Origin of the sequence: Bradyrhizobium sp. R2.2-H (assembly GCF_004346455.1) — a bacterium.
Taxonomy (GTDB): domain Bacteria; phylum Pseudomonadota; class Alphaproteobacteria; order Rhizobiales; family Xanthobacteraceae; genus Bradyrhizobium; species Bradyrhizobium diversitatis.
In genome coordinates this window covers 535,001-591,478 of sequence record NZ_SMBR01000004.1, presented here as the reverse complement: position 1 = coordinate 591,478, position 56,478 = coordinate 535,001, and the positions used below count along the sequence as shown (strand labels likewise).

The window sequence follows — 56,478 nt, the reverse complement described above, 5'->3', positions numbered from 1 at the left end:
TTGACCTGTCGCTGTTGCATACAGCGAACACCCGAACGATGTTGTATACATCGATTGGAATAAGGCAACTAGATTCGAGCGTGCGTCCGCGCAAGCCAAACCGTCCCAAACGTCGCGACCAAAGTGCGCGTCGCCATCGGCTCTTACGACTTGTCCCCGCGGCTCGCCCCTACGGATCCAGCTCCGTATCCCAGTACAGATAGTCGAGCCAGCTGTCGTGCAGGTAGTTCGGCGGGAAGAGACGGCCGTTGCGGTGCAGCTGGTGCACGGTGGGGGCGAACGCGCTCTGGCGCGGAAACATCTTGGCCTGCGCCGGGGTGAGATTGCCCTTGCGAAGGTTACACGGCGAGCACGCCGCGACCACGTTCTCCCAGGTGGTCTGGCCGCCTTTGCTGCGCGGGATGATGTGATCGAAGGTGAGGTCTTCGGGCGAGCCGCAATATTGGCAGGCGAAACGATCGCGCAGGAAGACGTTGAACCGGGTGAAGGCGGGGTGGGTGGTCGGCTTGACGAAGGATTTGAGCGAGACGACGCTCGGCAGCTGCATCTGCAGCGTGGGACTGTGGACCGCCTGATCGTAGTGAGCGACGATATTGACGCGGTCGAGGAACACCGCCTTGATCGCGTCCTGCCACGACCACAACGACAGTGGGTAGTAACTCAGCGGCCGGAAGTCCGCATTCAGCACCAACACCGGCCAACTGCCTTGCGAGACATGTGCGTTCAAGTAACGCTCCCGGCCTCCAATATACGCTGCGAAGCAGCATGTGTTGACATACTACATGCAGCGTGACGGGATTGTGAAGCCCGTTGAGCGACTTATTCAGGCGCAAGCAATGCGGCGGCGGGGTGGCAAAAGCGCTCAAAATGCCGCGATCCGGGGGACGCTCGGAACCGCCAGCCCCGCGTCGTGACCGCCTCCCGCGGCAGCTACTCCCGTACCCGCTCCAGCTTCTGCAGGCACCGCGTCGTGCGCACCTCGGCCGGCATCTCCTCGTCTGGAGAGCTGGTCTCCCAGTTGGTGACGCCGACCTCGCCGACATAGATGTCGCCCTTCGAGTCCAGCGCGATACCATGTGGGGCGAGGAATTTGCCGCTGGCAACACCCGGGCCCTCCTCGCCGCCGAGCCGCGCGATGCGCTTACCCCTGGCGTCCACGATCGACAGCCGCGGGCCGAGATTGGGCACCTTGCGGTTGATGGCCAGGCCGGGGCCGAGCTCGCCGATGACGAAGGTCGGGTTCTTGGGCCCGCCGCAGCAGCACAGCGCACAAGGGCGGTGCAGGTTGTTCCACTGCGCCTCATACTTGCCCTCGCCATTGAACACCTGCACGCGGTGGTTCTCGCGGTCGGCGACATAGACCCAGCCGTCGGCATCGGTGGCGATATTGTGCACGATGTTGAACTGGCCGGGATCGGTGCCCGGCTCGCCCCAGCTTTTGATCAGCTTGCCGTCGGGGGTGAATTTGTGCACGCGCGCATTGCCGTAGCCGTCGGAGACGTAGATCTCGCCCTTCGGCGACAGTGCGGTGTGGGTGCAGCGGTGGAACGGCTCTCCGCTCATGAACGGTGCCGGCTTTGCGGGGATGCCGATCGTCAGCAGCACCTTGCCGTCGGTGGTGCATTTGCGCACCGTGTGATCGCCGTCATCGGTGCAATAGAGGTTGTCGTCGGCATCAATGTGCAGACCATGCGCACGGGAGAACAGTCCCTCGCCCCAGCTGCGCAGGAAATTGCCGTCGCGGTCCAGCACCACCATCGGATGGGCGCCGCGGTTGAAGACGTAGACGCGATCCTTGCTGTCGACCGCGACCGAGGCGACGTCGGTGAGCTGCCAGCCGTCGGGAAGTTTCGCGAAGTTTTCGACGACGCGGTAGCGATGCTCGCCGCTGCCGAGAATGGCTGGCATGGGTGGTCTCTCCTCTTGTCGTTCCGGGGCGCGACGAAGTCGCGAGCCCGGAATCCATTCGGCCGCGGGTCCCGGAGTTTCCATGGATTCCGGGTTCGCGCTGACGCGCGCCCCGGAATGACGATCGTGTCTACGTCCGCCCCAAAATCCCTTCCTCGACCCCCTTGATCTGGAGCGCGAGATATTTCGAGTTGATCCGGCATTGCGCCAGGCTGCCGGCGATGAACCAGAGGCCGGGCTGCTTCGTGCGCGCATACATGTTGCGGAGCTCGAAGCCCTCGCCAAAGCCCCAGATCGGACCGACCCGGTCGGCGACGGCATCGCCGAACAGCTGGTGCACCAGATATTCCTGCGGCTTGTAGCCGGTCGAGAGCACGATCAGGTCGGCGGCAATGATCGAGCCGTCCTTGATCCGCGCGCCCTCGGCAACGAAGCTTTCTATGTCGGAAAACTGCCTGAGCCCGATCTTGCCCTCGACGATCAGGTTGGAGCAGCCGACATTGAAATAATAGCCGCCGCCGCGGGTGAGGTATTTGAACTGCCAGCCGGTGCCGGCTTCGCCGAAGTCGAGCTTGAAGCCGACGCGCGCGAGGCCGTCGAGCAGCTCCTTGTCGAGCTGCTTCGATTGCTCGGTCAGCATCACATGCGTCTTCTTCGCAAGAGGCGTCGGCATCGAGGCCGCGATCAGGTCGTTGTCCTCGAGCGTCCCTTCGTTATAGGTCGCATAGGCGAGTTGCGCAGACGGTTCGATATTGGTGACCAGCGTCGGCGACCGCTGCACCAGCATCACCTCGGCGCCGCTGGAATGAAGATCCTGGGCGACGTCGTGGCCGCTGTTGCCGGTGCCGATGACGATGGCGCGCTTGCCTGTCCAGTTCTCGCCGTCCTCGTAGCGGCTGGAATGCACCAGCGTGCCCTTGAAATTGTCGAGGGTCGGAATGTCAGGCACATTGGCGATGCCGCTGACGCCGGTCGCCATCACCACGTGACGAGGATGCATGGTGCGCTTGCTGCCGTCGGAGCGGCGCAGCGTCACGGTCCAGTAGCCCTTCGCCTCATCATAGGCGCCGCCCTCGAACTCGGTGCCGGTCCAGAAGTTCAACTCCATGGCATCGACATAGGCTTCGAACCAGTTGGCGAGCTTGTCCTTTGGAATATAGGTCGGCCAGCTCGGCGGGAACGGCATGTAGGGCAGATGATTGACCTGCACCTGATTGTGCAGCGTCAGCGCGTGGTAACGCTTGCGCCAATTGTCGCCGATTCGTGCCTCGCGATCGACGATCAGCGTGTCGACCTGTAACTGTTTCAGCCGCGCCGCGATCGCGAGCCCGGCCTGGCCGCCGCCGACCACCAGCACGGCTGGATCGCGGTCGGCATAGTCGCGCGAGGCATTGCGCAGGTCGAGCCAGTTCGGCCCGCGAAAGTCGCGCGAATAGGCCTGGCCGCGCGGGCGCGAGATGCCGAGCTGTTCCTCGAAGCCTTTGAGCTCGTCGAGCGCGGTCAACAACGTCCACGCCTTCAGGCGGTCGCCGTCGGCCGTGTCAGGGACGAGCCTCACGATGCCGCTGCCGCGACCGATCGCGGTCTCGAAGTGGAAGATCGCTTCGATGGTGTTGGTGCCGGCCCGCGTCACCCAGCGCGGCGGCGCCCGGTTCGGAGCGATATTCAAACCAGTCGGCGCCGCCTTGGGTGCGCGCGCCGTCAGCTCCTGCGTGATCGCATCGCGGCCCGCGATTGTCTGCAGGTTCCAGCTCAGCGCCAGCACGTCGCGCCAGAAGCCGTCGGCGAGGAAGAGCGGGTCCAGCGTCGCGGGATCAGGTCTGCCCAGGATGCGCTCGAATTCGTCGAGCCAGCCTTGCGCGGCGATGGAAATATCCTGCGTCCGGTCCAGCATGCGCGACCTCATGGCCGCCTTCGCGGCGTTTCCTCGGAGGGGCAAACGCTATACCGGTTCTCAGGTCGTCGAAAGCGCCTTACCCGAGCAGTGAGAGCATGTGGCCCTGCTCCGGCGGAATGCGGCCCTTCAGAGTGTCGAGATAGACCTGCCGCACCGCCTCGGATCCGCGGCTCTCGACGACGGTCAGGCATCTCTCCAACAGCGGCGCGAAGCCGGACCATGCCGCGCCAAAAGGCTGCTCGATACCACCCGGGCCCCATTCCTTGGCACGCTTGCGGATCTGGTCGGGCGCGAAGAACCAGCGCGGTTTTGCACCGGGCAGCTCGCCTTCGTCGGCCTCGGCGGCACGATGCGTCAAACCGACGCGCACCGAGCATTTCATCTGCGCGCCGAAATGCCGGTGCAGCGCGGCCCGCAGTGCGCTGTTGCCGGCCATGTCGACGAAGGCCACCGGGGCCTCCGTTGGCAACGACGTCACGCGGTCATAGGTGATGACCTCGTCATAACAGCCGAGCGACGTCACGAAGCCCGTGTTTCCAGCCGATGTCAGCCCGACCACTTTGCGCCCGCGCGTGTGCAGCAGATGCGCGAGCCCGAACGCGGTCTTGCTCGAGGCGCTCGACAGCAGCACGGTTCGCGCACTGAAGTCGTCGTTCTCGGTGAAAAAGTCGTCGACCAGGAACGACAGCATGAACAGCGGCCGCAGCAGCGCCTGGTAATCGCCCTGCCGCCCGGCGTAGGCGGGATCGCCGCCGACGCGCGCATAGGCGTTGTAGACCGGCGCTACGCCCTGCCGGTGGGCGGCACCGTCGCGCAAGCCGCGCTTGCTGACGTCGGTCGCCTCGATGACGAGATGCGTCGCCATCGGAAAATAGCCGAACAGGCGATCGCCGAAGGGTACGTTCGGATGTGTTGAGGCGATGACCTCGCCAAAGCCCCATACCGGAATGTTGCCGAAGCCAGTCGGCGCCGGAAACAGCTGCCAGTATTTCAGCTCGTCGCCGAGCACGGCATAGGTGATGTTGTTGGCGGTCAGCGCAAAGCGGTCGACCTTCACCAGCAGGGCGTCCTGCGGCAGCGCATCCGGAAGCGCGGCCGCGACCGTCCTGCAATTTTCGAAATCGTCGCGCGCAACGATGAAATCGGTGGCTGTCATGATGTCGATCCCGGCTCGTGTCCGTGCCGGCATCTCATCGGTTATGGCGTCGTTTGCAACCGCAACATAGTTTTAAACGTTGTTTGTCAGCGTCCCGCTAGGTGCGGTCCGCCCAATAGGGATCGCGCAGCTTGCGCTTGAAGATCTTTCCGGTCGCCTCGCGGGGCAGCGCTTCCAGGAACTGGATCTCCTTCGGTACCTTGAAATTGGCCAATCGTTCGCGCAGAAAAGCCTGCACCGCGGTGGCGGAGAGCTTTTCGGGCAAGTCGGGCTCGATGCAGGCGCACAGTCGCTCGCCATATTCCGCGTCCGGGATGCCGAACACGGCGCAATCGCGGACGCCGGGCATGGTGATCAGCACGTTCTCGATCTCGGCAGGATAGATGTTGACGCCGCCCGAGATCACCATGTCGCGCTTGCGGTCGCACAGGAACAGATAGCCGTCCTCGTCGAGATAGCCGACATCGCCGACGCTGACGAGACCGTCGCGCCCGGCCTCGGCGCGCGCCTGCGCCTTGCCGTGATAGTCGAAATCGGGCACCGCGCTCTGGCGCATGTAGATCTCGCCGATCTCATTGGCGCCGCAGAGGCTGCCGTCCTCGCGGAAGATCCTGACGATGCCGCCTTCGATGGCGCGGCCGACCGTGCCGGGCTTCCTCAGCGCCTCTTCGGCCGAGTGCCAGACCGGGATGCCGGTCTCGGTCGAGCCGAAATATTCGTTGATGACCGGTCCCCACCACTCGATCATGGCCCGCTTCACCTCGGGCGGGCAGGGCGCCGCGCCGTGCACGACGAAGCGCAGCGACGACAGGTCGTAACGCTGCCTGACGGCCTCGGGCAGGCGCAACAGGCGGACGAACATGGTCGGCACCATGTGGATGTGCGTCACACGGTGGCGTTCGATCAGAGCCAGCAGTTCCTCGGCGTCGAATCGCGGCTGGAGCACGATGGTGCAGCCGTTGCGAAAGGCCATCATGCCATAGGAATGCGGCGCCGAGTGATACATCGGCCCGTTGATCAGCACGACCTGGCCCTCGCGCGGCTTGATGCCGTAGGTGATCCCGCCGACCCTTTCGGAAGCGGCGGCCTGCTCGGGCCGCATCGGCATGCGCCGCACGCCCTTCGGCATACCCGTCGTCCCCGAGGTGTAGATCATTGCCGCGGCCCGGCGCGGCGGCTCCTGCGATTCCGGATGGCCGTCGCGCCAGCGGTCCCAATCCATCGATCCCGTCGGGACGTCCGTCAGATCGGGGGGAATTGCGAAGGTCGCCGCGAGCTCGGGCGGGGTTGCGACGACGAGCAGGCGGACATCGTCCGGAATGCCGCCGCGAATCTGCGGCAGCAGATCGGCGTGGCAGACCAGGATCCTGGCGCCGCTGTCGGTCAGGATGTAACGGACCTCCTCGGCCTTGAGGTGCCAGTTGATCGGCACCACCGGGCTGCCCAACGCGGCCGAGGCCGCAACCACCTCGAACAGGGCGAAGTCGTTGCGCAGCATCATCGCGACCGGCGCGCCTTCGGCAACGCCGAGCGTGTGCAGGCCGCTCGCGGCGCGTTTGATGCGCGCCTGGATCTCGTCATAGCCGATCCGGCGTTCGCCGCTGATGATCATGGTCCGTCCCTGTTGCACTGGAGTCAGCGATCGTCGAGCACGTCGCCGAAGCCCACCCAGCTCTTGCCGTTGAAGCGCCGGAGCTGAAGCTGCTGGAACGGCAGATAGTCGTCTGGCCCGGTCGAAACGGTGATGCCCGGCAGCAGCAGCGGCAGCTTCACGTCCTTCAACGAGGCCGCCTGGCGCATGATGTTTTCGCGGCTGAAATCACCCTTGCAGGCCTTCAGCACGGTCATGAGCAGCGTTGCGTAGTGGTAGCCGGCCCCGTAATTGGAGTTGGAGAGGTCGGCGTTCGGCATGTATTGCTTCATGAAGGCGAAGTACTCCTTCACGCCGGGATCGTTGGCCCATTGCGGGTCCATCGTGTCCTTCTGGTTGCTCGACGAGATCAGGCCGACGGCGTTGTCGAGCCCCGCCGGCTCCAGGAATGAGATCGACGAGGCCGACGTCGGCACGAAGAACAGCTCGGGCTTCCAACCGATCTCGGCGACGCCCTTGATCATCTGCGAAGTGAACTTGCCGAGCACGACGCCGAACAGCACGTCGGCGCCCGATGCCTTCAGGGTCGAGAGCTGCGAGCTGATCGTCGGTGCGCTGGTCTCGTAGGTCTGCTCGGCGATGATCATGCTGGCGGCCTTGTCGCCGAGCGCGCGCTTGAAGCCGGCGACATAGTCGCGGCCGAAATCGTCGTTCTGGGACAGGATGGCGATCTTGGCGCCCGGCTTGGTGCGCAGCACGTGCTTGGCATAGACCACGCCCTCGGACTCGTAAGCGGCCATGCCGGGCATGGTCCACGGATATTTCTGCGGTTCGGCCCATTTCGTCGCGCCGGAGAGCACGAACAGCTGCGGCACCTTCTTGCCGTTGAGGTAGCGCTGCACGGCGCTGTTGGTGGCGGTGCCGAGCGAGCCGAACATCATCAGCACCTCGTCCTGCTCGACCAGCTTGCGGGTCTGCTCCACCGTCTTCGGCGGCGAGTAGGCGTCGTCCAGCGTGATGAACTTGACCTTGCGGCCGTTGATGCCGCCCTCGGCATTGATCTTCTCGAAGAACGCCTCCTGGGTCCGTCCGATCGCCCCGAAGCCGGATGCCGGACCGCTATAGGGCAGGGTCTGCCCGATCCGGATCTCGTCGGTTCCCTCGGCATGGGCGCTCCCGCTGGCGAGGGCCAGCAGGGACAGACCAATCAATGCGGCTGCCAGCTTCATGATGTCCTCCCGTGTTTTATTGCAAGTCCGAAACGTCACGCGCTCGCGCGCATCAGAAATTCGTGCCTCGCCTGATCGAATTCACCCTTCATGCGGTCGACGAGCTCGGCGACCGGGGGGACGTCGGTGATCTGGCCGATGCCCTGGCCCGATCCCCAGATGTCGCGCCATGCCTTCGATTTCATGTTGCCGCCGGAGCCGAAATTCATCTTCGACTTGTCGGCGGCGGGGAGATTGTCCGGGTCCAGTCCGGCGGCGGCGATGGAAGGGCCGAGATAGTTGCCGTGCACGCCGGTGAACAGGTTGGTGTAGACGATGTCGTGCGCGGCATGCTGCGTCAGCGCGGACTTGTAGGCCTCGTCCGCGTTGGCTTCCTGCGTCGCGATGAAGCGGGTGCCCATATAGGCGAGGTCGGCGCCCAGCGTCAGCGCGGAGGCGATGCCGAATCCGTCGCTGATCGCGCCCGAGAGAAGGATCGCGCCGCCGAACCATTGCTTGACCTCGCGCACCAGCGCGAAGGGCGACAGCGTGCCGGCGTGTCCGCCCGCACCGGCGCAGACCAGGATCAGCCCGTCGACGCCCTGCTCGGCGGCCTTGCGCGCGTGCTTGACGTTGATGACGTCGTGGAACACCAGACCGCCATAGGAGTGCGCGGCCTCGACGATCTCCGCCGGCGGCCGCAACGAGGTGATGATGATGGGCGCCTTGTGCTTTACGCAGATCTCCATGTCCTTCATCAGCCGGTCGTTGGAGGCATGGCAGATCTGGTTGACGGCGTAGGGCGCAACCTTCTTGCCGGGATTGCGCGATCTGTATTCGCCGAGCTCGTCCTCGATGCGGCTCAGCCACTCGTCCAGCTTCTCGACAGGACGGGCATTGAGCGCGGGAAACGAGCCGACAACGCCCGCCTTGCACTGGGCGATCACCAGTTCCGGTCCGGACACGATGAAGAGGGGCGAGCCGACCACGGGCAGCTCGAGTGAATCCTTCAAGAGAGTGGGCAGCGCCATCATGTCCTCCTGAAACGCGAGCCCGCCGGCGGGCGGATGCGAGGCGTTTCCCTGTTGATTGTCGCGCGGGCGGATTGCCGCCCGCGTTCGCGGATTTGATCCCACTATAAGGTTGGACGGCGCGCTCCGGCCGTTCAATAATGAACGGATCATCATTCAGATATGAACAGGGCGCCCGATGGACTGGGACTTTTGCAAGACCTTCGTCGCAGTGGCCGATACAGGCAGCTTCACCGCCGCCGCCCGCCGGCTGCACACCAGCCATCCCACCGTCAGCCGCAAGATCGCGGCGCTGGAAGCTCAGCTCGGCACCCGACTGGTGGCGCGCGCCGCCGACGGCCTGGCGCTGACCGCGGATGGACGGACGCTGCGCGAGCACGCCGAGGCAATGGCGGCCGCAGCGCTACGGGCCGAGACCGCGGTCGCGGCGGGAGGACACAAGGCGCGCGGCATCGTCAAGCTGTCGATCGGCGCGACGCTGGCCTCGCATTGGCTGATGCCGCGCTTGCCGGCCTTCCTGCGTGCGCACGATCATATCCAGCTGGAGATCATCACCCATCCGTTTCCGGCGAGCGTCCGCCGGCGTGAGGCGGATGTGGTGCTGCGGCCCTTCGACAGCGGCGAGGAAAACCTGGTCGGTCGCAAGATCGGCCGTCTCGGCACGGGATTCTATGCCTCGCGCGATTATGCCGCCGGGCGGCCCTTGCCTGAACGGCGCGGCGATTGGAAGGAGCACAGCGTCATCGGCTTCGCCGACCAGGCATCCAATGCGCAGCTTGCGCGCTGGAGCGACGTCGTCACGCGGCAGGCGAGGGTGGTGATGCGCTGCTCATCCCAGGGGGACATGCTGGCGGCGGTCCGCGCCGGGATCGGAATTTCCGCGCTCTCGTGCTTCGTCGCCGAAGCCTATTCCGATCTCGTGCGCGTCGCCCCGCAGAAGCTCGCCAGCGTCGCGGATCTATGGCTGCTGGCCCATCCCGACCTCGTCGAGCTTCCGGCGGTGCGCGCCGTGGTCGACTTCGTCGCCGAATGCGCCCGGGCCGACCGCGCGAGGCTGCGCGGTTAGCCCGATCCCGCGAGCACGCCCTCGCGCTTCTTCACTGCACGATAGTAGCCCCACCACAGATGCGCGGCCGCGCCGCGCAGCGGACGCCAGGGTTCGGCGAGCGGCGCCATCTGCTTCTCGGTCGGCCGCGCCTTCAGACCGAGCCCGATACGGATGCCCTCCTGCACGGCGAGGTCGCCGGCCGGCCAGGCATCGCCATGGCCGAGGCAAAACAGGAGATAGACGTCGGCGGTCCAGGGGCCGATACCGGGCAGCGCGATCAGCGTGTGATGGGCGGCATCGGCATCTTCCTCCGCGAGCACGTCGAGGTTCAGCCGCTCGGCGGCGATCTCGCGCGCCAGATGCTTCAGCGTCTTGATCTTCGCGGCGGAGAGGCCGAGCCGCCCCAGCCGGTCGGTGCGGGCGCGGCGCACAGCGTCATGGTCGAACGGATCGAACGCGGCCGACAGCCGCCCCCATATCGCCGCGGCGCTCGCGGTTGAGAGCTGCTGTCCGCAGACGATGTGCGCAAGGCCGGTAAAGCCCGGCTCGCGCCGCCGCAGCGCCGGCATGCCCGCGATCTCGAGCACGGGCTTGAGGCGCGGATCGCGCTTGATCAGCGCGTGAACGGCCTCTTCGAGATCGGACTGGGTTTCGAGGTGGATGGTCATGATGGTCCGACAAGCTCTCCGACGTCATGGCCGGGCTTGTCCCGGCCATCCACGTCTTTCTAACCGTGACGTATTGTCTAGCATGAGCGGTGGTTGTGGTGTTTGTCCGGCACCTTGACATGATCGGCAGGCGGCATCGAAGAACGTGGATGGCCGGGACAAGCCCGGCCATGACGAGATATGTCGACTGATGCCACCCGTTTTCCGATTTGCCCCCAGCCCCAACGGCCACCTGCATCTCGGCCACGCCTATTCCGCGCTGCTCAACTTCGATCGCGCGCGGGAGACCGGCGGGCGGCTGTTGCTGCGGATCGAGGATATCGACGCGACGCGCTGCCGGCCGGAATACGAGACGGCGATCTACGAGGATCTCGCCTGGCTCGGAATTGCCTGGGAAACGCCGGTGCGACGGCAGTCCGAGCATCTTGCCGACTATCGCGCCGCGCTGGAAAGGCTCTCCGCGCTCGGTCTCGTCTATCCGGCTTTCGAAAGCCGGGCCGAGATCGCAAGGCTCATCGCTGCGCGCGAGGTGGACGGGCCGTGGCCGCGCGATCCCGACGGTGCGCCGCTTTATCCCGGCGACGCCAGATCATTGTCGGCTGACGAACGGTCGCATTTGATCGCATCAGGCGCGCCTTATGCGCTGCGGCTCGACATGCAGGCCGCCTGCCGCCGTGCCGCCCGCCTGAGCTGGAATGAGCACGGCGAGGGACCGGACGGCGAGCGCGGCATCATGCCGGTGCGGCCGGAGGCGTGGGGCGACGTGATCCTGGCCCGCAAGGAGACGCCGACCAGCTATCATCTGTCGGTGGTCGTCGACGACGCGCTCCAGGGCGTCAGCGAGATCGTGCGGGGCCAGGACCTGTTTTACGCCACCTCGGTGCACCGCCTACTCCAGGCCCTGCTTGGCCTGCCCGAGCCTGCCTACCGCCATCACCCACTGATTCGCGATGAGGCGGGCCGGAAGCTGTCGAAATCGAGCCGGTCGACCGGTCTGCGCGGCTTGCGCGCGGCTGGCATCACGCCGGCCCGCGTCCGCCAGCTGGTGGGATTAGGTTAAGTTTCTCTGGGGGTTAGCAAAACGTCGCCGTGACTCCGAGGGTTCCTCCGTGCCATGCTCGGTCTGCGCGGGGTTCGAAGAGAGTACTTCGAAGGGGATTCATGGCGGCGAAAACGCGTCCAGTGCGCACCACGCGGACGTCCAGGCGGCTGCCTCGGAAGCGGTCCGGGACGGCCGGAAAGGTGCGCAAGCGCAGCACCAAGGTGGTCGCGCCCGACGTGGTCCAGGCGGCGCTGGCCGCCTTTGCCCATGAGGTCCGCACCCCCCTGACCGGCATTCTGGCGATCAGCGATCTGCTCGCGACTTCCGATCTCGGCGAACGGGAACGGCGGTGGGCGGATACCATCAAGGCCGGTGCCGAGCATCTGGCGAGCCTTGCTACGCTGTTCGTGGATGCCGCCAGAACCGGCAAGGGAACGGGGAGGGGCGGTAGCACGCTGCGCCAGGACCTGTTCGATCTACGGACGCTCGCCCGCAGCGCCGGCGATTCACTGGCCGGCCGTGCCGCGGCCAAAGGTCTCCAGGCCGAGGTCGAGCTCTCCGACAAGCTGCCTGGACTCGTGGTCGGTGATCCCGTCCGCCTGCGCGCGGCGCTCGAGAACCTCATCGACAATGCCGTGAAGTTCACAGACCAGGGCGGCGTGGCGCTCGCAGTCGAGCCGTGGCGTCCCGCCAAAGCCAAAGCCAAAGCCGAAGCCGAAGCAAAGCGCAAGGGCAGGGTCGGTGTCTCCTTTGCGGTGTCCGACAGCGGCATCGGCCTCACCATGGCGGAGATCAAGCGGCTGTTCCGCCCGTTCACCCAGGCCAATGTCACCATCGCCTCGCGCTTCGGCGGCGCCGGCTTGGGGCTCTCTTCGGTCAAGCAATTGGCGCGTGCGATGGGCGGCGACATCACCGTCGCTCCGCGCCGCGGTGGTGGCGCCACCTTCACGTTGACGGTGTCGCTGGACGCCTCGGGATCGGACAAGAGCAGCGAGGCGAAGGGTAGCGGGCCCGAGGCGGTCGCGGGCCTTCGCGTGCTCAGCGTCGAGGACAATCCGTTCGGCCGCGTCGTGCTCAACACGATCCTGACCGAGCTCGGCCATCAAGCCGAGTTCATCGGGCGCGGCGAGGACGCGGTCGGCCGGCTGGAGCAGGGCGCGTTCGACGCGGTGCTGATGGACATGGTGCTGCCGGGCATCGACGGTATCGAGGCCATCAGGCGGATCCGCGCGCTGTCGACGCCGCTGGCTCGGATCCCGATCATCGGCGTGTCCGGCCGCGGCGAGGACGAGGCAGCATCGCGCGCGGCCGGCGCCGACGCGTTCCTGGTCAAGCCTGTGTCTCCGCGGGCTTTAGCGACTGCGCTGCTTGAAGCGACACGCCATGAGGAAGCCGCGACTTGATGATCGCGGCGTTGAGCTCACCGCCGTAAACGAAGATCGCGGCAATGAAATACAGGAACACCAGCGCAATGATCACCGAGGCGAGCCCCGCATACATGGTCACGTAGTTGTTGGCGAAGCGCGCCAGATACTGTCCGAAGACGACGCCGGAGACCAGCGACGCCGCCACCGTGAATATGATGCCTGGCATGATCTGGAGGAAGCTGCGCCGTCCCGCCGGCAGCCAGGCGTGCAGGATGAACAGCGCAACCACGAGCGCGCCGATGGTGATTCCGTAGCGCAGCCAGGTGAGGATGCTTTCGTTCGATTCGACGAACAGCGGAATGTGGCGCCGCGCCGCCTCGATGATCAGCGGACCGAGCACGATCAGGAACGCCATCGCGAGGGCAGTGAAGGCGGCAATCAGCGTGTAGGCAATCGATTCCAGCCGCAGCCAGTACCAGCGCCGCATCTCCACCACCGCATAGGCGCGGTTGAGCGCGACCCGCAGCGCCTCGACGCCGTTGGAGGCGAAATAGACCGACAGCGCCGCGCCAATGGTGAGAATGCCGGTGCGGGTCGTGGTCAGCACGTCATGCACCTCGCCCGAGATCGAATCGGCGACCTGCTTGGGCCAGACCTGGAGCATCAGGCTGGCCGCCTGGTCGGCGAGTTCTTTGGAGCCGAAGACGCCGGCGAGCGAGGTCAGCACGATCAGGAACGGGAACAGCGCCATCAGCGTCGACAGCGCGATGTGGCTTGCGATCGCCCAGCCGTCATCGGCGAGGAAGGTGTAGAACGCATCCATCACGACGACGTAGATGTAGCGGATCGCTTTCACGGCTTGCCCCAGCTTCGCCTCTCCCCGCTTGCGGGGAGAGGCCGGAATGCGCGCGCAGCGCGGATTCCGGGTGAGGGGGAGTCTCCGCGAATCCCACTGTCACTATACTCGCGGAGAGTCCCCCTCACCCGCCGTGCGTTCCGCACGTCGTCCTCTCCCCGCAAGCGGGGAGAGGCGAAGAACGCCGGCAATGATCGCAGATCGACATTCATCCGGCTAGCTTCTGATATTATTGGCATAAAAGCCAGATCGGGAACGCCATAGCGAACCGCCGCGCACGGTGTTATCTACCCTCAGATGGCATCTCTCCTGAGTACTTTCATCCTGCCGGCGGCCGCCGGCGCCGTCGCGTTGGTGCTGCTGCTCGGGCTCGTCAACATGATGCGCGGCGGCTCGCCCAATACCTCGCAGAAGCTGATGCGCTGGCGCGTGCTGCTTCAGTTCGTGGCGATCATCATCGCGATGCTCGCGGTCTGGGCGATGGGGCGCTAAATGGTCACGTTGAACCGTATCTACACCAAGACCGGTGACGACGGCACGACGGCGCTCGGAACCGGCGAGCGGCGTCCGAAATACGATCTGCGCATCGAGGCCTACGGCACCGTCGACGAGACCAATGCCGCGATCGGCGTGGTCAGGCTCCATACCCGGGACACGCCCGAACTCGATGCGATGCTCGGCCGCATCCAGAATGATCTGTTCGATCTCGGCGCCGATCTCGCCGTGCCCGAACGGGAGGGCAAGGCTGAGCGGCTGCGGGTGGTGACGAGCCAGGTCGAGCGGCTCGAGCGCGACATCGACACGCTGAACGAAAAGCTCGCGCCGCTGACCTCCTTCGTGCTTCCCGGCGGCACGCCGGTCGCAGCCCATCTGCATGTGGCGCGCACGATATGCCGCAGGGCGGAACGCGTGATCGTGGAACTGGCGGCCCGGCCGGGCGAACCGGTCAGCGCGGCTGGCATCCAATATATGAATCGCCTGTCCGACTTCCTGTTCGTGGCGAGCCGGACGGCTAACGACAATGGCGCCGGCGACGTGCTTTGGGTTCCCGGCCAGAACCGCTGACCCATCGCGCCCCCGCATTTCAGAAGGCCAAAATTAGACCCGTTCGCGCGTTGACCGGGGCAGATCAGGCCTTTAGGTTCCGCGCCAGTTGATAACCCCCCTCCCAGATTGAGTGAAAGAGGATCGATGAAGGTCTTAGTGCCGGTAAAGCGGGTGGTCGATTACAACGTCAAGGTCCGCGTCAAGGGCGATGGATCGGGCGTTGAACTCGCCAACGTCAAGATGTCCATGAACCCGTTCGACGAAATCGCAGTCGAGGAAGCGCTGCGCCTGAAGGAAGGCGGCAAGGCCACCGAGGTTGTGGTGGTCTCCATTGGACCTGCGCAGGCATCGGAGACGATCCGCACCGGCCTCGCCATGGGCGCCGACCGCGGCATCCTGGTGAAGGCCGAAGGCGCCGTCGAGCCGCTCGCCGTCGCCAAGATCCTGAAGAAGGTTGCCGACGAAGAGCAGCCGGGCCTGATCATCCTCGGCAAGCAGGCGATCGACGACGACTCGAACCAGACCGGCCAGATGCTGGCCGCGCTGCTCGGCTGGTCGCAGGCGACGTTCGCTTCGAAGCTCGAGGTCGAAGGGTCCGACTTCAAGGTCACGCGCGAAGTCGACGGCGGCCTCCAGACCGTGAAGCTGAAGGGGCCGGCGATCGTCACCACCGATCTCCGCCTCAACGAGCCGCGCTACGCCTCGCTGCCCAACATCATGAAGGCCAAGAAAAAGCCGATCGCGGAGAAGACCGTCGCCGACTACGGCGTCGACGTCGCTGCGCGTCTCGAGGTTCTCAAGACGACGGAGCCGGCGGGCCGCAAGGCAGGCGTCAAGGTCAAGGACGTCGCCGAGCTGGTGTCGAAACTCAAGAACGAAGCCGGGGTGCTCTGATGACGACGCTTCTGATTGCCGAACACGACAATGCGTCGCTCAAGGATGCGACCAACAAGGCCCTGACCGCAGCTAGCGCGCTCGGTGCGGATGTCGAGGTGCTGGTCGCCGGCCAGAACGCCAAGGGCGCGGCGGATGCCGCCGCAAAGCTCGCTGGCGTCAAGAAGGTGCTGCTCGCCGATGGCGACCTCTACGCGCACGATCTCGCCGAGCCGCTGGCTGCGCTGATCGTCTCGCTGGCTTCGGGCTATGACGCGATCGTTGCACCGGCGACCTCGCGCTTCAAGAACGTGATGCCCCGCGTCGCCGCTCTGCTCGACGTGATGCAGGTGTCCGAGATCATCAAGGTGGTCGCGCCCGATACCTTCGAGCGCCCGATCTATGCCGGCAACGCGATCCAGACGGTGAAGTCGAAGGACGCCAAGAAGGTCATCACGGTGCGGACCTCGACCTTCGCCGCAGCGGGTGAGGGTGGCAGCGCCGCGGTCGAGGACGTGGCGGCGGCCGCCGATCCAGGCTTGTCGTCGTTCGTCGGCGAGGAGGTTGCCAAGAGCGATCGTCCCGAGCTGACCTCGGCCAAGATCATCGTCTCCGGTGGCCGTGCCATGCAGAGCCGCGAGAACTTCGCCAAATACATCGAGCCGCTCGCCGACAAGCTCGGCGCCGGCGTCGGTGCCTCGCGCGCGGCGGTCGATGCGGGTTATGCGCCGAACGACTGGCAGGTCGGGCAGACCGGCAAGGTCGTGGCGCCCGAGCTCTATGTGGCGGTCGGCATTTCCGGCGCCATCCAGCATCTGGCCGGCATGAAGGACTCCAAGGTGATCGTTGCGATCAACAAGGACGAGGACGCACCGATCTTCCAGGTTGCCGATTACGGCCTGGTCGCCGATCTCTACCAGGCGGTTCCGGAGCTGACGGCCGAACTCGGCAAGCTCGGTAAGTAAAAGGCATCGAAAACACCGGCCGGAGGTATACACTCCGGCCGGTGTTGCATTTCTGAGGCGTTTTCTTTGGCGTGGGCGCGCCTTCGAAGCGATCCAATCTAGGTTTCGAGCCAAGGTTCTGATTAAATCGGACCTCCCGGCTCAAGGGGATAGGCAGGGTGCGCTCGTCGCGCGCCGTTCCGGTGGATGACATGATGGCGGCAGTGATCAAGAAGGTCGGCGTGATCGGCGCGGGTCAGATGGGCAATGGCATCGCACATGTCGCGGCGCTCGCCGGCTTCGACGTGGTGCTCAACGACGTCTCGCCCGACCGCCTCAAGTCGGGCATGGCCACCATCAACGGCAATCTGGCGCGTCAGGTCTCCAAGAAGGCCGTCACCGAGGACGACAAGGTCAAGGCGATGGCGCGCATCACGCCCGCCGAAAAACTGGACGATCTCGCCGATTGCGACCTCGTCATCGAGACCGCGGTCGAGAAGGAAGAGGTCAAGCGCAAGATCTTCCACGAGCTCTGCGCGGTGTTGAAGCCGGAGGCGATCGTCGCCTCCGACACGTCCTCGATCTCGATCACGCGGCTTGCCGCCGCCACCGACCGCCCGGAGCGGTTCATCGGCATTCACTTCATGAATCCAGTGCCGCTGATGGAGCTGGTCGAGCTGATCCGCGGCATCGCCACCGACGACTCCACCTTCGAGACCGCCAAGGAATTCGTCGGCAAGCTCGGAAAGCAGGTCGCGGTCTCCGAGGATTTCCCGGCCTTCATCGTCAACCGCATCCTGCTGCCGATGATCAACGAGGCGATCTACACGCTGTATGAAGGCGTAGGCAATGTCGAGGCGATCGACGCCGCGATGAAGCTCGGGGCTCACCATCCCATGGGTCCGCTCGAGCTCGCCGATTTCATCGGCCTCGATACCTGCCTCTCCATCATGCAGGTGCTGCATGAGGGCTTGGCCGACTCCAAATACCGCCCGTGCCCGCTGCTGGTGAAATACGTCGAGGCCGGCTGGCTCGGCCGCAAGACCCAGCGCGGTTTCTACGACTACCGTGGCGCCAAGCCGGTGCCGACGCGCTGATCCGCTTCGTGTCAATTCATGTCGCGTTAACCTCTCGCGCCTAGGTTACGGCCGGTAAGAGGGTTCGCGTAATGGACATGATGGCGATGGTCAGCACCATGCTGGCCGCTCAGCAAGGCGCGCTGCAATCGAATATCGCGGCGACGCTGACGAAGCAGAACATGGACATGGAGAAGTCGACCGTCCTGACCCTGATGGGCGCGGGCCAGCCCTCGCTGGCCAATGTCGGCCCCGGCGTCGGCGGCAATCTCAACGTCACCGCCTGAATTCCTAAAGCGATGCGGCGGCCTTGCCGGTCGCGGCGCGGAGCAGCTTGAGCGCGTCCTCGCTCGCCCATTCCGCCGGCCCCGCGATCGTCGCGATCTCGCAGCCCTGAGGATCGACCAGCACCGAGGTCGGCATGCCCAGCGCCCGGCCTATGGCCTTAAGGTCCTGGAACACCTTGGCTTTCGGATCGCTGAAATAGCCGAGCCGGGTCAAATTGGCCTCTTTCAGGAAGCTCTTGGGCTTGTCAGGGTCGCGGGTGTCGATATTGATCGCCACCACCTCGAAATTCGGGCCCGCCAGCTTGCCCTGGAGCTCGTCCAGCGCCGGCATCTCTTTCCGGCAGGGCACGCACCAGGTGGCCCAGAGATTTACCAGCAGCGTCTTGCCGCGGAAGTCGGACAGCTTTTTCGGCTTGCCGTCGGAATCCTCGAAGGCGAGGTCGGGCAGCTTCAGCGGGGCGCTCGCCATGGTCAGCGCCGCCACCTCGCCATGGGCGAGCGGGGCGATCTTCTGCGCCGTCGCGACCGCCGCCTTGCAGGTCGGATCGCCTGACGGAGCCCGGCTCAGGCCGAGCCCGTACAACGCGGCGAAGCCGGCCAGCCCTCCGATCGCCACGGTGGCGATGACGAGGGGGATGCGGCGCGTGGCGGAGGGCTTCTTGTCGAGCATATCGTTTGTCATCCGGTCGCAGATATGGCTATCAGGGGCCTCTTAATACGGCTGGCCGAGGCCAGCAAACGTGGCTAGCGACAGGCAAGGCGTGAGCAGGGGATCATGAGCAACAAGATGTGGGGCGGCCGGTTCTCGGAACGTCCCGACGAGATCATGGAAGAGATCAACGTCTCCATCGACGTCGATCGTCACCTCTTCGCCCAGGACATTGCCGCGTCCAAGGCCCACGCTGCCATGCTGGCCACGCAGGGCATCATTACGGCCTCTGATGCGAAAAATATCGGCAAGGGTCTAGACACGATTTTGTCAGAGATCGGCAAGGGCGGCTTCGCGTTCAAGCGCGCGCTTGAGGACATCCATATGAATGTCGAGAGCCGCCTGTCGGAGCTGATCGGCCCCGCCGCCGGCCGCCTGCATACCGCGCGTTCGCGCAACGACCAGGTCGCGACGGATTTCCGCCTGTTCGTCCGCGACGTCATCGACGAGACCGATGCCGCGCTCGCCGCGTTCCAGCAGGCGCTGGTCGAGCGTGCCCTGGAGCATGCCGGCACCGTGATGCCCGGCTTCACGCATCTGCAGACCGCGCAGCCCGTCACCTTCGGCCACCATTTGCTTGCCTATGTCGAGATGGCGGCGCGCGACCGCGGGCGCTTCCAGGATGCGCGCAAGCGGCTGAACGAATCCCCGCTCGGCGCGGCCGCGCTCGCCGGGACCTCGTTCCCGATCGACCGCCACGCCACCGCCAAGGCGCTCCTGTTCGACCGCCCGATGGCGAACTCGCTCGACGCGGTCTCCGACCGCGATTTCGTGCTGGAGACGCTGTCGGCGGCCTCGATCTGCGCCGTGCACATGTCGCGCTTTGCCGAGGAGATCGTGATCTGGACCTCGCCGCTGGTCGGTCTTGTCAGGCTCAGCGACAAGTTCACCACCGGCTCCTCGATCATGCCGCAGAAGCGCAATCCGGACGCCGCCGAGCTCGTGCGCGCCAAGACCGGCCGCGTTATCGGCGCGCTCAATGGTCTTCTGATCGTGATGAAAGGCCTGCCGCTCGCCTATCAAAAGGACATGCAGGAGGACAAGCAGGGTGCCATGGAGGGCTTTGCCGCGCTGTCGCTGGCGATCCGCGCCATGACCGGCATGGTCCGCGACCTCATTCCGGATGAAGCCCAGATGAAAGCGGCGGCGGGCGAGGGCTACGCCACCGCGACCGACCTCGCCGACTGGCTGGTGCGGACGCTGAAAATGCCGTTCCGCGAGGCCCATCACGTCACCGGCCGCATCGTCGCCAAGGCCGCCGAGGGCGGCGTCGCGCTGCACGAGGTGCCTCTGAGCGAGATGCAGGCGATCGAGCCCAAAATCACCAAGGACGTGTTCGGCGTGCTCTCGGTCGAATCGTCGGTGAAGAGCCGCACCAGCTTCGGCGGCACCGCGCCGAAGAACGTCGCGTCCCAGGCCAAGGCCTGGGCGAAGCGGCTGGAAAAAGAGCGAAAATCGGGCTGAGGGCAAAATTTCGCTTATGTTTCATGGTCATCCGGCTCTCGCCAGAGCGCGCCAATCTCTGTATGGTGCGCCGCGTAGTGGGGATTTCGTCGTGACGTCAAAGTTTCGCCCGGCCGGCTCGGGGTGGGCCATCATTATCTTGAGCCTGACGGCGCTCGCGCTTGCCGGTTGTGGCCGCAAGGGCCCGCTGGATCTGCCGCCGACCGCCTCCAACGCGCCTGCAGCCACCGGCGCCGGGCCCGTCGATACCGAGACCGCGGCCCAGAAGACGCCGAGTCTGTTCGACCCTACCTCCAGCGCGGATGCCGCGCCCGCGGCGGCCAAGGGCCGGAAGAAACCGTTTATTCTCGACCCGCTCCTGGACGAACCTTCCGGCAGGAAATAAGCCGGGACAAGCGAGCCTAAAGCCATGAACCATTTCGACTATCGCAACGGCGTGCTGCACGCCGAGGCGGTGAACCTGTCCGAGCTGGCCGCCACCGTCGGCACGCCGTTCTATTGCTATTCGACCGCGACGCTGGAGCGGCACTACCGCGTCTTCGCCGAGGCCTTCGCTGGCGAGAAGGCGCTGGTCTGCTACGCCATGAAGGCGAACTCCAACCAGTCGGTGCTGCGCACGCTGGCTAAGCTCGGCGCCGGCGCCGACGTCGTCTCCGGCGGTGAATTGAAACGCGCGCTGGCCGCCGGTTTCCCGGCCAGCAAGATCGTGTTCTCCGGCGTCGGCAAGACGGAAGAGGAGCTGCGCGCCGCGCTTGCCGCCGACATCCTCTGCCTCAACGTGGAATCCGAGCCCGAGCTCGAATCGCTCTCGCGCCTTGCGACCGCGATGGGCAAGACCGCGCGGATCTCGCTCCGTGTCAATCCGGACGTCGATGCCGGCACGCATGCCAAGATTTCGACCGGCAAGTCCGAGAACAAGTTCGGCATCCCGATCGCGCATGCGCGCGAGGTCTATGTGCGCGCCGCCAGGCTGCCCGGTATCGAAGTGACCGGCACCGATGTGCATATCGGTAGCCAGATCACCGACCTCTCCAACATGGAGACCGCGTTCCGCATCCTCGCCGAATTCGTGCAGACGCTGCGCGCCGACGGCCACAACATCAGCCACGTCGATTTCGGCGGCGGTCTCGGTATCCCCTATGAAATGGACCGTGAGGCGCCGCCGGCGCCCGCCGCCTATGCCGCCATGGTCAGGCGCGTCAGCCACAATCTCGGCTGCACGCTGATGTTCGAGCCCGGCCGCATGATCGTCGGCAATGCCGGCATCCTGGTCGCCAAGGTCATCTATGTGAAGCACGGCGACGGCAAGAACTTCGTGATCATCGACGCCGCGATGAACGATCTGATCCGCCCGACGCTGTATGAGGCTTATCACGACATCCTGCCGGTGAAGCAGCCGGCCAAGGACGCGGCGACGATCATGGCCGACGTCGTCGGCCCGGTCTGCGAGACCGGCGACTATCTCGCGCTCGACCGCACGCTGCCGGCGCCGAAGGCCGGCGATCTCCTCGCCATCATGACGGCGGGTGCCTATGGCGCCGTCCAGGCCGGCACCTACAACACGCGCCCGCTGGTGCCCGAGGTGCTGGTGAAGGGCGATCAATACGCCGTGGTGCGCCCGCGCATCGAGGTGGAACAGCTCATTGCGATGGATCGGCCTGCGCCCTGGCTGTGAGGGCGCACTCAAAACCCGCAAAACAACCCCATGCACAGTAGCCCGGGGTTGTCGGCAGAACGGTTGCCCGTCGGATCGAACCGCTTGATTTGGAAGGCAGATCAAGCGGCAACCGTGCCCACCCCCGTGAGCGCTATTTTTGTCCGCCGACGACGACTCCGGCCTTCTTCTCGATCGGCTTGATCGCCGCGGTGAAGTCGGATTCGGCGCCCTCCGCGCTGATGATCGTCTCCCATAGCCGCCCGACCGCATCGGCAACCTCCATCGACAGGCCGAGCTGCTTCATCTCCTCCAGTGCCAGCCGCACGTCCTTCACCATCAGCCCCGTGGCGAAGCCGAAGTCGAACGTGCGCGGCAGCACCGCGCGCGGAAACTTGTCGCGGCTCGCGGTGTTCATGCCGGAGCCCGCATTGATGACGTCGATCATCACGGCGGGATCGAGGCCGGCCTTCACGCCCATCACCACGGCTTCCGAGGTCGCCACGATCGCGGTGGCCGACAGGAAATTGTTGGCGAGCTTCATGGTCTGGGCCGCGCCGGGCTTCTCGCCGATGAAGAACACTTTTCCGATCACCTCGAGCGCGGGCTTGAGCAGCTCGAACTCGGCCTTCGGGCCTGACACCATCACCGCCAGCGTGCCCTTCTCGGCGCCGCCGACGCCGCCGGAGACGGGGCAGTCGACCTGCACGATGTTGCGCTTGGCGAGCAGGCCGTGAATCCTCGCTGCCATCGTCGAGCCGACGGTGGAGAGATCGACGAAGCGTTTTGCGCGCCTGCCCTCGATCACACCGTTCGCTCCCGTTGCGACGTCGAGTGAAGCCTGCAGCGAAGGCAAACTCGCCATCACGGTCTCGACCTGATCGGCGACGTCCTTTGGCGACGCCGCCGCAGTCGCGCCAAGCGCCACGAGCCTGCCTGCGACGTCCTTGCGCGTGTCGAACACGACGAGCTTGTGTCCCGCCTCGATCAGCCGCCGCGCCATCGGGAAGCCCATGTTTCCGAGCCCGATGAATCCGATGTCCATGGTGTTTCCTTGTTTGGTTTTCGTTGTTGTGAAAGATGCGCACTCCATCCTCGGTGTCGTCCGGACAAGCGCGCCTCAGGCGCGCGCCGATCCGGGACCCATAACCCCAGGGAGGAGTCGTTGCGCGAAAGCGGTCACTACGAGTCCCCGTAACCACGTCCTCCTGTGGATATGGGTCCCGGATCTACGCTCCGCTTCACTTCGCTTGTCCGGGACGACAGCGGAGATTGGCGCTATGTCTCACGCCTTCCCGTCGATCTCCGCGAACACTTCGCGCGCGATCCGGAAGCTGTCGACCGCGGCCGGCATGCCGCCGTAGATCGCGACCTGCATCAGGATCTCGCGGATCTCCTCGCGCGTCACGCCATTGGTCAGCGCGCCCTTGAGATGCGCGCGAAACTCGTGCTGGCGGTTGAGGATCGCGATCATGGCGATGTTGAGCATGCTGCGGGTCTTGCGCGGCAGCTCCTCGCGGCCCCACACCGTGCCCCAGCAATATTCATTGAGCATCTCCTGGAACGGGCGGTTGAAATCGTCGACGTTCTTCAGGGCGTTGTTGACATAGGCTTCGCCCAGCACCGCTTTGCGGACTTCCAGGCCCTTGTCGTGCATCTTCTTGTCCATGGCGTTTCCTTCGTTTCCCTCAGGGATGGCGCGCGGAAGTTACGGGGTTGCACCGGGCCAGTCACGTCCTCGTGTTATGCGGGAAAAGGGGGTTCTCCCGTACAGGAACGGATGCCTCAGTGCTGCCGTTGTGATAGGGTCTGCTCTACCGGGCAACCTGGAGAGTTGATTGAACGGCGTCACCCCCGACCCGTCAGACCCGATCCGCAGCAGTGATGCGCTGTCGCGGCTGAAGCTGGCGCAGGCCCTTGATCGGGCTATTTATGCCATCGCGTGGGAGCGTGCCTGGCCTAACGCGGCGCGCTTTCTGACCGTCGCCGGCCTGTTCCTGGTGGTGTCCTGGGCCGGTCTCTGGCTGGCACTGCCGTTCATGGCCCGGGCCATTGGTCTCGCGCTCTTCGCCGCGATCGCGGTCGCCGCCCTGTTCCCGTTGCTCGGCTTCCGCTGGCCGAGCCGCGCGGAAGCGCTCGCCCGGCTCGACCGTGGCTCCGGCATCCGTCACCGCCCGGCCACCACGCTCACGGACACGCTGACCTCGCAAGATCCGGTCGCGCAGGCGCTGTGGCAGGCGCAGCGTGAGCGGACGCTGGCTTCCCTCAAGCGCATCCGCGCCGGTCTGCCGCACCCGCGGCTCGCGCTTCACGACCCCTGGGCGCTGCGCGCGCTGGTCATGGTGATGCTGGTTGCGACCTTCTTCGCCGCCGGCGACGAGCGTGCGATGCGGCTTGGCGCCGCCTTCGACTGGAACGGGGTGCTGGCGCCGAGCAACGTTCGCGTCGATGCCTGGGTCACGCCGCCGCTGTACACCGGCAGGCCTCCGGTCATTCTGTCGGCCGCCAACAAGGAAGCTGCGGCCCTGCCCGCCAGCGGTCCGCTCGCCGTTCCCGCCGGCTCGACACTGATCGTGCGCTCCTCCGGCGGCAACCTGGATGTCGCCGTCTCGGGCGGCCTCAAGGAGGTCGCCCCGACTGAAGCCAGCCCCAAGGGGACCAACGAAAAGCATTTTGCGATTTCCGGCGACGGCACCGCGCATGTCCGGGCGCCCTCCGGCCAGCCGCAATGGGCCTTTGCGGCCACGCCGGATCGTCCGCCGACGATCGCTCTGGCCAAGGATCCGGAGCGCCAGGCGCGCGGCGCGCTCCAGCTCTCCTATAAGATCGAGGACGATTACGGCGTCACCGGCGCCGAGGCGAAATTCGCGCCGCGGTCCACCGACGCCAAAGATATTGCCGAGGATGGTCCGAAGGCTGCCGCCGGCGCTGGCGACACCAGGACGGCTCCGCGTCCGCTGTTCCAGCCGCCGCACTTCCCGCTCGCGCTGCCGAATGCGCGGACCCGCAACGGCGTCGGACAGTCGGTGAAGGATCTGAGCGAGGATCCATATGCCGGCGCCGAGGTCACGCTCACCCTTACGGCCAAGGACGAGGCCGGCAATGAGGCCATGAGCGAACCGTTCAACATGCGCCTGCCCGAACGGCTCTTCACCAAGCCGCTGGCGCGTGCGTTGATCGAGCAGCGCCGTATCCTCGCGCTCGACGCCAACAAGAACTCCGACGTGTATGCCGCGCTCGACGCGCTGATGATCGCGCCCGAGATGTTCACGCCGGAGCCCGGACAATATCTCGGCCTGCACAGCGTGGCCCGGCAGCTCGAGGCCGCGCGCACCGATGATGCCCTGCGCGAGGTCGTGGCGAGCCTGTGGGCGCTTGCGGTGACGATTGAGGACGGCAAGATCTCCGATGTCGAGAAGGCGCTGCGGGCGGCTCAGGACGCGCTGAAGCAGGCGCTGGAGCGCGGCGCGAGCGACGAAGAGATCAAGAAGCTGACGCAGGACCTGCGTCAGGCGCTGAACGACTTCATGCGCCAGCTCGCCGAGCAGTTCCGCAACAACAATGATCCGCAGCAACTGGCGCGGCCGCTCGATCCGAACACCAAGGTCCTGCGCCAGCAGGACCTGCAGAACATGATCGACCGGATGGAGCGCCTGTCGCGCTCCGGCGACAAGGATGCCGCCAAGCAGTTGCTCGATCAGCTCCAGCAGATGCTGGAGGGCCTGCAGATGGCGCAGCCGGGGCAGTCCGGCGAGAGCGACATGGAGCAGGCGCTCAACGAGCTCGGCGACATGATCCGCAAGCAGCAGCAATTGCGCGACAAGACCTTCAAGCAGGGCCAGGATTCCCGGCGCGACCGCTCGCGCGGCAAGCAGGGTGATCAGTCCATGTCGGAGCTGCAGCAGGACCAGCAGGGACTGCGCGACCGCCTGAAGAAGCTGCAGGACGAGCTTGCCAAGCGCGGCCTCACGCAGAAGGGCGAAAAAGGGCAGAAAGGCCAACAGGGACAGAAGGGTCAGCAGGGGGACCAGGGCCAGCCCGGCCAGAACGGCGATCAGGACGGCGACCAGGGCGATGACGACGGCAGTCTGGACGCCGCCGACGGCGCCATGGGCGATGCGGGATCAAAGCTCGGCGAGGGCAATGCCGACGGCGCCGTGGACTCGCAGGGCAAGGCGCTCGACGCGATGCGCAAGGGCGCGCAGAAGATGGCCGAGGCGATGCAGCAGGGCGATGGTGATGGTCAGGGCGACGGCCCCGGCCAGCGCGCCGGTCGTCAGCAGAGCGGCGGCAACCAGACCGACCCGCTGGGTCGTCCGCTGCATGGGCGCGAATATGGCGACGATTACACGGTCAAGATTCCCGGCGAGATCGACACCCAGCGTGTCCGCCGCATTCTCGAAGAGCTCCGCCGTCGTCTCGGCGATCCCTCGCGCCCGCAGATCGAGCTCGACTATCTCGAGCGGCTGCTGAAGGAGTTTTAACTCCACACTCGGTGTCATCGCCTGCGCAGGCGGGCGATCCAGTACTCCGAGACGGTAGCGATTGAATCGAGAAGCCGCGGCGTACTGGATGCTCCGCTTTCGCGGAGCATGACAGCGGCATGTGTGGCTATTGCTGGCCGCTAACCCTTCTTTGCCGCCAGCGCATCCGCCACGGCCGTGCGGATATCCGCGACCGAGAACGGCTTGGTCACGACATCATGCACCAGCGCATTCAGGTTCGAGGCGCGCTCGCGCTGGTCGGCAAAGCCGGTCATCAGCAAAATGGTCAGATCAGGGAAATCGCGGGCGGCGGAGAGTGCCAGCGCGATGCCGTCCATGACCGGCATCTGGATGTCGGTGAGCAACAGATCGAAAGCGCCGTCCTCGCGGATCAGGATCTCCAGCGCCTCGGCGCCGTCCTGGGCGGTGACGGTCTCGTGGCCGTCCATGGCGATGGCGCGCGCCACCAGCTGGCGCATCGAATCCTCGTCGTCGGCGATCAGGATTTTCGGCATGAGACCAACCTTGGGATCAACCTTCCGTGCCGGACCTCGAGCATGATCCGGACAAATGCGTAGCGTCTTCCCGCAAAGATCATGCTCCAACAATAGCCTGATCGGCTATACGCTGCCGCCGGCAATGTCGCGCCGGTTGAAGAAGCGAACGTCGATATTGCGGCCCTCCGGCGGCGGCGAGGCCAGGCGCGAGCGGAAGAAGGCGCGCTCGCCGGGCCGCAGCACGGTCTGTTCCAGCACCGTATTCCAGGCGTAGATCTCGGCTCCTTGGGCGTCGCGCACGGCAAAGCGCAGCCGCGGGATGTCGTGCGGCTTCTTGCCCTCCCCGACGATCACGCCCTCGATCACCAGCACCTGCTTACCGTCTACGGTCTCGCTGGAGAGCTTGACGTCCTTGAAGGCCAGGCCCCGCAGATTCACCTCGAGCCCGACCATCTTGTAGAATGCCGCGGTCTGGGGCAGCAGCCGCACCACGTCGCCGCGCCAGACCACAAGGGCCAGCACCAGCGCGCCCATCGCGGTGCAGACGGTCGGCAGGCCAAAATAGGATCTCCGCGGTGCCGTGGTGGGGGCCGGGCGGCTCACCCTGGCGCCGCGGCGGCGGAACAGGCCGCGGAACCAGGACTGGTGCTGCGCGCCGGCAGTCTCCTCTTCGACCTGACGGGCTGCCGCTGACCACTCGTCCTCGGTCTCGCGGACCTCTTCATCCGGCCAGTCGCTGGCGATCGATGGGCTGTCGACGACGGGCGCATTCGCGGCGCCGTCGTCCTTGGCATAGGAGTTCCATTGCTCGGCGAGGTCGGACTGGTCGTCGGCTCGGCTGGCAGCGGCCATGGCCGGAACGGACGCCTCCTCGATGGCATCCTCGGCATGGGCGATCCAGGTCTCCTTGCAACGGGAGCAGCGGACCGCCCGTCCGTTGGCCCCAAGGCTCGCGAGCTTGATGGCGTAGGATGTCATACAATGGGGGCAGACGATATGCATGGACGAGCCTTGATGCATGAACGAGGTCTTGGACGAATCTTGACGATCAGCCGGTCGCGGCGAACCGGGCGGCAGGGATGCCGCCAACTATGCTACTGGCCGACCGTTAACGAACCGGAAACCATAACGGCGGCAAAACCCGTTGATCGCGCGTGGCGGAGCGCCGCAGTGCGACCCGCGCCCCCTCTCGAACGGAGCTGAGCTTGGTTCGGTTCGAAAATGTCGGATTGCGTTACGGTCTGGGGCCGGAGATCCTGCGCGATCTCAGCTTCCAGATCCCGGCGCATTCCTTCCAGTTTCTCACCGGACCGTCCGGCGCCGGCAAGACGTCTCTGCTGCGCCTGCTGTTTCTGTCGCATCGGCCGACGCGGGGCCTCGTCACTCTGTTCGGCCACGACATCTCGCAGCTCGGCAAGGACGAGATCGCGGACCTGCGCAAGCGCATCGGTATCGTGCTCCAGGATTTCCGCCTGCTCGACCACATGACGACCTACGAGAATGTCGCGCTGCCGTTCCGCGTCATGGGCCGCAGCGAGTCGAGCTACCGCAAGGAGGTGATCGATCTCCTGCGCTGGGTCGGCCTCGGCGACCGCATGGATGCGCTGCCGCCGATCCTGTCGGGCGGCGAGAAGCAGCGCGCGGCGATCGCGCGCGCCGTGATCTCGCGGCCGCAGCTGCTGCTCGCGGACGAGCCGACGGGCAGCGTCGACCCGACGCTCGGCCGCCGCCTGCTGCGGCTCTTCATCGAGCTCAACAAATCAGGCACCGCCGTCATCATCGCCACTCACGACATCGGCCTGATGGACCAGTACGAAGCACGGCGGCTGGTGCTGCACCAGGGACGGCTGCACGTCTATGAGTAGGACCGACGAGCGCGGCGTGCTGGTCGATCTCGGGCAGGAGCGTCCGCAGCTTCCGGCCAGGGCACGCAACATGTCGCCGATCGTGCCGCGCGCCTCGATCCATGGCAGAGCGCTGGTCGCCGTCGTCGCCATCATGAGCTTCCTCGCCTCGATGGCCACGGGTACGGTGCTGCTGGTGAGTGCCTCCGCCGCCGAATGGCAGTCGGACGTCGCGAGCGAAATCACCATCCAGGTTCGTCCGCAGGCCGGCCGTGATCTCGATCGTGACACCACGGCCGTGACGGAGGCGATGCGCACGCAAGCCGGCATCGTCGAGGTCAGGCCGTTCACCAAGGAGGAGAGTGGCAAGCTGCTCGAGCCCTGGCTCGGAACCGGCCTGTCCATGGACGATCTGCCGGTGCCGCGCATGATCATCGCGCGCGTGCAGCCGGGCACGCCGCTCGATCTCGGCGCCCTGCGGGCGCACGTGACGCAGGTCGCGCCGGGCGCCAGCGTCGACGATCACCGCGCCTGGATCGAGCGCATGCGCTCGATGACCAACGCCATCGTGCTGGCCGGCCTCGGCATTCTCGCGCTCGTCATCATCGCCACCATCATCTCGGTTTCGTTCGCGACCCGCGGCGCCATGGCGGCGAATCGTCCGATCGTCGAGGTCCTGCATTTCGTCGGCGCCGGCGACCGTTACATCGCCAATCACTTCCTGCGCCACTTCCTCAGGCTGGGCCTCGAGGGTGGCGTGATCGGCGGCGGCGCCGCCATGCTGATGTTCGGCTTCTCAGAGTCCATCGCAGGCTGGTTTTCCGGTACTCCCGTCGGCGACCAGTTTGCCGCGCTGCTCGGCACCTTCTCGCTGCGGCCGTCCGGCTACATCGTGCTCGCGGTTCAGGCCGTGCTGATCGGCGGCATCACCGCGGTGGCCTCACGCCAGACGCTGTTCGCGACGCTGAACGATGTTGATTGAGTTGCTTTCTTCCTTCTCCCCTTGTGGGAGAAGATGGCGCGAAGCGCCGGATGAGGGGGTCTGTCCACGCGTACAAATGTCGAAGTGAATGCGCGGAGAGAGATCCCTCACCCGTCTCTCGCAAGGGGAGAGGGTGAAGAAACCGGACTCCACTTCGCCTCAAAACGTCTTAAAATCGCTTCAGGGAAGGGATCACTGATATCGCATGAGCTCGCCGACCGACGATCGATCGCCGAAACTGCCGCGCGGCTGGCTGCGCGCGACAATCGTGTCGACGATCGCGCTTGCCTTCGTTGCCGCGGCCGCAGGCTTCGTTGCATTCCTGTCGCATTTGCGCGGCGCCGAGACGGTGCCCGACCGCAAAGCCGACGGCATCGTCGTGCTGACCGGCGGCTCCTCGCGGGTATCGGACGCGATGGAGCTGCTCGCTGCGGGCTACGGCAGGCGGCTCCTGATCTCCGGCGTGCATCCGACCTCGAGGGCGAGCGACATCTCCCGGACCTTGCCGGAGAACCAGTCCTTCATGACCTGCTGCGTGGACCTCGACCGCACCGCGCTCTCGACCCGCGGCAACGCAGCGGAAGCGCGGCGCTGGGCCGAGGGGCGCCGGTTCAAATCGCTGATCGTGGTCACCTCCAACTATCACATGCCGCGCGCGCTGGTGGAATTCTCGCATGCAATGCCACAGATGACGCTGATCCCGTTCGCGGTGGTCGGCGAAAAATGGCGCGAGGAGCCGTGGTGGACCTCGGGATCGACGCTGCGGCTGCTCCTGTCGGAATATGTCAAGTACATCGCGGCCGAGCTCAGGGTGCGGCTGGAGCATTTCGGGATTGACCTCTGGCCCGAGATATCGGAGCAGCCTGCAGGTCAGCAGCCGAAGCGGCCCGCTACCGCACAGGCCAATTGATCGGACCATCGATGTTCCCAATTTTTCTACGCTCGCTCGTGTTCAACGTGTTGTTCTACGCCGTGCTGGTGTGCCTTGCGATCGTGGCGCTGCCGACCTTCGCATTGCCGCCGCGCGCCATGCTGACGGTGGCGGAATGGTGGGCCAAGGCAACGCTGTTCCTGATGCGCGTGGTCTGCAACATCAAGGTGGAATTCCGCGGTGTCGGGAACATCCCGAAAGGCCCGCTGCTGATCGTGGCAAAGCATCAGTCGTTCTGGGAGACCTTCGTGCTGCCGGGCTTCTTCAACCGGCCGATCTTCATCCTCAAGCGCCAGCTCATGCAGATCCCGGTGTTCGGCCAGTTTCTGGTCAAGACCGGGATGATTGCGATCGACCGCAATGCCGGCGTGAAGGCGCTGCTGGAGATGACGCGGCGGGCGCGCGAGGCCGTGCGCAGCGGAAAGCAACTTGTCATCTTTCCGGAAGGTACGCGGCGCGCGCCGGGCGCGCCGCCCGACTACAAGACCGGCTTTGCACAGATCTATTCGTCGTGCGGCGTGCCGTGCCTGCCGGTCGCGCTCAACTCCGGCCTGTTCTGGCCCCGCCGCACCTTCATGCGCTATCCCGGCACGCTGGTTGTGGAATTTCTCGAACCGTTGCCGCCGGGCCTGCCGAAGGACGAGTTTCTCTCCCGCGTGCAAGCCGCGATCGAGGACGCGACCGGCCGCCTCGTCGAGGCCGGCCGCAGGGAGCAGGAGCAATCGATCGGCTCGGCGCCGAGCTACGCGCCAACGGGCGGCTAGCGATCTTCGTTCGGAGCCGCGGCGTGCAGCGAATGCGCATCACCATGCAGCATCAATACGAGCTGATGCAGCTGCATGTCGCGAAAGCCTTCGGCCTCGATCGCCTTCACCGTCGCGGTCACGTAGTCGCGATTGGCGCCGGACTGGCCGTGGCCCTGAACGACATGGCGGTGCTGCTCGGCGAGCGACAGCCGGCCGGCATATTGCGCGTGGCCACGGTCGACGACGTAAGCGAGTGCAGAGACGCGCTGGCGCGCATCGTTCTCCAGCCACACCGAACGCATCACCTCGCGATAGACCGACGTGACCTGCTCGCGTGCGCGCAAGTACGCGACGACCTCGGCACGGTTCTTCTCGGCGACGCGGAAGGCGATGCCGCGGCAGGCGCCGCCGCGGTCGAGCCCGAGCACCAGGCCAGGCTTTTCCGGCGTGCCGCGATGCACGAAGGAATAGACGCAGAGCGCGCGGTGCTCGCCGACCAGCCGCGCCGGGATGCGTTCCTCGAACTCGAAGCCCGGCCGCCACATCAGCGAGCCGTAGCCGAACACCCAGAGGTCGCCCTTGGCGGTGGTGACGGAAGGGACGGTGATTTCCGACATTTCGGGCACGGCTACCAGAACCATGCCCCGAAGCGAAGCGAATTCTCCGCCTTTCGTCGCAGGCCGTCCCCGCTTACATTTGCCAAAATCCGGGATCAAAGGGTCGCCGCATGTCCAATATGACCGTTGCCGCAGGCCGTCGCTCCCGTTGGGGCCTTTTCATCGCACCCGTTCTCGTCCTGATCCTCGCGGTCGCGTGGAGCGGTTTCTGGTTCTACGCGGCGTCGCAGGCCGAAATCGCCGCAGACGCCTGGCGGGCGCAGGAGGCCAAGTCCGGCCGCATCTATGATTGCGCCAAGCGCTCGATCGCGGGCTTCCCGTTCCGCTTCGAGGTCCAGTGCTCCGGCGCCAGCGTCGCCCTGGTGTCGCAGAACGCGAGCAGGACGCCGTTCACGGCGAAGCTCGACAACATCCTGGTCGTCGCCCAGGTCTACGATCCCAAGCGCGTCATCGCCGAATTCTCCGCGCCTGCGACGCTGACCGACGGCATCACGCAAAACACCTTCGTGGTGAACTGGAGCAAGGGCCGCGCCAGCGTGGCCGGCCTGCCTGCCGTGCCGGATCGCGCCTCCATCGTGTTCGACGATCCCAGCCTCAACCGCGTCGACGGCAGCGTGCAGGTGCCGCTCGCGCGCGCCAAGCAGATCGAGCTGCACGGCCGCCTCGCGGATGGATCACCCTCCGATCACCCCGTGATCGAGACCGTGGTCCATGTCGCGCAGGGGAGCATCCAGGGCGTTCATCCCCTGCTCGCCGAGCCGTTCGAGGCGGACACCCGCGCCAAGATCACCGGTCTCTCCGACCTCACGCCAAAGCCCTGGCCGCAGCGCTTCCGCGAAATCCAGGCTGCCGGCGGCCATATCGAGATCGTGCAGTCGCGGATCCAGCAGGGCGAGATGATCGCGGTCGCGGCCGGCACGCTCGGCCTTTCGGCCAACGGCCGGCTCGACGGCGAATTGCAGATGACGGTGACGGGCCTCGAGCGCGTGATCCCGGCGCTCGGTATCGAGAAGATGCTGGAGGAGGGCGTGCCACAGGCAACGCTCGACCGCGTCGCCCCCGGCGTGAAGTCGCAGGACCTCAACAATCTGTTCGGCGCGCTCGACCGCGCCGTGCCCGGGCTCGGCAAGGTCATCAAGCAGAACGCCAATGCCGGCGTCGCCGCCGGCATCAATTCGATCGGCACCGAGAGCACGCTGGAAGGCAAGAAGGCGCGAAGCTTCCCGCTGAAGTTCGTCGACGGCGCCGTGCTGCTCGGCCCGGTCAAGGTCGGCCAGATCCCGCCGCTGTATTGAAGCCTCTCTCGTCATTCCGGGGCGATGCGCAGCATCGAACCCGGAATCCATTTCACCGCGTGCGCTGTGGCCCGATGGATTCCGGGCTCGCCCTTCGGGCGCCCCGGAATGACGGCCCAAGCTACGGCTGCTTCAGCGCGCCATGCTGGCGGCCGAAATCGGGCGCGGCCGAATCCTGGCCGATCTCGACGATGCCGCGGCGGATGGCGCGGGTGCGGGTGAAGTGATCGAACAGCGCCTCGCCGTCGCCGCGCCGGATCGCGCGGGTGAGCTTGGCGAGATCCTCGGTGAAGGTGCCGAGCATCTCCAGCACGGCTTCCTTGTTGGCGAGGAAGACGTCGCGCCACATCGTCGGGTCGGACGCGGCGATACGGGTGAAATCGCGAAAGCCGCCGGCGGAGAATTTGATCACCTCGGATTCCGTCACCTGCGCCAGCTCGTCCGCGGTGCCGACGATGGTGTAGGCGATCAGATGCGGCAAATGGCTGGTGATCGCGAGCACGAGATCGTGATGATCCGGCGTCATGATCTCGACCTTGGCGCCCATCGCCGCCCAGAACGCGCGCAGATGCTCCGTGGCGGCCATGTCGGTGCCTTCCGGCGGCGTCAGGATGCACCAGCGGTTGATGAAGAGCTCGGCAAATCCCGAATCCGGGCCCGAATGCTCGGTGCCTGCGACCGGATGCGCCGGCACGAAATGAATGCCTTTCGGCAGATGCGGGGCCATGTCCCTGACCACCGCGCCCTTGACCGAGCCGACGTCGGAGATGATCGCGCCCGGCTGCAGATGCGCGGCGATCTCCTGCGCCACCGCTCCGCAGGCGCCGACCGGAATGCAGAGGATGACGAGATCGGCATCCTTCACGGCCTCTGCATTGGTCGCCACGACCTCATCGACGATGCCGAGCTCGGCGACGCGTGCGCGCGTCTTCTCCGAGCGTGCGGTGGTGACGATCTCGCCGGCCAGGCCCTGGAGCTTCGCAGCGCGCGCAATCGAGCCGCCGATCAGGCCGAAGCCGATCAGCGCGACGCGCCGGAAGTGCGGATCAGCATTCATTTGCCGCCTATGAAGTCGTGCAAGGCCTCGATCACGAGACGGTTGGCCTCCTCGGTGCCGATGGTCATGCGCAGCGCATGCGGAAGGCCGTAATTCTTCAGCGCGCGCAGCACGAGGCCCCGCTTGGTCAGGAAGGCGTCGGCCTCGTCAGCGGTCTTGCCCTTGTCGGTCGGGAAGTGGATCAGCACGAAATTGGCGACGCTCGGCGTCACCTTCAGTCCGAGCTTGCCGATCTCCTCGGTGAGCCGGTTGCGCCAGGTCTCGGTGAACTGCTTCGACATCGCCTGGTGCGCGGTGTCCTCGATCGCGGCGACCGCGGCATACATCGCCGGCGTCGACACGTTGAAGGGACCGCGGATGCGGTTGACGGCGTCGATGATGTGCTCGGGGCCGAACATCCAGCCGATGCGCAGCGCAGCCAGGCCGTGGATCTTGGAGAAGGTGTGCGTCACCACCGTGTTCTCGGTGGTGGCGACGAGCTCGATTCCCATCTCGTAATCGTTGCGCGAGACGTAGTCGGAATAGGCGGCGTCGAGCACCAGCAGCACGTGCGAGGGCAGGCCGGCGCGCAGCCGCTTGACCTCGTCGAACGGAATATAGGTGCCGGTCGGGTTGTTCGGATTGGCGAGCCAGACCAGCTTCGTCTTCGGCGTTACCGCCTTGAGGATGGCGTCGACGTTGCAGGTGAGGTTGGTCTCCTCGGCGATCACGTTCCTGGCGCCGACCGCCATGGTCGCGATCGGGTAGACCAGGAAGCCGTGCGTGGTGGAGATCGCCTCGTCGCCATGGCTGAGATAGGTGTGGGCGAGCAGGTTGAGGATCTCGTCCGAACCGGCGCCGCAGATGATGCGGTTGGGATCGAGCCCGAAAGAACGGCCGATCGCCTCGCGCAGCACGCGCGAGGTGCCTTCCGGATAGTCCTCCAGATGATCCGCCACGCGCTTGAACGCCTCGATCGCCTTGGGCGAGGGGCCGAACGGCGTCTCGTTGGCCGAGAGCTTGAACACCTTGCGGCCCGGCTCCGGCACCGGGCTCTTGCCGGGGGTGTAGGGCGCAATATCGAGAATGCCGGGATTCGGCACGGGGCGGGACATCTTCAACTCCGAAATGGCGAGGCGCGCGATTTACGATTTCGCCCCGGTCGGGGGCACCGTATAGCGCGTTGCGTGGCTGCCGACGAGAGCCGTGGAGCGTACCGAGGCCCCCGCCTCGATCAGGGCAGCCCTGATCTTGTCGATGCTGGTCGCGCTGGTGACCGAGACCAGCAGCGCCGCCCCATCGAAGGCGGTATCGGGCACCGCCACGATCTCGGCGAGCGGCGACAGGGCGCGCGCGACCTCGGCGTTCCACCCGGAGACGCGCACGCTGAAGGTCTCGACCTCCGTCACCAGGGCGCTGTCGGGGACGCGCGAGACCGCGAACACCGGCATCGCCGCCGGATGATCGGCACGTTCGACGAAGGGCATCCGCGCGATGATCTTCGGCGCGCCAGCTTCCTCCAGCGAGAGCCACCACGGCGTGCGGCTGGAGGTCGCCGAGACCAGCGCGAGGTCGCCCTTGGATTTCGCCACCGCCTCGACCGCGGCCTGCGCGCTGAAATGGGCGACGTAAGGCACCGTGAAGCCGAAATGGAAGCGCGCGGAATCGCGCATCGCCGGCTCGCTCACCGAGATGTCGGCATGCACGGAGAACGGCGCCTGCACATAGGTGAACGTCGAGATGATGACGCGCCAGATGCTCTCGACCGTGTCGAGCGGCAGGATGCCGCGATGGCGCTGCACGATCTCGCGCATCATGGAGGCCTCGCGCGCAGGCCGAAATGCCGAGCCGACCTCCTGGGTCTGCTTCACCTGGATCAGGCGGTCGATGATGTCGCCGCGCTGCATCAGCAGGCGATGCATGCTCTCGTCGATCGCGTCGATCTCCTTGCGCAATTCCTGGAGCGATGGTGGCGCGGGCGGACGTTGGGACATGTCTGGTCGTCGATCGTTGCGATGGGGGATGTCCTGATTAGGCAGTCGGGGCGGCGAAAGCAAAGAGAAATGAGGTCCTTTTCGGTCGATGCGAGACAGACGAATTCAGTCGATCCGGGCCGCGACTTGACGAAAACCGCCCAAGACGGTAACTTTTGCCCGTTCCGTGGTCATTTGAGCCGGCCGGCTTGCAGCCACGTTAAAAAACTCGCTAAACAGGCCGGGGACGCTTCCGATCCCGGCCGAACCTATCGTTCAGGCCGGGTTTTTCATGGCCTGATTCCAGCGGCGGTCTGACGGCAGTCGCAAACGAGGTCGATGATGGTTGGCGTCAAGTCAGTACCCAGTCCTGCGATCAGCGCCGACGAACGGTCGCACGAGGTGGATCACCCGAGCTCGCAGGTCGCTCATTTCGGCACCGAGCAGCCGCTGCGGCTCGATTGCGGCGTCGATCTCACCCCGTTCCAGATCGCCTACCAGACCTATGGCGAGCTCAACGCCGATCGCTCCAACGCCGTTCTGATCTGCCATGCGCTGACCGGCGACCAGCACGTCGCCAATGTGCATCCCGTCACCGGCAAGCCCGGCTGGTGGGAGACGCTGGTCGGCCCCGGCCGGCCCATCGATCCCAAGCACTACTTCATCATCTGCTCCAACGTGATCGGCGGCTGCATGGGCTCGACCGGGCCGGCGTCGATCAATCCCGCCACCGGCAAGGTCTGGGGCCTGGATTTCCCCGTCATCACCATCCCCGACATGGTGCGCGCGCAGGCGATGCTGATCGACCGGCTCGGCATCGACACGCTGTTCGCCGTCGTTGGCGGCTCGATGGGCGGCATGCAGGTGCTGCAATGGACCTCGGCCTATCCTGCCCGCGTGTTCTCCGCGCTGGCGATTGCCTGCGCGACGCGGCACTCGGCGCAGAACATCGCCTTCCACGAACTCGGGCGCCAGGCCGTGATGGCCGACCCCGATTGGCATGGCGGCGGCTATGCCGATCACGGCATCCATCCGCATCGCGGGCTCGCGGTGGCGCGGATGGCCGCGCACATCACCTATCTCTCGGACGCGGCACTGCATCGCAAGTTCGGCCGGCGCATGCAGGACCGCGAGCTGCCGACCTTCTCGTTCGACGCGGATTTCCAGGTCGAAAGCTATCTGCGTTACCAGGGCTCGTCCTTCGTCGAGCGCTTCGACGCCAACTCCTATCTCTATCTGACGCGCGCGATGGACTATTTCGATATCGCGGCCGACCATGGCGGCGTGCTGGCGAAGGCGTTTGCGGGAATCCAGACCCGCTTCTGCGTGGTCTCCTTCACCAGCGACTGGCTGTTCCCGACCTCGGAATCGCGCGCGCTGGTGCACGCGCTGAACGCGTCGAGCGCGCGGGTGTCGTTCGCGGAGATTGAAACCGATCGCGGCCACGACGCCTTCCTGCTCGACGTCCCCGAATTCTTCGACATCTCCCGCGCCTTCCTGCAATCGGCAGGCAAGGCCCGCGGCTTGAAGGGTAGCTGACATGTCCGTGCAGGAAGTATTGCCGCTGGACGGCGTTGCGGCCAGGCCGTCCGGTGATTACCGCGCCGATCATCGGCTGGTGGCCGAGATGGTCAAGCCGGGCTCCAAGGTGCTCGACGTCGGCTGCGGCGAGGGCGATCTGCTTCAGCTCCTGGAGACCCGCGGCGTCGACGGCCGCGGCATCGAGCTGTCGCGCGAGGGCGTCAACCGCTGCGTTGCCAAGGGGCTTGCGGTGGTGCAGGGCGACGCCGACACCGACCTCGTCAACTATCCCGACGACGCCTTCGACTACGTGATCCTGTCGCAGACGCTGCAGGCGACGCGGCAGCCGCGCGTGGTGCTGGAGAATCTGCTGCGCATCGGCCGCCGGGCCATCGTCTCGTTCCCGAATTTCGGCTTCTGGAAGATGCGGCTGCAGCTCCTGATCGGCGGCCACATGCCGCGCACGGAGAACCTGCCGGCAACCTGGTACGACACCGCCAACATCCATTTCTGCACCATCAAGGATTTCGTCGAGCTCTGCGACGAGATCAACGTCAAGATGGAGCGCTCGGTCGCGCTCGATCTCTACGGCCGCCCGGTGCCGCTGAACCTGCCCTGGTGGGTATGGAACATGTTCGGCGAACAGGCGGTGTTCTTGCTGAGCAGGGGCGGGGGGAAATAATCTCTCTCCGTCATTCCGGGCCTGCGCCTTCGGCGCATCCCGGAATGACGGCTAGTGTGGAGCTAAAGACCGCGGATCGCGCACCGGCCACCGTCCGGCTTCCACCAGCGTGACGAACCGCTCCACGCTCTCGTTGAACAGCGCAGGCTCTTCGAGGTTTAGCACGTGGCCCGACTTCGGAAACATCGCGAGGCCCGCGGCCGGCAGGTGCTTCTTCAGGAACAGGCTGGGCCCGATGCAGGGATCATCCTCGTCGCCGCAGATGATCAGCGCGGGCGTTGCCACCTTCGCGATCGCGTCCATCATCGTGTAGATCGAGGGACGTCCGCCCTGGAAGCCGCGCATCGTGCGCGCCGAACCCTTGGCGTCGTGCCGTGCCAGCGCGGCATAGAAATCGGCGTGGCCGCGCGGGTCTTTCACCAGGAAGGGAATCCGGCTCGGCGCCTCGCGCGTGACCTTTGCGACTTCGGCGGAGCCCGATGTCTCGAACTGCTCGGCATTGGCGCGGCATTGCTGGCGCCAGGCCTCCAGATTTTCGATCTCCGAGCCGGAGCCGACGCCGGCGAGCGCCATCGACAACGCGCGCTGCGGGGCGTTGAGCCCGATCTGGAGCGACGAATAGGCGCCCATCGACAGGCCGACGAGATGCGCGCGCTCGATGCCGAGATGGTCGAGCACCGCGAGCGCATCGGTGTAGAAATGCGTGTAGGTGTAGACGTCACCTTCGGGTACGTCCGAAGGCGTGTAGCCGCGCGCCGAATAGGCGATGCAGCGATGGCCGCGCGAAAAGTAGCGCATCTGCGGCTCCCAATTGGTGTAGTCGGCCGCGAACTCGTGCAGAAAAAGTATCGGCGTTCCCTGACCCGCCTCTTCGAAATAGATGCGGACGTCGTCCCTTGTCGTGGCGTGGGGCATTAACTCTTTCCCTCTGTCAAGCCGTCTTTGCAGGATCGCAGTTAACGCTGTTGTCCGCAATGCGGCAGCATCGAACCAGCACCGATACAAAATCATCGCAGCTATTCGCCGACGCGGTGTCTTTTTCTCGCCACATCGGGCGGCTTAACGGCCTGACCTATGTCGGCCACTTCACCGGCCGATTGGAAAGTAGGGGTGTAACGAAGGATGAAGAATGGTTGAGTTGTTTGCGTTCCGCCTGTCGCGTTGTGTTGTCGCGCTGGCGTTGTTCTTTTCGGCGGTCGCCGTATTCGTTTCTCCGGCCTCGGCACGACCGCATCATCGTCATAGCGCAGAGCGGCACGCTTACGTGCATCACGCCAGGCATCATCACTCCCGTCATTATCGGCACCATGCCCGCAGCTCGCGCTTCGAGCGCAGCGCGGCGCAGCTGCAGGCGAGCGGGTTCGGCAACACCCAGGCCAGCTATGACCCCAATGCCAACGCCGGCGGTGCGGGCATGAGCGGCGGCTTCAGTGGCGGATCGAACCTCGTGTCCGAGGCGCGGCGCTATATCGGCGGCAATCCGACCGGCCGCGGCAGTCTGTGGTGCGCGCGCTTCATGAACATGGTGCTGCAGAAGACCGGCCATCAGGGCACCGGATCCGACATGGCGAGCTCGTTCGCGCGCTACGGGACGCGCGTGTCCGGTCCGCAAGTCGGCGCCATCGCGGTGATGTCGCGCGGCCGCCGCGGCGGTCATGTCGGCATCATCACCGGCATCGATGCGCAGGGCAATCCGATCATGATCTCCGGCAACAACGGCAACCGGGTCCGCGAAGCTCCGGTCTCGCGCGGCAGGATCTATGCGTATGTGATGCCGAATTGAGGTGACGGTGCGTGGGGCGGGTGGACCCTCGCGTCATGTGAAGTTGTCGTCCCGGACAAGCGTTAGCGCCGATCCGGGACCCATAACCACAGGCGCGTGCCGTCGCGCGAGCCGGTGACCACGAGTCTTCGCCAAACACTCCCTGTGGCTATGGGTCCCGGATCGGCGCGCGCTTGAGGGGCGCGCTTGTCCGGGACGACGAGAGAGAGCTCACACCAATCTCGGCTCTTCCACTGCCACCACATCGCCGACGCCGACGTCACCGTCGGCGATCACCTCGGCGTAGATGCCGCAATCCATGTGGCCGAGATGGCGCGAGAGCGTGGGCGGGATTTCGAGATCGCGCTTGGCGGTTTCAGGATCGACATTGGTGGCGGGGCAGCGGACGATGCGCTTGATCACCTTCAGCCGCGCCGGCCCGACCGCAAGTGTCTGGCCCACGAGATCGAGCTCCGACCAGGCCGGCCAGCCCTTGACGTAGAGATTGGCGCGGAAGCGCAGCGGATGCACGGCGGCGCCGCCGAGCATGGTCTCGATCGCGCGGACGCTGCCGAGATTGATGATCGAGACGACCTTGCGGGCGACGTCGGAGAAGCTGTGGTCGCGGCCGGACAGAACCTTGGGCGGGCCCTTCAGCTCCGGTTGGAAGTTCTCGCTGAAATAGGCCTCGATCGCGGCGCGCCCGGCGGCGGTCTCAAGATCGCCGCTGGCCACGATCTGGCCGCGCTTGCGGATGGTCAGGACATTGCTCGCGTCGTCGAATCGGCTGTCGAGCTCGGCCAGCCGCTCATTGCGCGCGAGCATCAGGAACTGGATCTTCGGTTTCCACTCGGGTGCCTCGGGGTCGAACCCGCTCGGGCCGTTCTCGATGGCGTAGCGGCGGTCGGCTGGCAGGGTCTGGCCGACCCGCAAAGCGACGCGCGACAGGTGTTCCGGCGTCAGGCCCTTGATCGGGTAGCGGTAGAGGCCGGTGATCTCGGCAGTGTGGCTGGCTGTCATGCCGCTACTTAAGGGATTCGGCCCGCCAGCGCCAAGCCCGCCCAGGAGCGCACGAATTTGTGAACTCGCCTCTTTCGCATCCGCAATCTGCTTCCCACATCTCCCGCAGGCCGGCGGCAACGTCGGCAAAAACACGACCGTTCCCGCTTGAGAAACCTCAATGCGGCGAGCGGAAACCCAATGAAGATGCCGTATTGGGGTGCCTGAGAGGGCCCCAAGGGCAGGCCGAGGGACAGAAAAAGATGAACATCGAGAAGTATACCGAACGCTCCAGGGGCTTCATCCAGTCTGCGCAGTCGCTCGCGATGCGCGAGGGGCACCAGCAGTTTTCCACCCTGCACCTCCTGAAAGTCATCCTGGACGACAATGAGGGGCTCGCTGCCGGCCTAATCGACCGCGCCGGCGGCAATTCCCGTGCAATCCTGAAGGCGACCGAGGACGCCCTCGGCAAGGTGCCGAAGGTTTCCGGCGGTGGCGCCGGCCAGATCTACCTGGCGCCCGAGCTCGCCCGCACCTTCGACGCCGCCGAAAAGGCCGGCGAGAAGGCCGGCGACAGCTTCGTCACCGTCGAGCGGCTGCTGCTCGGGCTCACGCTGGAGAAGACCAGCGAAGCCGGCACCATCCTCAACAAGGGCGGCGTCACCCCGCAGAACCTCAACGCGGCGATCGAGGCGCTGCGCAAGGGCCGCACCGCGGATTCCGCGACCGCCGAGAACGCGTATGACGCGCTGAAGAAATATGCCCGCGACCTGACCCAGGCCGCGCGCGACGGCAAGCTCGATCCGGTCATCGGCCGCGACGAGGAGATCCGTCGCACCATCCAGGTGCTCTCGCGCCGGACCAAGAACAACCCCGTTCTGATCGGCGAGCCCGGTGTCGGCAAGACCGCGATCGCGGAAGGGTTGGCGCTGCGCATCGTCAACGGCGACGTGCCGGAGAGCCTCAAGGACAAGAAACTGCTCTCGCTCGACCTCGGCGCGCTGATCGCCGGCGCGAAATATCGCGGTGAGTTCGAGGAGCGGCTGAAGGCCGTGCTCCAGGAAGTGACCGGGAGCGAAGGCACCTTCATCCTCTTCATCGACGAGATGCACACGCTGATCGGTGCCGGCAAGGGCGACGGCGCGATGGACGCGTCCAACCTGCTCAAGCCGGCGCTCGCCCGCGGCGAGCTGCACTGCATCGGCGCGACCACGCTCGACGAATACCAGAAGCATGTCGAGAAGGACGCCGCGCTGGCGCGGCGCTTCCAGCCGATCTTCGTCAGCGAGCCCTCGGTCGAGGACACCATCTCGATCCTGCGCGGCCTGAAGGACAAGTATGAGCAGCACCATGGCGTGCGGATCACCGATTCCGCGCTCGTCGCCGCCACGACGCTGTCCAACCGCTACATCACCGACCGCTTCCTGCCCGACAAGGCGATCGACCTCATGGACGAGGCCGCGGCGCGGCTGAAGATGCAGGTCGATTCCAAGCCGGAAGAGCTGGATTCGCTCGACCGCGAGATCATCCGGCTCAAGATCGAGCAGGAGGCGCTGAAGAAGGAAAGCGATCCCGGCTCCAGGACCCGGCTCCAGACCCTGGAGAAGGACCTTGCCGAACTCGAGGAGAAGTCTGCTGGGCTGACGGCGCGCTGGAGCGCGGAGAAGAACAAGCTCTCCGATGCCCAGAAGCTGAAGGCCGAGCTCGACGGCCTGCGTGTCGAGCTCGCCAACGCGCAGCGGCGCGGCGAATTCCAGAAGGCCGGCGAGCTGGCCTACGGCCGTATCCCGGAGCTGGAGAAGCAGCTGGCGGATATCGAGGCGCGCGAAGGCTCCGGCGAGATGATGGAGGAGGCGGTCACCGCCAACCACATCGCGCAGGTGGTCTCGCGCTGGACCGGCGTGCCCGTCGACAAGATGCTGGAAGGCGAGAAGGAGAAGCTCCTGAAGATGGAGGAGCAGCTCGGCAAGCGTGTCGTCGGCCAGGCCGAGGCCGTGCGTGCGGTCGCAACCGCCGTGCGCCGCTCGCGCGCGGGCTTGCAGGACCCGAACCGCCCCACGGGCTCGTTCATGTTCCTGGGGCCCACCGGCGTCGGCAAGACCGAGCTGACGAAAGCCTTGGCCGAGTACCTGTTCAACGACGAGACCGCGATGGTCCGCCTCGACATGTCCGAATACATGGAGAAGCACTCGGTCTCGCGGCTGATCGGCGCGCCTCCGGGTTATGTCGGTTATGACGAGGGCGGTGCGCTCACCGAAGCGGTGCGGCGCCGGCCTTATCAGGTGGTGCTGTTCGACGAGATCGAGAAGGCGCACCCTGACGTCTTCAACGTCCTGCTGCAGGTGCTCGACGACGGCCGCTTGACCGACGGCCAGGGCCGCACCGTCGACTTCCGCAACACGCTGATCATCATGACCTCGAATCTCGGTTCGGAATTCCTGGTGAACCAGCCCGAGGGCGAGGACACCTCGGCCGTGCGCGAGCAGGTGATGGGAATGGTGCGGGCGCATTTCCGCCCCGAATTCCTCAACCGCGTCGACGAGATCATCCTGTTCCACCGCCTGCAGCGGAGCGAGATGGGCCGCATCGTCGAGATCCAGTTCGCTCGTCTCCAGAAGCTGCTGACCGATCGCAAGATCGTGCTGACGCTCGATGCCGCAGGCCGCGACTGGCTCGCTGCCAAGGGCTGGGATCCCGCCTATGGCGCAAGGCCGCTGAAGCGGGTGATCCAGCGCTACCTCCAGGATCCGCTCGCCGAGATGATCCTGGCCGGCGACGTCAGGGACGGCGACAATGTCGCGATCTCGTCCGAAGGCAACGTGCTGACCTTCAACGGCAAGGCGCCGCAAACCGCCGAGATCACCCAGTTCGAGGCGCCGGCGGCGAAGCGGAAGCTGAATTGAGCCAATACGCGGTGCTCCGGCGCGCATGATGCGTGCCGGGGCGTCTCATTCCTGATTGACGGCCGCGGGCGCTCCCCGGCCATCGTCGTCCTCGTCAGGTTCGAGTTCGACGAGAATGTCGACGAGTTCACGCACCCGCCCCGTCGCCAGTGGCCGGCCTGAATTCATCATCGGCTCGTCATTGGCCAGCCAGGCCAGAGCTTCCGCCAGTTCGTCGACGGTCGCACCGGTCGCTATGAGTTGGGCGATGGTGACGTCGTCGACGGCGCCGGTCGCCTTGATAAGATCGTCCCGGGTAATGCGCTCCGATCCCGACAGGCTTGCCATGACATTCCTCCATTGAGGGTTTGCCGATTCCCATCAAATTAGTCAGCTCCTGTTCCGTTCCGCGGCAGCCAATGGAAAATTGGAGGCGGGTGGAAATGGAAAGCGAATCCGTTGATGCCCGACCAAGCATCCCCTGATACCGCAATCTTGCCGAGTGTGAGGTTACCGCACGGAGAAAGAGTGTTGTTGAAAAGTCGCACGCATCGCGTCATCTCGTAAGGGCTGTAAGATTCTTCTTGAACAACTTCGCGCCCGATCACCACAATCTCTGAAGGGGAGGCGGGCGTGCGATGCGTGGGTAGTATTGGGGGAGCCTCGATCTCGCGCGCCGTTTGTAGAATCTGCGTTTAAATTTGAGGCTGCAATTTTGCTCTGGAAGGGCGGAAAGCCAAAACGACATTTTTAGGTGTGCGTTTTATTCGTGTTCGCGCGGGAGGACAGCCGTGTTGAGCGTTAGTTTATTCGGCGCCAGTCGGGTTACCAGCAATAACGAACAGATTTGGTCTGATCTCGGTCCAGCCGGGCGACGATTGGCTGGATTCCTCCTCACGTTTCCGGATCGCCCGCATCGCCGCGAGCGGCTTATCGACTTGTTTTGGCCGGAGCTGGATAATGAGAGAGGGCGCCGAGCCATGAACTCTGCGGTCTGGCGGCTACGGAAGCTGCTTGCGTCGTCTCCCGACTACCAGGACGGCCGCGGTTTGAGGACGGTTGGTCCCGAGACCATTCTTGAGAAGACGCCGTGGCTGGACGTTGACACCTGGGCGTTGCTTCACGCCGCACGGTGCACGCTCGGCGGGCCTGAGGCCCAGCCGGAATCATCGAGAATGAAGGAGATTCTCGCAATTCTGTATCGGTACGAGGGGCCGTTTCTGGACGGCGAAGATGCCGAATGGATCCTGGAAGAACGCGAGCGCCTTCACTCCCTTTTCATCCAGTCGGCCATGATGATGGTTCGTCATCTCGGGCTTTGTGGTTACTACCACGATGCGATACGGCTCGCCCGTCATGCGCTGCGCTTCGATCCCTATCGCGAAGAGCTGGTTCGACATCTGTTGACCCTGCTGGCGCTCGATGAAAGACGAATCGATGCCATCAAGTACTATGATCATTGGATCGGCCTGATCCGGAAGGAACTCGGCATTTCGCCGCTCCCGGCGACACGTGCCATCATCGAAGAGATCAGGGACCTGCATAATGCCGAAAACGGCCAGCATCTGCGCGCGCGCCTGATCGGCCGCGACGAGAAGCAGATTTTTGCAATTTAGGCGCTGGCCGCACGGCCCCGGGGCCGCAGCCTTATCCCGCAAACCGCGCACTCACACCCTGGACAAAGTCCGGACTGGGCGAAGCCCGTCGCTTTCCAAGGGCGCGCCGTGATCTTGCCGTGATCCGTAGCCGATCCACCAGGCAGCGAACCGTGGACCGGCCGTGAGCGCACGACGACAATTCCCGAACGATCGCAGGATTCTCCCGAGTTCAGGTCATGCGACCGTCGGCGCATGGACTCACAACGACCACTGACCGATCAGGTTTTCATTCTGCGCTTCTGGCGTGAAAGCGCCGATGCCAGCGAACACGCGCGTTGGCGGGTTCAGGTCCGCAACATCAACACCCGCCGTCGCGACGTGGTCGACGATGTGCAGCGCGCCTTTGCGATTGTCGCCTCCAATTTGAATGCAGCCGCCGGCGAGCATGACGGGCAGGAGCGTTTGGACATTGAACCATCAAAACCTGAGCATTGAGAGATATCGCGTGCGCGGAGCCGATCACCCAACCAGCAAAAACCAACCGCCGCGAGCGAAAGCCTCGCTGGGCCGCGACTTCGCTCGCGCTTGTCACGATGGGCTGATTGCCATCGTGCGCCACGCGGCAGTTTTTGCCTTTGCCGCAGTACTCGAGCTTCCGATTGCAGTGTATTTGCGCAGGAGATATGGGGGCGTGCGATGCGTGTCAGGACCGTAGTCGTTGCGTGCGCGGGGCTGGCGCTGGCACTGACAATGTCGGCCTGCAGTGACGCTGTTCTCATTCGCGAAGGTATTGGGACCGGTCTGGCGGCCGCCGATCTACCCGAGGCAAGTCGGGTGCAGGATATCTACGTCGGAGAGATTTGCCATCAGGCCGGACTAAGGGTCGTACGCCAAGGCGACTTCCTCCTTTGCGAGGAGGTGAGCATGAGGCCGTCCGAATGGAGGACGTTTGTACAGGCTGGAATGAATGATATCGACCGGCGCTGCGACGCTTACCTGGGCTGGCTCGACAACAAGAGGCGCTGGCGAGAACCAATTCTCAAGCAGCTTCATACCACTGCGGCGACGACTGGCGCCATTATGGGACTCACGGGCGTCGGGGCTGCACCGATCGCCATCGTGGGTACTGCATTTGGATTCGCGCAAGACACGTTCGTCAACATCAACTCTCGTCTCATAACCGAGATAGATCAATCCGTTGTCCAATCGGTAGTGCTCGACAATCAGAATCAGTTTCGGATGAAGGTTGCCGGCACTCCGGTCGACAACAGGCCGGCTGCTATCTATCTGCTCCGCAACTACCTGCGGATCTGCATGCCATTCTCGATCGAGATGAGCATCAATAACACCATGACGGTTTACAGCCGAGGTGGACCAGATGCGCTTCGCACGGAGCCCCTGCTGACCCAGCCGCCTACCGTCGCACGCATTACGGCGGCGGTGCCTCTGGCGCCAAGGGACTTTGTGCAGAGGCCAGCTCGAAATACGGCCGCACCGCGGACTGATGAGAGGTATGCTCAAATCTTCGATCCCTACATACCAACGAAGCATACGAACACGTACGTCGTCCAACTTCAGACCGCGCTTTGCGTACCCGTTAGTGAGATCGAAAAGAAAGGGACGCTTACTCTTACGAAGGCGATGATCAAGATCTACAAAGAATCGGAAAGAAAAACTGGCGACAAATTGAACGATGACGAGGCCACGCAGATACGTGAGCAGGTAGGCTGCAAGCCTTCAGGGGGGCAGAACTACTATGAAAGAAAGATCTACGATAATCCGCAGGTTAGTGCTGCCGCTCTCCAGGAATTGATCACCGGCCTCCGTAGGACGACGGCGGGAGCCTCTCTGCCCCTGACAACGACGCTGGATGCCGCACGATCCACCATCAAGGTGGTGCGCGCCGGTTTGCCCAGTGACTCGAAAGTATCAAGGTTGCCCGACGCCCTGGCGGGCCAAGTGACGCCGGACTTTGCCGAATTTTTGCGAAAGCCAAAGGTGCCCTGATGAAATTGATAGTCGTTCATTCCACCGACGGATTTGATAAGCCCGATGGCAGCTTGATCGCTGGCGTCAGCATTGGGGAACTGGTGACGTCGACCGGAGCCACCCAGGGCGACTTTGTTGAGGTCGAACTGAGCGATCAAACTCATGTTTGGATAAAGGGAGATGATTTAAAGCCGGTTGATCCTGCTGCACGAATTGCCGCTGACCGTGCCTCTTTCGTGGTGGAATGCCTCGTTCGCGAGCGAGAGAGGAATGAAATCGTAGGAACAGGTCCCTGGTTCGTTGCTGCGGATTTCCTGATTGCTCGCGCCCTGATCGAGACGACGATAGCCAACATGGCGCCCCAGCCCAACTCGCTCGCGGCCGGGCCGATGCTGGTCACCCCCAAGGAGTGGAGACGATTTCTTGCAGAAGGCGGTGAACCGGCCAAAGGCCTCAAGGACGACGACTACGATCGTTGGCTCACGCAGGTCAAATGCGCTGCATTCACCATGTTCGCACACGCCAAGGCGTTTAGCGACGTTCAGAAGGAGAGCAATGTTGCGGCCGAAAGCAGTGCCTTCCTGCCGACCTATCTCGATATTTTCCATACCTATTTGTTCGACAGCGCGAAAGCCGCAGTGGCTGTGTTGAACGCGCGAAATGACGATGCGGCAAAAGACCGACATATGGATGTGCTGCTTAGTGGGATTCTGTCGGCCGCGGACATCAATACTCTGCTTTCGACGCGCGCCAAGTATCTCGGCGGGCCGGGCGTCGCGAAGACAGTGACTGAATTTATTCAGTCGACAGAACTCGAATTGCGAGGAGCGCTGAAGGTCGCCCTTGACCTTATCGGCCAGCACGCGCCGGACGAATTGCCGTCTCAACCCGACCCGCCAGCAATAAAGCGCGTCGCCAAGGTTCCAACCGATGTGGCTCCGGTTCCGAACGTGAATCCCGCTCCCTTTGCCACGATCAATACTCCACTCAACCAGATGTTCTGGCCGGTCATAACCGATGACTCCCAGGCCATGGTGGTGTCTTATCTGAATGATGCCGGGCAAGTTATCGGATCTTCAGGACGCCGCTTTTTCGCTGACCGCCGAAATGGCGAGCGTCATCATGTCGGTATGGACATTTTTTGCAGGGAGGGGGATGTCGTCGTCTCATGCGCTCCCGGTAAGATTGTCGCATTTTACAGCTTCTATAGACGCCCGACGACCGGCGAGGACACGTTCGCGTTGTTTGTCGCGCATGACGGCGTGGTGATCAATTATGGTGAGGTGCGCAGGAGCGCTCGCGAAGAGTTTGGGTGGAAAATTGGCGACGATGTGACTGCTGGCCAGCGGATCGCGCGGGTGAGTGGCACCGACATGATTCACTTTGAAACCTATATGCCAGGAGCAGTGCAGAATTCGCGGTGGCTCAGAGGTCAACCGAGGCCACCAAAGCTTCTCAATCCCACGATGCTGTTGTTGACGTTGGCTTCCGGCGCAACTCGGGTTGACAAGAGTGGAGGCACCTCGGTGGGCAACGGGAGCGCAAGAATCAAACCCGCGGTCGGTGATCCTCCGCAGGATGACGACCTGCTAACCCTGGCGCGAACGATCTATGGAGAAGCCCGGTCTCAAAGAGAACCTGCCGCCGGACGCGAGGCGGTCGCTCACGTTGTGATGACACGCTTGGCAAAGAAGTTCCGGAATGCGAAAACTATCACAGATGTTTGCCGGGCCAAGAGGCAATTCTCTTGCTGGAATAGCGGTGATCCAAACAAGAGGGTCATCGAAGCCGCCAATCGCGGCATCAATCCAGTATTCGATCAATGCTATGCATTCGCCGAACAAGTCGCCAACGGTCAGCTGGACGACAATACGGGAGGCGCAACGCACTATTACTCGGAGACTATGCGCCGGCCGCCACCTTGGGCGAACCCCCCCGCCAAGCAGACGACTCAGATCGGGAGTCACTTGTTCTTCAAGAACGTCCGGTGACCAAGCTCGCTGCCGGTAGGCGCTTGGCGATTCGAGGTCGCTCCCTCTACTTTCTCACCACCTTGTAGATCGCATTCTCGATGTCCGAGCTGAAGTAGATGACGCCGCTCGCCCCGACCGCGACACCCGTCGGAATATGCGTCGGCAGGCCGCCGGGTGCGCCTGTCAGGCCGATCGGGAGATTGGCGGCGATCTCGGTGATTTTGCCGCTGTCCGGCGCGATCTCGATCAGCCGTTTGGCGCCGACCTCCGCCACGATGAGCTTGCCGTCGCTTCCGCGCGCGATACCTTCGGGCATTTTCAGGTCCTTGGCGACCACGGTCTTTTTGCCGTTCGTGTCGATCCGGGAGACGGCGCCGGCAAAGGCTTCGGTGACGTAGACCTCGCCGCCAGGTCCACCGACAAGCCCGACCGGGCCCTCGAGGTCGCCGATCAGCGTGGTGCGATCCTTGCCATGCTCGCCGCTCACCTTGACCAGCGATTTGGTGCCGAGCTCGGCCACCAGGATGCTGCCGTCGGCAAGCACCACCGCGTCATGCGGCGCCTTGAAGTCGTGCAGCATGTCCCGCGTCGCGCCGGTCTTGCCGTCGATCACCTGCACGGTGCCGGTGAACCAGCTCGACAGGACCACGTCGTTGCCCTTCGCCGTCGCGCTCATGGGATATTCGAGCGTGACGCCGGCGGCATGCATGCGCGCCTTCTCGGTGACCTCGCCGGTCGCTCCATTCACCGTGCGATAGGCGAATACGTCGGCGACGTGGATCGTGTCCCTGCCGTTCTCCGAGGTGACGCCGATGCCGCCGGGCAGAGCGAGCTTGCCGATGATGATCTGCCTGGCCTGGCCGGTCGCCGGATCGACCTCCTGGATGCCGTTGTCAGCCATGTTGGAGATGTAGATGCGGTCTTTGTCGTCGATGGCGAGATTGTCCAGCGAGGGCTTCAGCTGCGCGACCATGGTCTTGGCGCCCGATTTGGGATCGACCCGGACGAGCTGGCCGAGCGCGGTGTCGACCACGAAGAGATTGCCCTTGGAATCGAAGTTCACGGCGGCCGGGACCTTGAAGCCGTCGGCAACGACGGTCAGCTCGGCCTTGTCGACGTCGACCCTGGCGACCTGGCCCTTGAACCAGAGCGGACCATAGAGCTTGTCGTCGGGACCGAACTCGAAGCCGTTGAGGCCGCCCATCTTCTCCATGATCTGGCGCGGCGGTTTGACGCCCTCGACGTCGATCTCGTAGAGCGCGTCGCCGAGGAAGACGGTGGTGGCGTAGAGCCTGCCGTCCTTGCGGAAGGCCAGCGAGTTGATGCCGGGAAGGCCGGAAGCGAGCTTCTTGATCGGACCGTCGCCCTTGCGCGCATAGAGGTCGCCGGCGAGGAATCCGGTCCAGGCCATGGTGCCGTCGGGCGCGAACGCGATGTCATCGGCCATTCCGACCGGTGCCGGGATTGCAACCTTGGCGCTACTGCCCGCAACCTCGTAGAGCGCCGCGCCTGCGACGCTGCCGGCAAACAGATGGCCGGCCTTGTCGACAGCGAGCCCGTGCACGCCGTGGAATGCCGAGCCGGGGACGAGCTTGGTGACTTCCCAGGTTGCCGGCACGGTCTCTGCCGACAGGCTCGTGACGGAAAACAGCGCAGCGACGAAGGCTGCGCAGGCGAGCCTGTTGTTCATGGCGAGACCTCCCGTTTTTTGGGAAGTATTCGCTCCTCATGCCGCTTTGGCAAACGAAACTTGACGTTGTGACGCCGCAAAGCGGCCTCGCGACGACGTCGAATTCGGATCGTGTTTGGAGATGTTCGCCGGGGCGGCCAGTTCCCGACTTAGCGGTTGGTGACCTGCAGTGGCCCGCCGGTGGCGTCCGACATCCGGGCGATGGCGCCGCCGCGGCCGCTCATCATGCCGTCGAGCCGGTCGCGCTCCTTCTCGAAGCTGGCCAGCATCGGGCCTTCCAGGGACCGACCGCGCGGCAGCTTCACGCGCATCGGGTCGACGAAGCGGCCGTTGACCAGGATCTCGTAATGGACGTGCGGGCCGGTCGACAGGCCCGATGAGCCGACGAAGCCGATCACCTGGCCCTGCCGCACCTTCTTGCCGGGCTCCATGCCCTTGGCGAAGGCCGACATATGGCCGTAGGCGGTCTCGTAGCCGTTGGAATGCTTGATGCGGATGTACTTGCCGTAGCCGCCCTCGGGGCCGGCCTTCTCGATCATGCCGTTGCCGGAGGCGAAGATCGGCGTGCCGTAGGCGGTGGCCCAGTCGACGCCGGTATGCATCTTGACGTAGCCCAGGATCGGGTGGCGGCGGCCGCCGAAGCCGGAGCGCATGATGGCGTTGTTGACGGGCTTCCGGACCAGGAACTTCTTCGCGCTCTTGCCGGTCTCGTCGTAGTAGTCGACGACGCCGTCGTCGGGGCTCTGGTAGCGGTAGTATTTCTTGGTCTCGCCGCCGACGGTGAGGGAGGCGAACAGCACCTCGTTCTTTTCGCTCGACGTCACGCCCTCGTCCTCGCCGGCGTAGAACACGTCGAAGGAATCCCCGGGCTGCACCTTGCGCTGGAAATCGACGTCGTAGGAGTAGATCTTGATCATGTCCTCGATGACGGGCATCGGGACCTTGTTGCGCATCGCCGTCTCGTAGACGCTCTGGTAGAGCCGCACGCCGCCGCCGTCATCCTCCTCATCGTCGTCGCTGTCGGCGTTGGCCGCGGCGTCTGCGACGGTGTTCATGCTGGAGACGTCGACGGCGACGTATTTGCCGAGATCGGACAGCGCCGCGACCGCCTCCACCATGGTGTCGTTTGCAACCACGACGCGATAGGGCTGGAGCCGGGCGCCGGGGCTGGCGGGCGCCATCAGGATGCGGAGCTTTTCGCCTTCCTTGAGGCCGCCGTCGCGGCCGCGCGGGCCGAGCGTTGCGGTGATCGCCTTGATCTCGTCAGCCGTCGCGCCGAGATCGCGCAGCACCGAGCCGACGCTGTCGCCCTTCCTGACCAGATGGACGCGCTCGCCGTTGGGATTGCCGCCGGTGATCTGCTCCTTGGTCTTGGGCAGCAGCGTGACGTTCTCCGGCACCACGCGCGTCTCGAAACCGGCATAGGGATCGGAGGACGACGCCTCGGCGGCGTAGGCCATCTTGATGTCGGACGGGCCGGTCGTGCCGGAGACGTCGGCTGTGGCATTGGCGAGCGAGGCGTAGCGCACCCCGCCATTGCCGCGCCAGTTGGCGGCATCGCGGACCCGCATCAGGATGTCGTCGAGCGCCACCACCGCGGAAATCTTCGCCTTCGGCAGCACCGACGACAGGTCCTTGGTGACGAAGGACACCTCCGCGTCGGGCTCGACGGCCTCCGGATTGTTGGGATCGTCGGACGCCGTCTTCGGATCGGAGCCGACGTCGGTGAGCAGGCGCTGGGCATTGAACGGCGGGATCTTCGCCGACAGGTCGCTCGTCGTCATCGACAAATTGCCGGCGATCCGGACGAAGGGGCGCACCCGCATCACGTCGCGGTTGCCGACGCGGGCGACCGTCGAGATGCGCACGATGTTGCGCGACGCCGTGGATTCGCTCGGCGGCGGCAGCCGGTCGCTCTTGTGCAGCGTGGCGGCGCGATCGGCCGCGCCGAACGCGCCGCGCAAGGTGCCTTCGACCCGCTCCGGCACCTTGGCGAAGGTCATCTCGCCGTCGAGCGACGCGAAAACGGCGCCGCCGATCAGGGCCGCGCCGCAGAGTCCGGTCAGAATTGTGCCGCTGAACCATTGCACCGAGACGCGGCGGCGGTCGATCACGGCGGCTTCAGAACCATCGACGGACAGCGGCGGCTCGTGGCCGAGATCGATGATCCCGGTCTCACGCCCGTAGGTGCCGCGTGACGTCCTGTGGTTCAACCCAAGTCCCCCAATCAACGACCCAAGAAAGCCCGCTTCGAACCTTGTCCCTGGCCGCCCTCTTGAACGGGGATCGCCGGAAAAGGCAAGCCGCACAGACGCCCGCGCTCAGAAAGCCCCGGAACAGGGCTGGCCGAAATTACGAACAACTGGACGGATGAAACTCTCTCGATGTCTTTCGAACGTCGAAGGAAGGCCGCGTCATCTGCAAGATGCCTTCCCCTGACCCCATGAAAATCGCCGGCAGCCCCCATCGGCATCCCCGCGATTCAAGCTCGTCTCTTACCAGAACGCCGCGGGATTGTGGCTCAAGTACGGCGCCAAATATGGAAAAAACTTCCTCAAGGCGCCGGCGCGAGGGGCCTCGCCGGAACGGCGCCGCAAGCCGCCTCTGGAGCCCCTCCGGAGCCTCCAGGGCCGCAAACTTTTTTCAGTTTTTTCTTCGCGCGGGCCCCGCTCGCCCGCTCTACGTTCCTCTAAGCGTCTGGAATCGTGTGATTTTTTCTGATGTCCCGCTGTGCGACGATTTGTTGACGATTGGCGTTGACAGCCCGGAAGGTGGGGCCTATAACCCCAACCACTGAGCGCGGCGCCGCCGGGTCACTGACCAAGGCGAGCGAACGCGCCACTGATGCTCCTCACCTTGTTGAGTGACACAACAATCGACACCAGTCGGTTGGAGTCATTTTTCGTCGGTAAGGGTATCGGAACCCTTCCACTCTGGAAGGTTGGGGCCTCCGCGGTCCCGGGCTGTTTGACAAGTGAAGATGAAGAAAGAGAAACGTGGACGGCGGAGTCCTTGCGGGTCTCGCTTCTGGAAAGCTTCGGCTTTTCTGATCGAGACCGGACGAAAGACTTCGGCGGTACACGTTTCAAAGGTTACACCATCGTTGCCAGCGATGTGAATCGCGGGCAGCTCGTCGACTTCGGTCGATGAAAAATGGTGGGACCTCGTCAAACGTTGTGATCAGCCGGTTCAAAGTTCAAGTCCAACTTGAGAGTTTGATCCTGGCTCAGAGCGAACGCTGGCGGCAGGCTTAACACATGCAAGTCGAGCGGGCGTAGCAATACGTCAGCGGCAGACGGGTGAGTAACGCGTGGGAACGTACCTTTTGGTTCGGAACAACACAGGGAAACTTGTGCTAATACCGGATAAGCCCTTACGGGGAAAGATTTATCGCCGAAAGATCGGCCCGCGTCTGATTAGCTAGTTGGTGAGGTAATGGCTCACCAAGGCGACGATCAGTAGCTGGTCTGAGAGGATGATCAGCCACATTGGGACTGAGACACGGCCCAAACTCCTACGGGAGGCAGCAGTGGGGAATATTGGACAATGGGGGCAACCCTGATCCAGCCATGCCGCGTGAGTGATGAAGGCCCTAGGGTTGTAAAGCTCTTTTGTGCGGGAAGATAATGACGGTACCGCAAGAATAAGCCCCGGCTAACTTCGTGCCAGCAGCCGCGGTAATACGAAGGGGGCTAGCGTTGCTCGGAATCACTGGGCGTAAAGGGTGCGTAGGCGGGTCTTTAAGTCAGGGGTGAAATCCTGGAGCTCAACTCCAGAACTGCCTTTGATACTGAAGATCTTGAGTTCGGGAGAGGTGAGTGGAACTGCGAGTGTAGAGGTGAAATTCGTAGATATTCGCAAGAACACCAGTGGCGAAGGCGGCTCACTGGCCCGATACTGACGCTGAGGCACGAAAGCGTGGGGAGCAAACAGGATTAGATACCCTGGTAGTCCACGCCGTAAACGATGAATGCCAGCCGTTAGTGGGTTTACTCACTAGTGGCGCAGCTAACGCTTTAAGCATTCCGCCTGGGGAGTACGGTCGCAAGATTAAAACTCAAAGGAATTGACGGGGGCCCGCACAAGCGGTGGAGCATGTGGTTTAATTCGACGCAACGCGCAGAACCTTACCAGCCCTTGACATGTCCAGGACCGGTCGCAGAGATGTGACCTTCTCTTCGGAGCCTGGAACACAGGTGCTGCATGGCTGTCGTCAGCTCGTGTCGTGAGATGTTGGGTTAAGTCCCGCAACGAGCGCAACCCCCGTCCTTAGTTGCTACCATTTAGTTGAGCACTCTAAGGAGACTGCCGGTGATAAGCCGCGAGGAAGGTGGGGATGACGTCAAGTCCTCATGGCCCTTACGGGCTGGGCTACACACGTGCTACAATGGCGGTGACAATGGGATGCTAAGGGGCGACCCTTCGCAAATCTCAAAAAGCCGTCTCAGTTCGGATTGGGCTCTGCAACTCGAGCCCATGAAGTTGGAATCGCTAGTAATCGTGGATCAGCACGCCACGGTGAATACGTTCCCGGGCCTTGTACACACCGCCCGTCACACCATGGGAGTTGGTTTTACCTGAAGACGGTGCGCTAACCCGCAAGGGAGGCAGCCGGCCACGGTAGGGTCAGCGACTGGGGTGAAGTCGTAACAAGGTAGCCGTAGGGGAACCTGCGGCTGGATCACCTCCTTTCTAAGGATGGTTCTTCAGAAGCTTGCTTCTATCGAACCGTTTTAGAAACATCAGTGGCCAACAGATCGCCAGATCGTTGAGCTGCATTGGCGGGATTTCGCCGTCTTCGTTTCTCTTTCTTCGCGGACGAACACGCGCTGGGGCTGCAGGCTTGCAGATCCTTGGTCCTTGACTGGATATGCGTTAGGGGCTTGTAGCTCAGTTGGTTAGAGCGCGCGCTTGATAAGCGTGAGGTCGGAAGTTCAAGTCTTCCCAGGCCCACCACTTTCATCGAGCGAGCATTCGTCTTCTGGTTACGGGGCCATAGCTCAGCTGGGAGAGCGCGTGCTTTGCAAGCATGAGGTCGTCGGTTCGATCCCGTCTGGCTCCACCAGATGGTTTGATCATCGAGATCTTGTACCGTCGTCCGCGAAACATCACTTCGCATCCTGCTAGTCTGGATAGACAGCAAGATGCGTG

General features: G+C 64.5%; 50 protein-coding genes, 2 tRNA genes, 1 rRNA gene and 1 riboswitch. Of the genes, 30 read left to right on the top strand and 23 right to left on the bottom strand.

Translation table 11 applies throughout. From position 1 onward, the window contains the following. Window positions 1–169 precede the first annotated feature (169 nt). The 7 genes from EDE08_RS13785 to EDE08_RS13755 all read right to left on the bottom strand — a co-directional run bounded on the left by EDE08_RS13785 (window position 170) and on the right by EDE08_RS13755 (window position 8,791). Window positions 170–727 carry an HNH endonuclease gene (locus EDE08_RS13785; protein WP_008142962.1) on the bottom strand — a complete coding sequence of 186 codons (558 nt, stop codon included), beginning with the start codon at window positions 725–727 and terminating at the stop codon, window positions 170–172. A 203-nt stretch (window positions 728–930) separates the two neighbouring features. Then, complete coding sequence (locus EDE08_RS13780; RefSeq protein ID WP_131868959.1) at window positions 931–1,908, bottom strand: peptidyl-alpha-hydroxyglycine alpha-amidating lyase family protein; 978 nt, start codon at window positions 1,906–1,908, stop codon at window positions 931–933. Between the two features lie 130 nt (window positions 1,909–2,038). Continuing rightward, window positions 2,039–3,802, bottom strand: a complete 1,764-nt coding sequence (locus EDE08_RS13775) for a flavin-containing monooxygenase (RefSeq protein WP_131868960.1) — start codon at window positions 3,800–3,802, stop codon at window positions 2,039–2,041. A gap of 79 nt (window positions 3,803–3,881) precedes the next feature. Continuing rightward, complete coding sequence (locus EDE08_RS13770) at window positions 3,882–4,961, bottom strand: DUF2855 family protein (protein ID WP_131868961.1); 1,080 nt, start codon at window positions 4,959–4,961, stop codon at window positions 3,882–3,884. A 97-nt stretch (window positions 4,962–5,058) separates the two neighbouring features. Beyond that, window positions 5,059–6,633, bottom strand: a complete 1,575-nt coding sequence (locus tag EDE08_RS13765) for an acyl-CoA synthetase (protein ID WP_502700598.1) — start codon at window positions 6,631–6,633, stop codon at window positions 5,059–5,061. Next, window positions 6,597–7,781 (bottom strand): ABC transporter substrate-binding protein, encoded by a 1,185-nt coding sequence (locus EDE08_RS13760; protein WP_131868963.1) that lies wholly within the window; start codon window positions 7,779–7,781, stop codon window positions 6,597–6,599. Before EDE08_RS13760 ends, EDE08_RS13765 begins: the two co-directional genes overlap by 37 nt. Window positions 7,782–7,816: 35 nt before the next feature. Continuing rightward, entirely contained in the window at window positions 7,817–8,791 is a 975-nt protein-coding gene (locus EDE08_RS13755; RefSeq protein ID WP_131868964.1) for an NAD(P)H-dependent flavin oxidoreductase, read from the bottom strand. A 178-nt stretch (window positions 8,792–8,969) separates the two neighbouring features. Between EDE08_RS13755 and EDE08_RS13750 the strand changes: the two genes are divergently transcribed. Continuing rightward, window positions 8,970–9,857, top strand: coding sequence for a LysR family transcriptional regulator (locus EDE08_RS13750; RefSeq protein ID WP_131868965.1), 888 nt, complete (start codon window positions 8,970–8,972; stop codon window positions 9,855–9,857). Here the strand turns inward: EDE08_RS13750 and EDE08_RS13745 are convergent. Further along, window positions 9,854–10,507: a DNA-3-methyladenine glycosylase family protein gene (locus EDE08_RS13745; RefSeq protein ID WP_131868966.1), complete on the bottom strand. Its 654-nt coding sequence runs from the start codon at window positions 10,505–10,507 to the stop codon at window positions 9,854–9,856. The two genes, EDE08_RS13750 and EDE08_RS13745, sit on opposite strands and share 4 nt — an antisense overlap. Before the next feature lie 190 nt (window positions 10,508–10,697). Between EDE08_RS13745 and gluQRS the strand changes: the two genes are divergently transcribed. Both gluQRS and EDE08_RS13735 read left to right on the top strand, forming a co-directional pair. After that, window positions 10,698–11,567, top strand: a complete 870-nt coding sequence (gene gluQRS / locus EDE08_RS13740; RefSeq protein ID WP_165935908.1) for a tRNA glutamyl-Q(34) synthetase GluQRS — start codon at window positions 10,698–10,700, stop codon at window positions 11,565–11,567. A 101-nt stretch (window positions 11,568–11,668) separates the two neighbouring features. Further along, window positions 11,669–12,952 (top strand): ATP-binding protein, encoded by a 1,284-nt coding sequence (locus tag EDE08_RS13735; RefSeq protein WP_131868967.1) that lies wholly within the window; start codon window positions 11,669–11,671, stop codon window positions 12,950–12,952. Here the strand turns inward: EDE08_RS13735 and EDE08_RS13730 are convergent. Continuing rightward, complete coding sequence (locus tag EDE08_RS13730) at window positions 12,879–13,772, bottom strand: YihY/virulence factor BrkB family protein (protein ID WP_131868968.1); 894 nt, start codon at window positions 13,770–13,772, stop codon at window positions 12,879–12,881. The genes EDE08_RS13735 and EDE08_RS13730 overlap by 74 nt on opposite strands. A 297-nt stretch (window positions 13,773–14,069) precedes the next feature. Here EDE08_RS13730 and EDE08_RS13725 point away from each other — a divergent pair, with 297 nt between their 5' ends. The 6 genes from EDE08_RS13725 to EDE08_RS13700 all read left to right on the top strand — a co-directional run bounded on the left by EDE08_RS13725 (window position 14,070) and on the right by EDE08_RS13700 (window position 17,999). Further along, window positions 14,070–14,264 carry a twin transmembrane helix small protein gene (locus EDE08_RS13725; RefSeq protein ID WP_035711572.1) on the top strand — a complete coding sequence of 65 codons (195 nt, stop codon included), beginning with the start codon at window positions 14,070–14,072 and terminating at the stop codon, window positions 14,262–14,264. Next, window positions 14,265–14,837, top strand: a complete 573-nt coding sequence (locus EDE08_RS13720) for a cob(I)yrinic acid a,c-diamide adenosyltransferase (protein ID WP_131868969.1) — start codon at window positions 14,265–14,267, stop codon at window positions 14,835–14,837. 126 nt (window positions 14,838–14,963) lie between these two features. After that, on the top strand, window positions 14,964–15,713 hold the full coding sequence (locus EDE08_RS13715) for an electron transfer flavoprotein subunit beta/FixA family protein (protein ID WP_028178514.1): 750 nt from the start codon (window positions 14,964–14,966) through the stop codon (window positions 15,711–15,713). Beyond that, entirely contained in the window at window positions 15,713–16,657 is a 945-nt protein-coding gene (locus EDE08_RS13710; protein ID WP_131868970.1) for an electron transfer flavoprotein subunit alpha/FixB family protein, read from the top strand. Before EDE08_RS13715 ends, EDE08_RS13710 begins: the two co-directional genes overlap by 1 nt. Before the next feature lie 194 nt (window positions 16,658–16,851). Next, the gene (locus EDE08_RS13705; protein WP_131869409.1) at window positions 16,852–17,733 is read left to right on the top strand and encodes a 3-hydroxybutyryl-CoA dehydrogenase; all 882 of its coding nucleotides are present in this window, start codon (window positions 16,852–16,854) and stop codon (window positions 17,731–17,733) included. 71 nt (window positions 17,734–17,804) lie between these two features. After that, window positions 17,805–17,999 (top strand): putative motility protein, encoded by a 195-nt coding sequence (locus EDE08_RS13700; RefSeq protein WP_028182113.1) that lies wholly within the window; start codon window positions 17,805–17,807, stop codon window positions 17,997–17,999. 4 nt (window positions 18,000–18,003) lie between these two features. Here the strand turns inward: EDE08_RS13700 and tlpA are convergent, their stop codons facing one another. Further along, a complete protein-coding gene (gene tlpA, locus EDE08_RS13695; protein ID WP_131869410.1) occupies window positions 18,004–18,669 on the bottom strand; it encodes a thiol:disulfide interchange protein TlpA in 666 nt (221 codons plus the stop codon). 105 nt (window positions 18,670–18,774) lie between these two features. On the opposite strand from tlpA, the gene argH reads away from it, so the two are divergent. The 3 genes from argH to lysA all read left to right on the top strand — a co-directional run bounded on the left by argH (window position 18,775) and on the right by lysA (window position 21,847). After that, complete coding sequence (gene argH, locus EDE08_RS13690) at window positions 18,775–20,172, top strand: argininosuccinate lyase (RefSeq protein ID WP_131868971.1); 1,398 nt, start codon at window positions 18,775–18,777, stop codon at window positions 20,170–20,172. Window positions 20,173–20,263: 91 nt separating this feature from the next. Continuing rightward, window positions 20,264–20,557, top strand: coding sequence for an LPS translocon maturation chaperone LptM (gene lptM / locus EDE08_RS13685; protein WP_131868972.1), 294 nt, complete (start codon window positions 20,264–20,266; stop codon window positions 20,555–20,557). Window positions 20,558–20,581: 24 nt separating this feature from the next. Beyond that, the gene (gene lysA, locus EDE08_RS13680) at window positions 20,582–21,847 is read left to right on the top strand and encodes a diaminopimelate decarboxylase (protein ID WP_131868973.1); all 1,266 of its coding nucleotides are present in this window, start codon (window positions 20,582–20,584) and stop codon (window positions 21,845–21,847) included. A gap of 133 nt (window positions 21,848–21,980) precedes the next feature. Here lysA and EDE08_RS13675 read toward each other — a convergent pair whose 3' ends face one another. Together EDE08_RS13675 and EDE08_RS13670 are read right to left on the bottom strand one after the other, a co-directional pair. Further along, a complete protein-coding gene (locus EDE08_RS13675) occupies window positions 21,981–22,871 on the bottom strand; it encodes an NAD(P)-dependent oxidoreductase (RefSeq protein WP_131868974.1) in 891 nt (296 codons plus the stop codon). Window positions 22,872–23,111: 240 nt separating this feature from the next. After that, a complete protein-coding gene (locus EDE08_RS13670) occupies window positions 23,112–23,495 on the bottom strand; it encodes a carboxymuconolactone decarboxylase family protein (protein ID WP_028134137.1) in 384 nt (127 codons plus the stop codon). A 169-nt stretch (window positions 23,496–23,664) separates the two neighbouring features. Here EDE08_RS13670 and EDE08_RS13665 point away from each other — a divergent pair, with 169 nt between their 5' ends. Then, entirely contained in the window at window positions 23,665–26,310 is a 2,646-nt protein-coding gene (locus EDE08_RS13665) for a TIGR02302 family protein (protein ID WP_131868975.1), read from the top strand. 140 nt (window positions 26,311–26,450) lie between these two features. Here the strand turns inward: EDE08_RS13665 and EDE08_RS13660 are convergent, their stop codons facing one another. Together EDE08_RS13660 and EDE08_RS13655 are read right to left on the bottom strand one after the other, a co-directional pair. Further along, on the bottom strand, window positions 26,451–26,825 hold the full coding sequence (locus tag EDE08_RS13660; RefSeq protein ID WP_028178895.1) for a response regulator: 375 nt from the start codon (window positions 26,823–26,825) through the stop codon (window positions 26,451–26,453). Window positions 26,826–26,930: 105 nt separating this feature from the next. Further along, window positions 26,931–27,809, bottom strand: a complete 879-nt coding sequence (locus tag EDE08_RS13655; protein WP_165935907.1) for an MJ0042-type zinc finger domain-containing protein — start codon at window positions 27,807–27,809, stop codon at window positions 26,931–26,933. Window positions 27,810–28,012: 203 nt separating this feature from the next. Here EDE08_RS13655 and ftsE point away from each other — a divergent pair, with 203 nt between their 5' ends. From ftsE to EDE08_RS13635, 4 genes are all read left to right on the top strand, one after another. Then, window positions 28,013–28,672, top strand: a complete 660-nt coding sequence (gene ftsE / locus EDE08_RS13650) for a cell division ATP-binding protein FtsE (RefSeq protein WP_028178893.1) — start codon at window positions 28,013–28,015, stop codon at window positions 28,670–28,672. Then, window positions 28,665–29,633 carry a cell division protein FtsX gene (locus EDE08_RS13645; protein WP_131868977.1) on the top strand — a complete coding sequence of 323 codons (969 nt, stop codon included), beginning with the start codon at window positions 28,665–28,667 and terminating at the stop codon, window positions 29,631–29,633. The genes ftsE and EDE08_RS13645 overlap by 8 nt, the downstream gene beginning before the upstream one ends. Window positions 29,634–29,838: 205 nt before the next feature. Next, window positions 29,839–30,543, top strand: coding sequence for a YdcF family protein (locus EDE08_RS13640; protein ID WP_131868978.1), 705 nt, complete (start codon window positions 29,839–29,841; stop codon window positions 30,541–30,543). A gap of 11 nt (window positions 30,544–30,554) precedes the next feature. After that, entirely contained in the window at window positions 30,555–31,328 is a 774-nt protein-coding gene (locus EDE08_RS13635; protein ID WP_131868979.1) for a lysophospholipid acyltransferase family protein, read from the top strand. On the opposite strand, the gene EDE08_RS13630 is transcribed toward EDE08_RS13635, so the two are convergent. Further along, complete coding sequence (locus EDE08_RS13630; protein WP_165935925.1) at window positions 31,325–31,927, bottom strand: gamma-glutamylcyclotransferase; 603 nt, start codon at window positions 31,925–31,927, stop codon at window positions 31,325–31,327. The two genes, EDE08_RS13635 and EDE08_RS13630, sit on opposite strands and share 4 nt — an antisense overlap. Window positions 31,928–32,037: 110 nt before the next feature. Here EDE08_RS13630 and EDE08_RS13625 point away from each other — a divergent pair, with 110 nt between their 5' ends. Further along, window positions 32,038–33,222 (top strand): DUF2125 domain-containing protein, encoded by a 1,185-nt coding sequence (locus EDE08_RS13625; protein ID WP_131868980.1) that lies wholly within the window; start codon window positions 32,038–32,040, stop codon window positions 33,220–33,222. A 121-nt stretch (window positions 33,223–33,343) separates the two neighbouring features. Here EDE08_RS13625 and EDE08_RS13620 read toward each other — a convergent pair whose 3' ends face one another. Genes EDE08_RS13620 through EDE08_RS13610 form a run of 3 tightly spaced genes read right to left on the bottom strand, consistent with a single transcriptional unit; the run spans window position 33,344 to window position 36,252 of the window. Beyond that, entirely contained in the window at window positions 33,344–34,279 is a 936-nt protein-coding gene (locus tag EDE08_RS13620; protein ID WP_131868981.1) for a prephenate/arogenate dehydrogenase family protein, read from the bottom strand. After that, entirely contained in the window at window positions 34,276–35,373 is a 1,098-nt protein-coding gene (gene hisC, locus EDE08_RS13615; RefSeq protein ID WP_131868982.1) for a histidinol-phosphate transaminase, read from the bottom strand. Before hisC ends, EDE08_RS13620 begins: the two co-directional genes overlap by 4 nt. A 30-nt stretch (window positions 35,374–35,403) precedes the next feature. Beyond that, entirely contained in the window at window positions 35,404–36,252 is an 849-nt protein-coding gene (locus EDE08_RS13610; protein ID WP_061881265.1) for a chorismate mutase, read from the bottom strand. A gap of 156 nt (window positions 36,253–36,408) precedes the next feature. Continuing rightward, window positions 36,409–36,488, top strand: a riboswitch (SAM riboswitch). Window positions 36,489–36,573: 85 nt separating this feature from the next. Here EDE08_RS13610 and metX point away from each other — a divergent pair. Together metX and metW are read left to right on the top strand one after the other, a co-directional pair. Beyond that, complete coding sequence (gene metX, locus EDE08_RS13605) at window positions 36,574–37,770, top strand: homoserine O-acetyltransferase MetX (protein ID WP_131869412.1); 1,197 nt, start codon at window positions 36,574–36,576, stop codon at window positions 37,768–37,770. 1 nt (window position 37,771) lies between these two features. Next, window positions 37,772–38,434 carry a methionine biosynthesis protein MetW gene (gene metW / locus EDE08_RS13600; protein ID WP_131868983.1) on the top strand — a complete coding sequence of 221 codons (663 nt, stop codon included), beginning with the start codon at window positions 37,772–37,774 and terminating at the stop codon, window positions 38,432–38,434. Between the two features lie 51 nt (window positions 38,435–38,485). Here metW and EDE08_RS13595 read toward each other — a convergent pair whose 3' ends face one another. Next, window positions 38,486–39,349 (bottom strand): alpha/beta fold hydrolase, encoded by an 864-nt coding sequence (locus tag EDE08_RS13595; protein ID WP_131868984.1) that lies wholly within the window; start codon window positions 39,347–39,349, stop codon window positions 38,486–38,488. 214 nt (window positions 39,350–39,563) lie between these two features. Here EDE08_RS13595 and EDE08_RS13590 point away from each other — a divergent pair, with 214 nt between their 5' ends. Further along, window positions 39,564–40,217, top strand: coding sequence for an NlpC/P60 family protein (locus EDE08_RS13590; protein ID WP_131868985.1), 654 nt, complete (start codon window positions 39,564–39,566; stop codon window positions 40,215–40,217). A 210-nt stretch (window positions 40,218–40,427) separates the two neighbouring features. Here the strand turns inward: EDE08_RS13590 and EDE08_RS13585 are convergent, their stop codons facing one another. Beyond that, entirely contained in the window at window positions 40,428–41,216 is a 789-nt protein-coding gene (locus tag EDE08_RS13585) for an MOSC domain-containing protein (RefSeq protein WP_131868986.1), read from the bottom strand. A 242-nt stretch (window positions 41,217–41,458) separates the two neighbouring features. Between EDE08_RS13585 and clpB the strand changes: the two genes are divergently transcribed. Then, the gene (gene clpB, locus EDE08_RS13580; RefSeq protein WP_131868987.1) at window positions 41,459–44,098 is read left to right on the top strand and encodes an ATP-dependent chaperone ClpB; all 2,640 of its coding nucleotides are present in this window, start codon (window positions 41,459–41,461) and stop codon (window positions 44,096–44,098) included. A 45-nt stretch (window positions 44,099–44,143) separates the two neighbouring features. On the opposite strand, the gene EDE08_RS13575 is transcribed toward clpB, so the two are convergent. After that, a complete protein-coding gene (locus EDE08_RS13575) occupies window positions 44,144–44,425 on the bottom strand; it encodes a hypothetical protein (RefSeq protein ID WP_131868988.1) in 282 nt (93 codons plus the stop codon). Between the two features lie 443 nt (window positions 44,426–44,868). On the opposite strand from EDE08_RS13575, the gene EDE08_RS13570 reads away from it, so the two are divergent. The 4 genes from EDE08_RS13570 (at window position 44,869) to EDE08_RS13555 (ending at window position 49,655) form a co-directional block, all read left to right on the top strand. Then, window positions 44,869–45,693, top strand: a complete 825-nt coding sequence (locus EDE08_RS13570) for an AfsR/SARP family transcriptional regulator (protein ID WP_131868989.1) — start codon at window positions 44,869–44,871, stop codon at window positions 45,691–45,693. Between the two features lie 234 nt (window positions 45,694–45,927). Then, on the top strand, window positions 45,928–46,170 hold the full coding sequence (locus EDE08_RS13565) for a hypothetical protein (RefSeq protein ID WP_131868990.1): 243 nt from the start codon (window positions 45,928–45,930) through the stop codon (window positions 46,168–46,170). 468 nt (window positions 46,171–46,638) lie between these two features. Next, the gene (locus tag EDE08_RS13560; RefSeq protein WP_131868991.1) at window positions 46,639–47,682 is read left to right on the top strand and encodes a hypothetical protein; all 1,044 of its coding nucleotides are present in this window, start codon (window positions 46,639–46,641) and stop codon (window positions 47,680–47,682) included. Beyond that, window positions 47,682–49,655, top strand: coding sequence for a cell wall hydrolase (locus tag EDE08_RS13555; protein ID WP_131868992.1), 1,974 nt, complete (start codon window positions 47,682–47,684; stop codon window positions 49,653–49,655). The genes EDE08_RS13560 and EDE08_RS13555 overlap by 1 nt, the downstream gene beginning before the upstream one ends. A 46-nt stretch (window positions 49,656–49,701) precedes the next feature. Here the strand turns inward: EDE08_RS13555 and EDE08_RS13550 are convergent, their stop codons facing one another. Together EDE08_RS13550 and EDE08_RS13545 are read right to left on the bottom strand one after the other, a co-directional pair. Further along, window positions 49,702–51,327 (bottom strand): NHL repeat-containing protein, encoded by a 1,626-nt coding sequence (locus EDE08_RS13550; protein WP_131868993.1) that lies wholly within the window; start codon window positions 51,325–51,327, stop codon window positions 49,702–49,704. Window positions 51,328–51,476: 149 nt separating this feature from the next. Then, window positions 51,477–53,540, bottom strand: coding sequence for a M23 family metallopeptidase (locus EDE08_RS13545; RefSeq protein WP_165935906.1), 2,064 nt, complete (start codon window positions 53,538–53,540; stop codon window positions 51,477–51,479). A gap of 631 nt (window positions 53,541–54,171) precedes the next feature. On the opposite strand from EDE08_RS13545, the gene EDE08_RS13540 reads away from it, so the two are divergent. The 4 genes from EDE08_RS13540 (at window position 54,172) to EDE08_RS13525 (ending at window position 56,392) form a co-directional block, all read left to right on the top strand. After that, on the top strand, window positions 54,172–54,477 hold the full coding sequence (locus EDE08_RS13540) for a hypothetical protein (protein ID WP_061881273.1): 306 nt from the start codon (window positions 54,172–54,174) through the stop codon (window positions 54,475–54,477). A gap of 53 nt (window positions 54,478–54,530) precedes the next feature. Continuing rightward, window positions 54,531–56,019: ribosomal RNA gene (locus tag EDE08_RS13535) — 16S ribosomal RNA — on the top strand. Window positions 56,020–56,206: 187 nt separating this feature from the next. Next, window positions 56,207–56,283: transfer RNA gene (locus tag EDE08_RS13530), tRNA-Ile, on the top strand. 33 nt (window positions 56,284–56,316) lie between these two features. Further along, window positions 56,317–56,392, top strand: a tRNA-Ala gene (locus EDE08_RS13525). Window positions 56,393–56,478 lie beyond the last annotated feature (86 nt).

Coding starts and splice junctions, on each gene's coding strand:
- lysA (WP_131868973.1), top strand. CDS start 20,582: ATGAACCATTTCGACTATCGCAACGGCGTGCTGCACGCCGAGGCGGTG.
- argH (WP_131868971.1), top strand. CDS start 18,775: ATGAGCAACAAGATGTGGGGCGGCCGGTTCTCGGAACGTCCCGACGAG.
- EDE08_RS13625 (WP_131868980.1), top strand. CDS start 32,038: ATGTCCAATATGACCGTTGCCGCAGGCCGTCGCTCCCGTTGGGGCCTT.
- EDE08_RS13675 (WP_131868974.1), bottom strand. CDS start 22,871: ATGGACATCGGATTCATCGGGCTCGGAAACATGGGCTTCCCGATGGCG.
- EDE08_RS13745 (WP_131868966.1), bottom strand. CDS start 10,507: ATGACCATCCACCTCGAAACCCAGTCCGATCTCGAAGAGGCCGTTCAC.
- metX (WP_131869412.1), top strand. CDS start 36,574: ATGGTTGGCGTCAAGTCAGTACCCAGTCCTGCGATCAGCGCCGACGAA.
- EDE08_RS13735 (WP_131868967.1), top strand. CDS start 11,669: ATGGCGGCGAAAACGCGTCCAGTGCGCACCACGCGGACGTCCAGGCGG.
- EDE08_RS13655 (WP_165935907.1), bottom strand. CDS start 27,809: ATGCATATCGTCTGCCCCCATTGTATGACATCCTACGCCATCAAGCTC.
- EDE08_RS13725 (WP_035711572.1), top strand. CDS start 14,070: ATGGCATCTCTCCTGAGTACTTTCATCCTGCCGGCGGCCGCCGGCGCC.
- EDE08_RS13540 (WP_061881273.1), top strand. CDS start 54,172: ATGCTCCTCACCTTGTTGAGTGACACAACAATCGACACCAGTCGGTTG.
- EDE08_RS13750 (WP_131868965.1), top strand. CDS start 8,970: ATGGACTGGGACTTTTGCAAGACCTTCGTCGCAGTGGCCGATACAGGC.
- EDE08_RS13700 (WP_028182113.1), top strand. CDS start 17,805: ATGGACATGATGGCGATGGTCAGCACCATGCTGGCCGCTCAGCAAGGC.
- EDE08_RS13560 (WP_131868991.1), top strand. CDS start 46,639: ATGAATGATATCGACCGGCGCTGCGACGCTTACCTGGGCTGGCTCGAC.
- EDE08_RS13555 (WP_131868992.1), top strand. CDS start 47,682: ATGAAATTGATAGTCGTTCATTCCACCGACGGATTTGATAAGCCCGAT.
- EDE08_RS13585 (WP_131868986.1), bottom strand. CDS start 41,216: ATGACAGCCAGCCACACTGCCGAGATCACCGGCCTCTACCGCTACCCG.
- EDE08_RS13780 (WP_131868959.1), bottom strand. CDS start 1,908: ATGCCAGCCATTCTCGGCAGCGGCGAGCATCGCTACCGCGTCGTCGAA.
- EDE08_RS13575 (WP_131868988.1), bottom strand. CDS start 44,425: ATGGCAAGCCTGTCGGGATCGGAGCGCATTACCCGGGACGATCTTATC.
- EDE08_RS13635 (WP_131868979.1), top strand. CDS start 30,555: ATGTTCCCAATTTTTCTACGCTCGCTCGTGTTCAACGTGTTGTTCTAC.
- EDE08_RS13760 (WP_131868963.1), bottom strand. CDS start 7,781: ATGAAGCTGGCAGCCGCATTGATTGGTCTGTCCCTGCTGGCCCTCGCC.
- EDE08_RS13590 (WP_131868985.1), top strand. CDS start 39,564: ATGGTTGAGTTGTTTGCGTTCCGCCTGTCGCGTTGTGTTGTCGCGCTG.
- EDE08_RS13595 (WP_131868984.1), bottom strand. CDS start 39,349: ATGCCCCACGCCACGACAAGGGACGACGTCCGCATCTATTTCGAAGAG.
- EDE08_RS13720 (WP_131868969.1), top strand. CDS start 14,265: ATGGTCACGTTGAACCGTATCTACACCAAGACCGGTGACGACGGCACG.
- EDE08_RS13710 (WP_131868970.1), top strand. CDS start 15,713: ATGACGACGCTTCTGATTGCCGAACACGACAATGCGTCGCTCAAGGAT.
- EDE08_RS13620 (WP_131868981.1), bottom strand. CDS start 34,279: ATGAATGCTGATCCGCACTTCCGGCGCGTCGCGCTGATCGGCTTCGGC.
- EDE08_RS13550 (WP_131868993.1), bottom strand. CDS start 51,327: ATGAACAACAGGCTCGCCTGCGCAGCCTTCGTCGCTGCGCTGTTTTCC.
- EDE08_RS13660 (WP_028178895.1), bottom strand. CDS start 26,825: ATGCCGAAAATCCTGATCGCCGACGACGAGGATTCGATGCGCCAGCTG.
- EDE08_RS13610 (WP_061881265.1), bottom strand. CDS start 36,252: ATGTCCCAACGTCCGCCCGCGCCACCATCGCTCCAGGAATTGCGCAAG.
- tlpA (WP_131869410.1), bottom strand. CDS start 18,669: ATGCTCGACAAGAAGCCCTCCGCCACGCGCCGCATCCCCCTCGTCATC.
- clpB (WP_131868987.1), top strand. CDS start 41,459: ATGAACATCGAGAAGTATACCGAACGCTCCAGGGGCTTCATCCAGTCT.
- EDE08_RS13705 (WP_131869409.1), top strand. CDS start 16,852: ATGGCGGCAGTGATCAAGAAGGTCGGCGTGATCGGCGCGGGTCAGATG.
- gluQRS (WP_165935908.1), top strand. CDS start 10,698: ATGCCACCCGTTTTCCGATTTGCCCCCAGCCCCAACGGCCACCTGCAT.
- EDE08_RS13565 (WP_131868990.1), top strand. CDS start 45,928: ATGGACTCACAACGACCACTGACCGATCAGGTTTTCATTCTGCGCTTC.
- EDE08_RS13630 (WP_165935925.1), bottom strand. CDS start 31,927: ATGTCGGAAATCACCGTCCCTTCCGTCACCACCGCCAAGGGCGACCTC.
- EDE08_RS13670 (WP_028134137.1), bottom strand. CDS start 23,495: ATGGACAAGAAGATGCACGACAAGGGCCTGGAAGTCCGCAAAGCGGTG.
- hisC (WP_131868982.1), bottom strand. CDS start 35,373: ATGTCCCGCCCCGTGCCGAATCCCGGCATTCTCGATATTGCGCCCTAC.
- EDE08_RS13755 (WP_131868964.1), bottom strand. CDS start 8,791: ATGGCGCTGCCCACTCTCTTGAAGGATTCACTCGAGCTGCCCGTGGTC.
- EDE08_RS13775 (WP_131868960.1), bottom strand. CDS start 3,802: ATGCTGGACCGGACGCAGGATATTTCCATCGCCGCGCAAGGCTGGCTC.
- EDE08_RS13645 (WP_131868977.1), top strand. CDS start 28,665: ATGAGTAGGACCGACGAGCGCGGCGTGCTGGTCGATCTCGGGCAGGAG.
- metW (WP_131868983.1), top strand. CDS start 37,772: ATGTCCGTGCAGGAAGTATTGCCGCTGGACGGCGTTGCGGCCAGGCCG.
- EDE08_RS13770 (WP_131868961.1), bottom strand. CDS start 4,961: ATGACAGCCACCGATTTCATCGTTGCGCGCGACGATTTCGAAAATTGC.
- EDE08_RS13715 (WP_028178514.1), top strand. CDS start 14,964: ATGAAGGTCTTAGTGCCGGTAAAGCGGGTGGTCGATTACAACGTCAAG.
- EDE08_RS13640 (WP_131868978.1), top strand. CDS start 29,839: ATGAGCTCGCCGACCGACGATCGATCGCCGAAACTGCCGCGCGGCTGG.